Source organism: Sphingomonas phyllosphaerae (genome assembly GCF_036946485.1).
GTDB classification, from domain to species: Bacteria; Pseudomonadota; Alphaproteobacteria; order Sphingomonadales; family Sphingomonadaceae; genus Sphingomonas; species Sphingomonas phyllosphaerae_E.
Genome location: NZ_JAQIJA010000006.1, coordinates 686,368 through 740,137 on the forward strand (window position 1 = coordinate 686,368; position 53,770 = coordinate 740,137).

General features: G+C 68.0%; 58 protein-coding genes and 2 tRNA genes (2 of these 60 running past the window's edge). 25 read left to right on the top strand and 35 right to left on the bottom strand.

Going from position 1 to position 53,770, the window contains the following annotated elements; translation table 11 throughout:
• Positions 1-594, top strand: the 3' portion of a protein-coding gene (locus tag PGN16_RS18910) for an anhydro-N-acetylmuramic acid kinase (protein ID WP_335310892.1). It extends 501 nt beyond the left edge of the window; 594 of the gene's 1,095 nt are visible here — the last part of the coding sequence; its start codon lies off the left edge, out of view; its stop codon occupies positions 592-594.
• A gap of 12 nt (positions 595-606) precedes the next feature.
• Here PGN16_RS18910 and PGN16_RS18915 read toward each other — a convergent pair whose 3' ends face one another.
• The 5 genes from PGN16_RS18915 to rpsA all read right to left on the bottom strand — a co-directional run bounded on the left by PGN16_RS18915 (position 607) and on the right by rpsA (position 4,801).
• Complete coding sequence (locus tag PGN16_RS18915; protein ID WP_335310893.1) at positions 607-1,029, bottom strand: DUF4112 domain-containing protein; 423 nt, start codon at positions 1,027-1,029, stop codon at positions 607-609.
• A 5-nt stretch (positions 1,030-1,034) separates the two neighbouring features.
• Positions 1,035-2,453: an ABC transporter substrate-binding protein gene (locus PGN16_RS18920; RefSeq protein ID WP_335310894.1), complete on the bottom strand. Its 1,419-nt coding sequence runs from the start codon at positions 2,451-2,453 to the stop codon at positions 1,035-1,037.
• 35 nt (positions 2,454-2,488) lie between these two features.
• Positions 2,489-2,572, bottom strand: a tRNA-Leu gene (locus PGN16_RS18925).
• 61 nt (positions 2,573-2,633) lie between these two features.
• A complete protein-coding gene (locus PGN16_RS18930; RefSeq protein ID WP_335310990.1) occupies positions 2,634-2,915 on the bottom strand; it encodes an integration host factor subunit beta in 282 nt (93 codons plus the stop codon).
• Between the two features lie 179 nt (positions 2,916-3,094).
• Positions 3,095-4,801 carry a 30S ribosomal protein S1 gene (gene rpsA / locus PGN16_RS18935; RefSeq protein ID WP_028965398.1) on the bottom strand — a complete coding sequence of 569 codons (1,707 nt, stop codon included), beginning with the start codon at positions 4,799-4,801 and terminating at the stop codon, positions 3,095-3,097.
• A gap of 277 nt (positions 4,802-5,078) precedes the next feature.
• On the opposite strand from rpsA, the gene PGN16_RS18940 reads away from it, so the two are divergent.
• Both PGN16_RS18940 and PGN16_RS18945 read left to right on the top strand, forming a co-directional pair.
• A complete protein-coding gene (locus tag PGN16_RS18940) occupies positions 5,079-5,321 on the top strand; it encodes a type II toxin-antitoxin system ParD family antitoxin (RefSeq protein ID WP_443019684.1) in 243 nt (80 codons plus the stop codon).
• A complete protein-coding gene (locus PGN16_RS18945; RefSeq protein WP_335310896.1) occupies positions 5,311-5,598 on the top strand; it encodes a type II toxin-antitoxin system RelE/ParE family toxin in 288 nt (95 codons plus the stop codon). The genes PGN16_RS18940 and PGN16_RS18945 overlap by 11 nt, the downstream gene beginning before the upstream one ends.
• Here PGN16_RS18945 and cmk read toward each other — a convergent pair.
• Both cmk and aroA read right to left on the bottom strand, forming a co-directional pair.
• A complete protein-coding gene (cmk, locus tag PGN16_RS18950; RefSeq protein ID WP_335310897.1) occupies positions 5,595-6,218 on the bottom strand; it encodes a (d)CMP kinase in 624 nt (207 codons plus the stop codon). The genes PGN16_RS18945 and cmk overlap by 4 nt on opposite strands.
• Positions 6,215-7,552: a 3-phosphoshikimate 1-carboxyvinyltransferase gene (aroA, locus tag PGN16_RS18955; protein WP_335310898.1), complete on the bottom strand. Its 1,338-nt coding sequence runs from the start codon at positions 7,550-7,552 to the stop codon at positions 6,215-6,217. The genes cmk and aroA overlap by 4 nt, the downstream gene beginning before the upstream one ends.
• Positions 7,553-7,651: 99 nt before the next feature.
• Here aroA and PGN16_RS18960 point away from each other — a divergent pair, with 99 nt between their 5' ends.
• Positions 7,652-7,972: an FYDLN acid domain-containing protein gene (locus PGN16_RS18960; protein WP_335310991.1), complete on the top strand. Its 321-nt coding sequence runs from the start codon at positions 7,652-7,654 to the stop codon at positions 7,970-7,972.
• An 84-nt stretch (positions 7,973-8,056) separates the two neighbouring features.
• A tRNA-Ala gene (locus PGN16_RS18965) sits at positions 8,057-8,132 on the top strand.
• 359 nt (positions 8,133-8,491) lie between these two features.
• Here PGN16_RS18965 and PGN16_RS18970 read toward each other — a convergent pair.
• Positions 8,492-10,285 (bottom strand): methyl-accepting chemotaxis protein, encoded by a 1,794-nt coding sequence (locus PGN16_RS18970; RefSeq protein ID WP_335310899.1) that lies wholly within the window; start codon positions 10,283-10,285, stop codon positions 8,492-8,494.
• 240 nt (positions 10,286-10,525) lie between these two features.
• Here PGN16_RS18970 and PGN16_RS18975 point away from each other — a divergent pair, with 240 nt between their 5' ends.
• Entirely contained in the window at positions 10,526-11,734 is a 1,209-nt protein-coding gene (locus PGN16_RS18975; RefSeq protein WP_335310900.1) for a carbohydrate porin, read from the top strand.
• Positions 11,735-11,840: 106 nt separating this feature from the next.
• Here the strand turns inward: PGN16_RS18975 and rpsD are convergent, their stop codons facing one another.
• On the bottom strand, positions 11,841-12,455 hold the full coding sequence (gene rpsD, locus PGN16_RS18980) for a 30S ribosomal protein S4 (RefSeq protein WP_335310901.1): 615 nt from the start codon (positions 12,453-12,455) through the stop codon (positions 11,841-11,843).
• Positions 12,456-12,635: 180 nt separating this feature from the next.
• On the opposite strand from rpsD, the gene PGN16_RS18985 reads away from it, so the two are divergent.
• Positions 12,636-12,938 (top strand): chorismate mutase, encoded by a 303-nt coding sequence (locus tag PGN16_RS18985; protein ID WP_335310902.1) that lies wholly within the window; start codon positions 12,636-12,638, stop codon positions 12,936-12,938.
• A gap of 127 nt (positions 12,939-13,065) precedes the next feature.
• On the opposite strand, the gene PGN16_RS18990 is transcribed toward PGN16_RS18985, so the two are convergent.
• Positions 13,066-13,806 (bottom strand): murein L,D-transpeptidase catalytic domain family protein, encoded by a 741-nt coding sequence (locus PGN16_RS18990; RefSeq protein WP_335310903.1) that lies wholly within the window; start codon positions 13,804-13,806, stop codon positions 13,066-13,068.
• A gap of 212 nt (positions 13,807-14,018) precedes the next feature.
• Between PGN16_RS18990 and PGN16_RS18995 the strand changes: the two genes are divergently transcribed.
• Entirely contained in the window at positions 14,019-14,594 is a 576-nt protein-coding gene (locus tag PGN16_RS18995) for a L,D-transpeptidase family protein (RefSeq protein WP_335310904.1), read from the top strand.
• Between the two features lie 4 nt (positions 14,595-14,598).
• On the opposite strand, the gene PGN16_RS19000 is transcribed toward PGN16_RS18995, so the two are convergent.
• Complete coding sequence (locus tag PGN16_RS19000; protein WP_335310905.1) at positions 14,599-15,378, bottom strand: TSUP family transporter; 780 nt, start codon at positions 15,376-15,378, stop codon at positions 14,599-14,601.
• Between the two features lie 54 nt (positions 15,379-15,432).
• On the opposite strand from PGN16_RS19000, the gene PGN16_RS19005 reads away from it, so the two are divergent.
• Positions 15,433-16,146 (top strand): NAD-dependent deacylase, encoded by a 714-nt coding sequence (locus PGN16_RS19005; protein WP_335310906.1) that lies wholly within the window; start codon positions 15,433-15,435, stop codon positions 16,144-16,146.
• 146 nt (positions 16,147-16,292) lie between these two features.
• On the opposite strand, the gene PGN16_RS19010 is transcribed toward PGN16_RS19005, so the two are convergent.
• The 3 genes from PGN16_RS19010 to PGN16_RS19020 are packed head-to-tail and all read right to left on the bottom strand — an operon-like array spanning position 16,293 to position 18,124.
• Entirely contained in the window at positions 16,293-17,381 is a 1,089-nt protein-coding gene (locus PGN16_RS19010; RefSeq protein ID WP_335310907.1) for an RluA family pseudouridine synthase, read from the bottom strand.
• The gene (gene crcB, locus PGN16_RS19015; protein ID WP_335310908.1) at positions 17,378-17,758 is read right to left on the bottom strand and encodes a fluoride efflux transporter CrcB; all 381 of its coding nucleotides are present in this window, start codon (positions 17,756-17,758) and stop codon (positions 17,378-17,380) included. Before crcB ends, PGN16_RS19010 begins: the two co-directional genes overlap by 4 nt.
• A gap of 36 nt (positions 17,759-17,794) precedes the next feature.
• Positions 17,795-18,124 (bottom strand): DMT family transporter, encoded by a 330-nt coding sequence (locus PGN16_RS19020; RefSeq protein ID WP_335310909.1) that lies wholly within the window; start codon positions 18,122-18,124, stop codon positions 17,795-17,797.
• Positions 18,125-18,216: 92 nt separating this feature from the next.
• Here PGN16_RS19020 and PGN16_RS19025 point away from each other — a divergent pair, with 92 nt between their 5' ends.
• Complete coding sequence (locus tag PGN16_RS19025; protein ID WP_335310910.1) at positions 18,217-18,438, top strand: hypothetical protein; 222 nt, start codon at positions 18,217-18,219, stop codon at positions 18,436-18,438.
• A 128-nt stretch (positions 18,439-18,566) separates the two neighbouring features.
• Here PGN16_RS19025 and PGN16_RS19030 read toward each other — a convergent pair whose 3' ends face one another.
• From PGN16_RS19030 to PGN16_RS19060, 7 genes are all read right to left on the bottom strand, one after another.
• Complete coding sequence (locus PGN16_RS19030; protein WP_335310911.1) at positions 18,567-19,136, bottom strand: glycine zipper 2TM domain-containing protein; 570 nt, start codon at positions 19,134-19,136, stop codon at positions 18,567-18,569.
• Between the two features lie 97 nt (positions 19,137-19,233).
• Positions 19,234-19,662: an OsmC family protein gene (locus tag PGN16_RS19035; RefSeq protein WP_335310912.1), complete on the bottom strand. Its 429-nt coding sequence runs from the start codon at positions 19,660-19,662 to the stop codon at positions 19,234-19,236.
• 109 nt (positions 19,663-19,771) lie between these two features.
• Entirely contained in the window at positions 19,772-20,077 is a 306-nt protein-coding gene (locus PGN16_RS19040) for a glycine zipper 2TM domain-containing protein (protein ID WP_335310913.1), read from the bottom strand.
• A gap of 86 nt (positions 20,078-20,163) precedes the next feature.
• Positions 20,164-20,739 carry a winged helix-turn-helix domain-containing protein gene (locus PGN16_RS19045; protein WP_335310914.1) on the bottom strand — a complete coding sequence of 192 codons (576 nt, stop codon included), beginning with the start codon at positions 20,737-20,739 and terminating at the stop codon, positions 20,164-20,166.
• A 36-nt stretch (positions 20,740-20,775) separates the two neighbouring features.
• Positions 20,776-21,699 (bottom strand): transposase, encoded by a 924-nt coding sequence (locus PGN16_RS19050; RefSeq protein ID WP_335310915.1) that lies wholly within the window; start codon positions 21,697-21,699, stop codon positions 20,776-20,778.
• Positions 21,687-22,613 (bottom strand): hypothetical protein, encoded by a 927-nt coding sequence (locus PGN16_RS19055; protein ID WP_335310916.1) that lies wholly within the window; start codon positions 22,611-22,613, stop codon positions 21,687-21,689. The genes PGN16_RS19050 and PGN16_RS19055 overlap by 13 nt, the downstream gene beginning before the upstream one ends.
• Entirely contained in the window at positions 22,613-22,756 is a 144-nt protein-coding gene (locus PGN16_RS19060; RefSeq protein ID WP_335310917.1) for a hypothetical protein, read from the bottom strand. Before PGN16_RS19060 ends, PGN16_RS19055 begins: the two co-directional genes overlap by 1 nt.
• A 109-nt stretch (positions 22,757-22,865) precedes the next feature.
• On the opposite strand from PGN16_RS19060, the gene PGN16_RS19065 reads away from it, so the two are divergent.
• Genes PGN16_RS19065 through PGN16_RS19075 form a run of 3 tightly spaced genes read left to right on the top strand, consistent with a single transcriptional unit; the run spans position 22,866 to position 24,330 of the window.
• Positions 22,866-23,318: a PaaI family thioesterase gene (locus PGN16_RS19065; protein ID WP_335310918.1), complete on the top strand. Its 453-nt coding sequence runs from the start codon at positions 22,866-22,868 to the stop codon at positions 23,316-23,318.
• Complete coding sequence (locus PGN16_RS19070; RefSeq protein WP_335310919.1) at positions 23,315-23,698, top strand: PaaI family thioesterase; 384 nt, start codon at positions 23,315-23,317, stop codon at positions 23,696-23,698. The genes PGN16_RS19065 and PGN16_RS19070 overlap by 4 nt, the downstream gene beginning before the upstream one ends.
• A complete protein-coding gene (locus PGN16_RS19075) occupies positions 23,695-24,330 on the top strand; it encodes a trimeric intracellular cation channel family protein (RefSeq protein WP_335310920.1) in 636 nt (211 codons plus the stop codon). The genes PGN16_RS19070 and PGN16_RS19075 overlap by 4 nt, the downstream gene beginning before the upstream one ends.
• Positions 24,331-24,492: 162 nt before the next feature.
• On the opposite strand, the gene PGN16_RS19080 is transcribed toward PGN16_RS19075, so the two are convergent.
• The 8 genes from PGN16_RS19080 to PGN16_RS19115 form a co-directional block, all read right to left on the bottom strand.
• The gene (locus PGN16_RS19080) at positions 24,493-25,251 is read right to left on the bottom strand and encodes a phosphoadenylyl-sulfate reductase (protein WP_335310921.1); all 759 of its coding nucleotides are present in this window, start codon (positions 25,249-25,251) and stop codon (positions 24,493-24,495) included.
• Complete coding sequence (locus PGN16_RS19085) at positions 25,244-25,705, bottom strand: DUF934 domain-containing protein (RefSeq protein ID WP_335310922.1); 462 nt, start codon at positions 25,703-25,705, stop codon at positions 25,244-25,246. Before PGN16_RS19085 ends, PGN16_RS19080 begins: the two co-directional genes overlap by 8 nt.
• Positions 25,698-27,329 (bottom strand): nitrite/sulfite reductase, encoded by a 1,632-nt coding sequence (locus PGN16_RS19090; RefSeq protein WP_335310923.1) that lies wholly within the window; start codon positions 27,327-27,329, stop codon positions 25,698-25,700. The genes PGN16_RS19085 and PGN16_RS19090 overlap by 8 nt, the downstream gene beginning before the upstream one ends.
• A gap of 40 nt (positions 27,330-27,369) precedes the next feature.
• Positions 27,370-27,666, bottom strand: a complete 297-nt coding sequence (locus PGN16_RS19095; protein ID WP_335310924.1) for a DUF2849 domain-containing protein — start codon at positions 27,664-27,666, stop codon at positions 27,370-27,372.
• Positions 27,663-28,451 (bottom strand): uroporphyrinogen-III C-methyltransferase, encoded by a 789-nt coding sequence (gene cobA / locus PGN16_RS19100; protein WP_335310992.1) that lies wholly within the window; start codon positions 28,449-28,451, stop codon positions 27,663-27,665. The genes PGN16_RS19095 and cobA overlap by 4 nt, the downstream gene beginning before the upstream one ends.
• 289 nt (positions 28,452-28,740) lie before the next feature.
• Positions 28,741-29,655, bottom strand: a complete 915-nt coding sequence (locus PGN16_RS19105) for a DUF808 domain-containing protein (protein WP_335310925.1) — start codon at positions 29,653-29,655, stop codon at positions 28,741-28,743.
• A gap of 22 nt (positions 29,656-29,677) precedes the next feature.
• Positions 29,678-31,087: a succinylglutamate-semialdehyde dehydrogenase gene (gene astD / locus PGN16_RS19110; RefSeq protein ID WP_335310926.1), complete on the bottom strand. Its 1,410-nt coding sequence runs from the start codon at positions 31,085-31,087 to the stop codon at positions 29,678-29,680.
• 46 nt (positions 31,088-31,133) lie between these two features.
• Complete coding sequence (locus PGN16_RS19115) at positions 31,134-32,492, bottom strand: protein adenylyltransferase SelO family protein (RefSeq protein ID WP_335310927.1); 1,359 nt, start codon at positions 32,490-32,492, stop codon at positions 31,134-31,136.
• A gap of 38 nt (positions 32,493-32,530) precedes the next feature.
• Here PGN16_RS19115 and PGN16_RS19120 point away from each other — a divergent pair, with 38 nt between their 5' ends.
• From PGN16_RS19120 to PGN16_RS19130, 3 genes are all read left to right on the top strand, one after another.
• Positions 32,531-33,403, top strand: coding sequence for an alpha/beta fold hydrolase (locus PGN16_RS19120; RefSeq protein WP_335310928.1), 873 nt, complete (start codon positions 32,531-32,533; stop codon positions 33,401-33,403).
• 219 nt (positions 33,404-33,622) lie between these two features.
• A complete protein-coding gene (locus PGN16_RS19125; protein ID WP_335310929.1) occupies positions 33,623-34,381 on the top strand; it encodes an SDR family oxidoreductase in 759 nt (252 codons plus the stop codon).
• Entirely contained in the window at positions 34,378-35,511 is a 1,134-nt protein-coding gene (locus PGN16_RS19130) for a glycosidase (RefSeq protein ID WP_443019685.1), read from the top strand. Before PGN16_RS19125 ends, PGN16_RS19130 begins: the two co-directional genes overlap by 4 nt.
• A gap of 172 nt (positions 35,512-35,683) precedes the next feature.
• Here PGN16_RS19130 and PGN16_RS19135 read toward each other — a convergent pair whose 3' ends face one another.
• Positions 35,684-35,935: a hypothetical protein gene (locus PGN16_RS19135; protein ID WP_246346494.1), complete on the bottom strand. Its 252-nt coding sequence runs from the start codon at positions 35,933-35,935 to the stop codon at positions 35,684-35,686.
• Between the two features lie 197 nt (positions 35,936-36,132).
• Between PGN16_RS19135 and PGN16_RS19140 the strand changes: the two genes are divergently transcribed.
• The 4 genes from PGN16_RS19140 to bla all read left to right on the top strand — a co-directional run bounded on the left by PGN16_RS19140 (position 36,133) and on the right by bla (position 40,232).
• Complete coding sequence (locus tag PGN16_RS19140; protein WP_335310931.1) at positions 36,133-37,152, top strand: glycosyltransferase; 1,020 nt, start codon at positions 36,133-36,135, stop codon at positions 37,150-37,152.
• A gap of 75 nt (positions 37,153-37,227) precedes the next feature.
• Positions 37,228-38,631 (top strand): NAD(P)H-dependent flavin oxidoreductase, encoded by a 1,404-nt coding sequence (locus tag PGN16_RS19145; protein ID WP_335310993.1) that lies wholly within the window; start codon positions 37,228-37,230, stop codon positions 38,629-38,631.
• Positions 38,631-39,053 carry a hypothetical protein gene (locus PGN16_RS19150; RefSeq protein WP_335310932.1) on the top strand — a complete coding sequence of 141 codons (423 nt, stop codon included), beginning with the start codon at positions 38,631-38,633 and terminating at the stop codon, positions 39,051-39,053. The genes PGN16_RS19145 and PGN16_RS19150 overlap by 1 nt, the downstream gene beginning before the upstream one ends.
• 282 nt (positions 39,054-39,335) lie before the next feature.
• Positions 39,336-40,232, top strand: a complete 897-nt coding sequence (bla, locus tag PGN16_RS19155) for a class A beta-lactamase (RefSeq protein WP_335310933.1) — start codon at positions 39,336-39,338, stop codon at positions 40,230-40,232.
• 85 nt (positions 40,233-40,317) lie between these two features.
• Here the strand turns inward: bla and PGN16_RS19160 are convergent, their stop codons facing one another.
• Together PGN16_RS19160 and PGN16_RS19165 are read right to left on the bottom strand one after the other, a co-directional pair.
• Positions 40,318-40,635, bottom strand: coding sequence for an STY0301 family protein (locus PGN16_RS19160; protein WP_335310934.1), 318 nt, complete (start codon positions 40,633-40,635; stop codon positions 40,318-40,320).
• Between the two features lie 78 nt (positions 40,636-40,713).
• Positions 40,714-40,905 carry a hypothetical protein gene (locus tag PGN16_RS19165; protein ID WP_028965436.1) on the bottom strand — a complete coding sequence of 64 codons (192 nt, stop codon included), beginning with the start codon at positions 40,903-40,905 and terminating at the stop codon, positions 40,714-40,716.
• Positions 40,906-41,025: 120 nt separating this feature from the next.
• Here PGN16_RS19165 and PGN16_RS19170 point away from each other — a divergent pair, with 120 nt between their 5' ends.
• Entirely contained in the window at positions 41,026-41,256 is a 231-nt protein-coding gene (locus PGN16_RS19170) for a hypothetical protein (RefSeq protein ID WP_335310935.1), read from the top strand.
• A gap of 416 nt (positions 41,257-41,672) precedes the next feature.
• Here the strand turns inward: PGN16_RS19170 and PGN16_RS19175 are convergent, their stop codons facing one another.
• Complete coding sequence (locus PGN16_RS19175; protein ID WP_335310936.1) at positions 41,673-42,671, bottom strand: 2-hydroxyacid dehydrogenase; 999 nt, start codon at positions 42,669-42,671, stop codon at positions 41,673-41,675.
• Between the two features lie 74 nt (positions 42,672-42,745).
• Between PGN16_RS19175 and PGN16_RS19180 the strand changes: the two genes are divergently transcribed.
• From PGN16_RS19180 to PGN16_RS19195, 4 genes are read left to right on the top strand one after another with little or no spacing between them, the layout of a single operon-like run.
• A complete protein-coding gene (locus PGN16_RS19180; RefSeq protein WP_443019686.1) occupies positions 42,746-43,240 on the top strand; it encodes an SH3 domain-containing protein in 495 nt (164 codons plus the stop codon).
• Positions 43,237-44,082, top strand: a complete 846-nt coding sequence (gene nadC / locus PGN16_RS19185; protein ID WP_335310937.1) for a carboxylating nicotinate-nucleotide diphosphorylase — start codon at positions 43,237-43,239, stop codon at positions 44,080-44,082. Before PGN16_RS19180 ends, nadC begins: the two co-directional genes overlap by 4 nt.
• Positions 44,079-44,582, top strand: a complete 504-nt coding sequence (locus PGN16_RS19190) for a hypothetical protein (RefSeq protein WP_335310938.1) — start codon at positions 44,079-44,081, stop codon at positions 44,580-44,582. Before nadC ends, PGN16_RS19190 begins: the two co-directional genes overlap by 4 nt.
• Positions 44,583-44,587: 5 nt before the next feature.
• On the top strand, positions 44,588-45,304 hold the full coding sequence (locus tag PGN16_RS19195; protein ID WP_335310995.1) for a ribonuclease T2: 717 nt from the start codon (positions 44,588-44,590) through the stop codon (positions 45,302-45,304).
• A 484-nt stretch (positions 45,305-45,788) separates the two neighbouring features.
• On the opposite strand, the gene rpoC is transcribed toward PGN16_RS19195, so the two are convergent.
• Together rpoC and rpoB are read right to left on the bottom strand one after the other, a co-directional pair.
• Positions 45,789-50,087: a DNA-directed RNA polymerase subunit beta' gene (gene rpoC / locus PGN16_RS19200; RefSeq protein ID WP_335310939.1), complete on the bottom strand. Its 4,299-nt coding sequence runs from the start codon at positions 50,085-50,087 to the stop codon at positions 45,789-45,791.
• A gap of 137 nt (positions 50,088-50,224) precedes the next feature.
• On the bottom strand, positions 50,225-53,770 hold the 3' portion of the coding sequence (rpoB, locus tag PGN16_RS19205; protein ID WP_335310940.1) for a DNA-directed RNA polymerase subunit beta. Its footprint extends 633 nt past the window's final position; 3,546 of the gene's 4,179 nt are visible here — the last part of the coding sequence; its start codon lies beyond the right edge, outside the window — the gene reads right to left on this strand; it ends in the stop codon at positions 50,225-50,227.

Consider the following 53,770-nt stretch of genomic DNA (forward strand, 5'->3'; position numbering starts at 1 on the left):
AACCTCGGCGGGGTGGCCAACATCACGCTGATCGACGGTGGTGACGCCATCGCCGCGTTCGATACCGGGCCGGCAAACGGCCTGATCGATAGCTGGGTCGAGCAGGAGAGCGGCGCACGCTTCGACAAGGATGGCGCGCTCGCCGCCGCGGGGCAGGTCGACGAGGCGGTCTTGACCGCGATGCTCGATCACCCGTTCTTTGATGCGCCCTATCCAAAGTCGCTCGACCGGAACGATTTCACGATCCAGCCGGCGCGCGGGCTGTCCCCCGCCGATGGGGCGGCGACGCTGACCGCCTTTACTGCGGCCACGGTGGCGCAGGCGCTGACGCTGCTGCCGGTCTTCCCGCGCCGGTTGCTGGTGGCGGGCGGCGGGCGGCACAATCCTGCGATGTTGCGGATGATCGCCGACCGCACCGGTCTGGTTCCCGAGCCGGTCGATGCGCTCGGCTGGCACGGCGACGGGCTGGAAGCGGAGGGTTTCGCCTATATGGCGGTGCGAACGCTTGCGGGCCTGCCGATCAGCTTCCCCGGCACGACCGGCGTGCCCGAGGCGATGCCGGGCGGAACGGTGTTCGTGCCCGCCACCCCGTAAGCTGCGCCGCCCTTACCGTTCCAGCGTCACCGTCGCCGGATAATGCCGATCGAGGTGCTTCTTGATCCGCTTCAGATTGCGCGTGTTCGATCGATAGAAGAAGTCGGCCGCATCGCCGACGAACGGGATCATCCCCAGAGCGGTGTCGAAGCCGACGCGTGCCGTCATCCCGAACAGCGCCAGGCGCCCCATGCCCAGGTTGCGCGCTTCCCAGACCAGCCACATGCCCATCGCGCCGGCGAACAGGTCTCCAACCACCGGGACCAGTCCGACGATCGCGTCCAGCCCGACCCGCCGATTGATGCCGGGGATGACATAAAGACCCTCGAGCAGCCGCTCGACCGCCTCGACCCGGCGACGAACCGCCACTGGATCGCGCCCGATGGGCAGCGCGTCGAAAAGACGGGCATTCAGCGGGGTAGGGCGAGCGTTCATGATCCTCAATTGGGGTCGGCGCGGAGGCGGTTCAATGGGTGCCACGCACGCGGGTTCGGCTGCCATTGCCGCAGCCGTAGCGCGACCAGCGACCAGCGGAACGGCCGCGACAGCGGCACGAACGCCACATCCTGCGTCAGTAACCGATCGGCGGTCGCCGCCGCCTCGGCACGCTGCGGCAGCGTGTCGGCCAGCCGGGCAGCCTCAATCGCGGCGCGTGCCTCCGGCGCACAGGCGACGCATGCTTCGGCCAGGTACCAGCGGGCATTGTCGTAAGGCGCCACCAGATCCACCAGCCGCAGATCGGCGGTCGCATCGTCGCTGGCGACCCGCAGCGGCACGATCCCGACGGCATACAGATCCCGCGCCAGATGCGCCCACAACAGCGTGCCGCCCGGGCCTTGCGGCAGTGCGAGCCGCAGCACCGGTCCGCTGCCCCGCGCGGCACGCCACGCCGCGACACGCGACCGGGCGGCGGCGGGACGTTGCTCGGGTGGCAGCGTCGCCCAGACCGGCACCATCGGTGGGGCGGCGGAATCGAGCTGTTCGGGCAGGATCGTCTCGCGCGCCGGCCAATCGCTCGCGACGCTGGTCAGGTCGCTGCGATCGATCGCCTGAGCGACCGCGCCGCGATTGCCGGCGTCTGCCAGAAAGCCCTCGCGTCGCACGATCGCGAGCCCGAAGAGGCCCGCTGCGGGATCGATGCGCACATTGGCGGGCGCGGGGTTGGCGGCCTGCAGCGTCGGCCAGTCGTCGATCGTGCCGCCGGTCACGAGATCGGAATGACGTTCGACGAAGCGCAGGATCGCCAGCGCCGCACGTTCGCCACGCAACAGGACGTTCTGCTCGGGAGTCGGCCTTTCCTCATCCGGGTCCCGATCGGGATCGCGCGCGGGGGTCAGCAGGATACCGTCGCGACCGTCCCCGCGTCGTCGGAACGGCCCGGCACCATTGTCCTTGCCGGGACGCAGCAGCGCCATTTCGGGCTGCGCGAACAATTTGAGAAGATCGGGACGCGGCCGCGCCAATTCGATCTCGATCACTTCCGGCGTCATCTCGACGACCGAGTCGACCGCCGTCAGATACGGAGCGATGCGGTTTGCGGCGGCTCGTGCGATTTGCCGGCGAAGCAGCGGAACGACGTCGCGCGCGCGTACCGGGGTGCCATCGGCCCATTCGGCATTACGCAAGCGGAAGATGTAGCTGCGCCCGTCGTCGATCACGATCCAGCGTTCGGCCACGCCCGCTTCGATCTGCCCAACCGCATCGAAGCGGACCAGACCCTCGCCGAGCGAATCGGTAAGCAACCGGTCGCCGGCGGGAAGCGCGCTGCGATCGCGGTCGGCCAGTTTCGGCTCGGCACCGATCACGCTCACCACCACCGCTCCGACATCGGCGCGCCGCCCGCACGACGGTGCCGACAACGCCAGGATACCGATTGCTCCAAGGCGAATGATGCTGGTGCGGGCGGCGGGACTCGAACCCGCACGCCAATGGCAGAGGATTTTAAGTCCCCAGCGTCTACCGATTCCGCCACGCCCGCGCATCATCTGCCACGAAGCGGTTGCAGGGCGCCGCGTCAAGTCGTTGCGGCGCCCGTCGCGTCAGGTGACGTTGAGGCGAACGCGCATTTCCTTACCGGGTTTGAAGAACGGCACACGCTTGGCGTCGACTTCGACCGTTTCGCCAGTTCGCGGATTGCGGCCGACGCGCGCGTCGCGGGCACGCGTAGAGAAAGCGCCAAATCCGCGCAATTCGACGCGGCCGTTGGCGGCGAGCCGCTCGGTAATCTCATCGAAGAAGGTCGAGACAATTGCCTCGACATCGCGCTGGGACAGGCCGGGATTGTCCTTCAACAATGCCTGTACCAACTCAGACCTTATCATCGTCTGCGGTTCCTTGGGGCTTGGATTACGTTCACCGCGATCTGATACAGGTAAGTTTGGGCCCTCGGTAGCACCGATCTGGAAGCGATTGCGCAAAGTGGGTCATCCAAATGTCCGGCAAATAAAAAGGGGACCGGCCGGTGGCCGATCCCCCTTCCACGCCCGTAAGGCAGCTTCGCTTACTTCTTGGTGTCGCGCGCCTTGAGCGCCTCGCCCAGGATGTCTCCCAGCGACGCACCCGAGTCGGACGAGCCGTACTGCGCCACGGCCTGCTTCTCCTCGGCGATCTGCATCGCCTTGACCGAGAAGGTCGGCTTCTTGGAACGATCGAAGCCGGTCACCATCGCGTCGAACTTCTGGCCGACCTGGAAGCGCTCCGGACGCTGCTCGTCGCGGTCGCGGCCGAGATCGGTGCGCTTGATGAAGCCAGTCGCGCCATCGTCGCCCGCCTGCACTTCGAGGCCTGCGTCGCGAACTTCGAGGACGGTGACGGTGACAACCTGGTTCTTGCCCAGGCGATCGCCCGCGCCCGCCGCGACCGGACCGCCGCGCTCGAGCTGCTTCATGCCCAGCGAGATGCGCTCCTTCTCCGAGTCGATGTCGAGCACCACGGCCTGAACCATCTCACCCTTGCGGTGCAGGTTCAGCGCGTCCTCACCCGACACGCCCCAGGCGATGTCCGACATGTGGACCATGCCGTCGACATCGTTGTCGAGGCCGATGAACAGGCCGAACTCGGTGGCGTTCTTGACTTCGCCCTCGACGGTCGAGCCGATCGGGTGCGCGGCGGCGAACGCCTCCCACGGGTTGTTCTGCGCCTGCTTCAGGCCCAGCGAGATGCGACGCTTGTCCTCGTCGACCTCGAGCACCACCACTTCGACTTCCTGCGAGGTCGAGACGATCTTGCCCGGATGGACGTTCTTCTTGGTCCAGGACATTTCGCTAACGTGGACCAGGCCCTCGATGCCGGCCTCCAGTTCGACGAACGCACCATATTCGGTGATGTTCGTGACGCGGCCCGACAGCTTCGCACCGACCGGATACTTGGCGGCGGCGCCATCCCACGGATCGCTCTCGAGCTGCTTCATGCCCAGCGAGATGCGCTGCGTGTCCTTGTTGATGCGGATGATCTGCACCTTCACGGTGTCGCCGATGTTGATCATCTCGCTCGGGTGGCCGACGCGCTTGTAGCTGAGGTCGGTGACGTGCAGCAGGCCGTCGATGCCGCCCAGGTCGACGAACGCACCGTAATCGGTGATGTTCTTGACGACGCCGTCGATGATCTGGCCTTCATGCAGCGACTGGATCAGGCCCGAACGCTGCTCGGCGCGGGTCTCTTCCAGCACCGCGCGGCGGCTGACGACGATGTTGCCGCGCTTGCGGTCCATCTTCAGGATCTGGAACGGCTGCGGGATGTCCATCAGCGGGGTGACGTCGCGCACCGGGCGGATGTCGACCTGCGAACCCGGCAGGAACGCCACGGCGCCGTTCAGGTCGACGGTGAAGCCGCCCTTCACGCGGCCGAAGATCACGCCCTCGACGCGCGCGGTCTTGGCGAATTCCAGCTCCAGCTTGTCCCACGCGGCTTCGCGGCGCGCGCGGTCGCGCGACAGCATCGCTTCGCCATGCATGTTCTCGACGCGGTCGACGTAGACCTCGACTTCGTCACCGACCTTCAGGTCGGCCTTCTGGCCCGGCGCGGGCGCGAATTCGCGCAGCGGCACGCGGCCTTCGCTCTTCAGGCCGACGTCGATGACGACCAGGTCGTTCTCGATGGCGGTAACGGTGCCCAGCACCACGCGGCCCTCGAAGCTGTCGGCGCCGCCGAACATGTCATCGAGCATCGCCGCGAATTCGTCACGCGAGGGAGTTGCCACTGAGGCCATAAAAGAAACTGTCCTATGTCGTTTTCCGGCCAGGCGGTTGGTTCCGCCGGTCTTGGCCATCACTGTCGCACCGGCCCCGTGCCGGGTGCGACATCCGTGCGATCTGGGGAGCGGCGGGGGCCATTCGCGGATGTGCGAAAAGGCGCGAAGGGCAAGCCGTCGCGCCGCGCCTCCGCGAGCCACAGCTCGCCGGACCGACGCGCCCTAGCCGAAAAGCGACCGGCAAGCAAGGTTGACAATCTTTGCCAATCAGCGGCATCGTTTCGTCATGGCCACGATGAACATCTCGCTCCCCGATGCCATGAAGGACTGGGTCGAGCAGCAGGCGGCGACCGGCCGCTACAGCAACTCCAGCGACGTCGTCCGCGACCTGATCCGTCGCGAACAGGTGCGCGCGGAGAAGATCGCGAACATGCAGCGGCTGGTGGACGAGGGCAGGGCGAGTGGCATTTCCCAGCGTTCGTTCGAACAAGTCGTCGCGGAAACCCGCGCGGCCTATCTGGCGAAACATGGCGGTTGAGCTTTCGGCGGAGGCCGATCGCGACTTGGCGGAACTGATCGCCAGCGGCCTAGAGCGTTACGGACTTGCCGCGTCGGACCGATTTGTCGCACGGCTACGAGAGGCGTTTGAGATGATCGACAGCTTCCCGCGCATCGCTCGGCTGAGGGACGAGATCGACGGCGCAACGAGAGGCTTCCCCGTCGGCGTGCACATCATATTCTATCAAGTGGACGATGCCGACGACGTCCTCATCCTCCGCATCCGCCACGGCCGCGAGGACTGGTCCGCCGATTAGCGCGACACCCGCGCATCCACCAGCGTGATCGCGCGCGAAACGGCGGCGTCGATCGACAGGAAGCTGGTGTCGAGTTCCATCGCATCCGTCGCCGCCACCAGCGGCGCGGTCGAGCGCGAGCTGTCGCGATCGTCGCGGGTGCGGATGTCGGCCAGCACCTGATCGTAGCTGATCGCGCTGCCACGCTTGTGGAGTTCGTCGTGACGCCGTCGCGCGCGGATCGTCGGCGTCGCGCGCACGAACAATTTGGCATCGGCATCCGGCGCGATCACGGTGCCGATGTCCCGCCCGTCGAGCACCGCGCCGCCGGGCTGGTGCGCGAAGCGTCGCTGCCGCTGGAGTAGCGCCGCGCGCACCAGCGGATGCGCCGACACGATCGAGGCGACCTGTCCGGTGGCATCGTCGCGCAGGATCGGGTCTGCCAGCAGTTGGTCGTCGAAGTCGCATGCCGCCACCGCATCGGCCTCGATCGCGGGATCGAGATCGAGCCGCGCTACCTGCGTCGCCACCGCGCGATAGAGCAGCCCGGTGTCGAGATGCGGGATGTCATAGTGGCGGGCCAGCGCGCGCGCGATCGTACCCTTGCCCGACGCCGCCGGTCCGTCGACCGCGATGATCATGCCGCGCTCCCCGACAATTGCGCGAGCTGCTGATAGAAGGCCGGGTAGCTGGTGGCGACCGGCGCGACATCGTCGATCGTCACCGGCTGGCGCGCATGCAGCCCGGCGACGGTCATGCTCATCGCGATCCGGTGATCGAGCTTGGTCGCGACCATGCCGCCGCCCGCGATCTTTTCGCCGCCCGATCCATGAACGGTCAGTCCGTCCTCATGCTCGTCGGTCGCGACGCCGTTCGCCGCCAGCGCGGCGCGCATCGCGGCGATCCGGTCGCTTTCCTTGACGCGCAGTTCCTCCGCCCCGCGCGCGATCGTCGCGCCCTCGGCAAAGGCGGCTGCGACGAACAAGGCCGGATATTCGTCGATCATCGACGGCGCCAGATCATGCGGCACCACGATGCCAGCGAGCGTCGCGTGCCGAACGCGCAGATCGGCGACCGGCTCGCCACCGACCACACGCGCATCGACTTCGGTGATGTCCGCGCCCATCATGCGCAGCGCGGTCAGCAGTCCGGCGCGGGTCGGGTTTAGCCCGACATTCTCGATCACCACGTCGCTGCCGGGCACGATCGACGCCGCGACCATCCAGAACGCCGCCGAGGACGGATCGCCCGGCACGACGATCGACTGCGGCTTCAGCTCCGCTTCGCCGGTCAGCGAGATCACGCGACCGCGCGGCCCCTGTTCGACGGTCAATTGCGCACCGAAGCCGGCGAGCATCCGCTCGCTATGATCGCGGGTCGGCACCGGCTCGATCACGCGCGTGATGCCCGGCGTGTTGAGCGCGGCGAGCAGCACTGCCGACTTCACCTGCGCCGAGGCGACCGGCAGCTCATAGTCGATCGGCACCGCCGGGCACGCCCCGCGCACCATCAGCGGCAGCCGCGTTCCCGGCGACGCCTCGATCGATGCACCCATCTGTGTCAGCGGCACCGTGACGCGCGCCATCGGGCGCGACGACAGCGAGGCGTCGCCGGTGAAGGTCGCGGTGATCGGATGGCTCGCGACCAAACCCATCAACAGCCGCGTCGAGGTGCCCGAATTGCCCATCTCCAGCGCCTGCGTCGGCTGGAGCAGCCCGCCGACCCCCACGCCATGAATGCGCCAGATCCCGTCGTCGCCGCGCTCGATCGTCGCGCCCATCGCGCGCATCGCCGCGGCGGTGGCGAGCACGTCCTCGCCCTCCAGCAACCCTTCGACCCGGCTCTCGCCGATCGCGAGCGCCGAGAGCATCAGCGAGCGATGGCTGATCGACTTGTCGCCGGGAACGCGGATCCGTCCTGTCAGCCGCGCGGGCGAGGGGACGGTGAACGGAGCGGGGGAGGAGGAATGCGCCATGCGCGCCGCGCCTTGCCAGCCGCCTTGCGCTATGGCAAGGCACGCGCCACTTCACAGGGCGACCTGTTTGATCCACCCATCCGAAAGGCTTTTCACGGCATGATCCAGCCGGAATGGGGCACGAAGCGTACGTGCCCGAAATGCGCGACGCGTTTCTACGACCTCCAGAAGAACGAGCCCGTCACCTGCATCAACTGCGGTTATGCGTGGGAGCCGGAGCCGATCCTGAAGTCCAAGCAACCGCTGCCCTTCGAGGCGGCCAAGCCCGACAAGGAGAAGATCGACTCCGATCTGGCCGGCGACGACGAGGATCTGGACACCGGTGAGGACGAGGAGCCCTCGGCCGACGACGAGGTCGATCTCGGCGGCGACGACGATCTGGGCGTCGAAACCAGCAACGAAGACGACGAAAACAACTGACCTTCGAAAAAGCTTGGCGAGCGGTGAAATTGCCGCTTGCCAAGCCGGCAGCCCCCGGTTAGTGGGCTGCCTCCCGGACGGAATGGGGCCGTAGCTCAGCTGGGAGAGCGTCGCAATGGCATTGCGAAGGTCAGGGGTTCGATCCCCCTCGGCTCCACCATTTCCGTCGTGAGTGCCTTCGTAGCGCACTTAAAGCTACTTCAAAGACATGGCGTTCTGACCGACTGTTACAGGCGTAGCAGATGGTGGAAACATGCGCAGCGTCCGTCACAACCAGCGCGAGCGACGGCGACCCACCCGTAAAATTCGTCGATGCCGAGTGACGAGCTTAGGCGTCTATCCGTGCGAAGCGTGATGTCGGAGCTTGTCCCGGCTGACGGTACGGCATCGGCGGCCCCCCGCCCCGGTGCTGAGCGCTGGCGCATCCTGATCCGGGTTCTCGGCGACCGACCTGAAGCGGGTCGCGGATCACGTCCGGGATGACAGGAGAGGAGAGCGGCCGGCGGATATCGATCGATTCTAAAATGCCGACCAATCTTCCTCCTGCGTCGCCAGTGCGGCGTTGCCGACGAAGCGTGGCGTTGGGCGACGCGTCTCGACCGGTGGTGGCGCCGCAGCGCGCAAGGACGGTGTGCCGATGCGGAAGCGGGCGATCTGGCGCGCCATGTCGTCGGCATCGCTCGCCAGGCTGCGCGCCGCGGCGGTCGCCTGCTCGACCATCGCGGCATTCTGCTGCGTCACGCCGTCCATTTCCGACACGGCGGTATTGACCTGTTGCAGCCCGGTCGCCTGCTGATCGGCGGAGGCGGCAATGTCGCCGACCAGGCCGTCGATCTCGGCGATCCGCTCGATAATCCGCGACAAGGCGGCACCCGTTTCGCCCACCAGCCGGACGCCTTCCTTCACCTGGTCGCTCGACGCGGTGATGCGCGTCTTCACGTCCTTCGCCGCGTCCGCCGAACGCTGCGCCAGCGCCCGTACCTCGCTGGCGACCACCGCGAAGCCGCGTCCGGCCTCGCCGGCGCGAGCCGCCTCGACCCCGGCATTGAGCGCCAGCAGGTTGGTCTGGAAGGCGATCCCGTCGATGACCGAGATGATCTCGGAGATTTCGGCCGACGTGCGCTCGATCCCGCCCATCGCCTCCACCGCATCGCGCACCACCGTGCCCGACCGACGTGCCTCGTCGGTCGCGCTGGACACCGCGCTGTTCGCACGTTCGGCACGCGCGGCGGTGCTGCGCACGGTGCTGGTGATCTCGTCCATCGCCGCGGCGGTTTCTTCCAGCGACGCCGCCTGCTGCTCGGTGCGCTGCGACAGATCGTCCGATGCCTGGCGAATGTCGCTCGCGCCATTGTTGATGCTGCTCGCCGACTGGACCACATGGCTGAGCGTCGCCTGTAATGCGGCGACCGCGGCGTTGAAATCGTCCTTGATCCGCACGAACGGTCCCGCCAGATCGGCATCCACGCGTGCGACCAGATCGCCTTCGGCCAGTCGCGACAGCGCCGTGCCGAAGCTGTCGACGATCAGCGACGTCTGCGCTTCCTTCGCCACTTCCGCCGCGATGAGCTGGTCGCGCAGCGCTGCAGTGGCTTGTGCCAATTGCCCCAGCTCGTCGCGCCGCCCGGTCGCGGGGATGGCGGCGTCCATCTGGCCCGAGGTCATGCGCTTCAGCACGTCGACCAGCGCCAGCAGCGGCGCGAGCAGATACCGGCGCGTCGCCACGCCTGCCGCGATCACCACCGCAAAGGTCGCCAGCGTCGTGATGCTCAGCAGGATGTTGGCGACCACCGCGGCGCCATCGGCGGCGGCGTTGACGTCGCGGACATGCGCCTCGATCGTGTCGGACAGGTCGCTCATCCCGCCCTCCAGCTTCTCGAAGGCGGCAAGGAAGGTGGGGAGCAGCGCCGACGCTCGCGCCGGATCGCTGGCCGCAGCGGCGGCGATCTTGTCCGCGCTGTCCAGATAGGCCGTGACCTGCGCCTGGAGCCGCGTCGCCTTTTCGGCGACGTCGGGCGCGGCGGCATAGGCGGCGTCGGCCCTGATCGCCTTGCGCAGCGTCATGCCATCATCGGCCAGCGATTTGCGGTTTTCGGCGGCATCGACATCGCCGACGCTCGTCGCGCGCAGGATCGACAGGATGTCGCCGCGCACCGCGTCGTGCATCATGTCGGCGGTCATGTGGTTGCGCAGCAGGGCGGAGGCGGCAGTGGCGCTGGCCCGCGCCGCGGCCTGACGATTGTTCGACCAGACCCCACCCGCACAAGACACAAGCACGAGCGCGGCGATCGCGGCGATGGTGATGGTCATCATTCGGTTGATCGACTGCACCTTGACCCTCGCTGACATGATCCGGCGGGCACTATAGTTCTGAAGATGATAACGGCTGGTTAGCCGTTGCTGATCATGAAGATGCATATTCTTACAATCGGCAATTCTACTTGCCGGGCCGCCCGCCCGGATGGTCAAGTCTTCTCGTATAGTGGCCGTTTACCAAGTCGTTGAACGGGAACTGCACTTTGTTGGTCTAGGTGCTGCGCGATCGTCAACTTCATGGGTCGATCGCTCGTGACTCCGAACCGGACTCGCAAGGCGTTGTCGCTGGCGATCGCCAGCCTCCTGATCGGAACACCGGCACTTGCGCAGGATGCTGGCGCCGCCGGACGCGCGCTGTCGGTGGACGTGACCTACAAGGCCGACGTGACCGGGGTCGCCGCCGGTGGCGTGGCGCGTGGCGTCCGCTATCTCGACAATCTCGACATCGTCGCGGAGGCCGATCTGGAAAAGATGGCGGGGTGGAAGCGGACCACCGCGCACGTCTCGCTGCTGAACAATTTCGGCGGTCGCCCCAACGATCTCGCCGGATCGATCCAGGGCATCGACAACATCGAAGTCGCGAACCCACACTTCAAGCTCTACGAGGCGTGGATGGAGACCGGTCTGGGTTCCCATGTCACGCTCCGCGCCGGGCTATATGACGTCAACAGCGAATTCTATCAGAACGACGCCGCGGGGTTGCTGGTGTCGCCGATGTTCGGCGTCGGCTCGGAACTGGCGGCGACCGGCACGAACGGCCCGGCGATCTTTCCATCGACTGCACTCGCGCTGCGGCTGAAGGCGACGACGCGGGACGCTTATGCTTCGGTCGCGGTCATCAACGCGCGCGCCGGAACGCTCGGCGACGAACACGGTATCGATCTGTCGGGGCGTGACGGCGCGCTGCTGATCGGGGAGGCCGGGTGGACCGGGCGCGGAAAGCTGGCGGTCGGCGCCTGGCATTATACGCAGCGCCAGCCGACGATCATCCCGCCGGGCCTTACTCCCACCGACCAGCGGCGCTATTCTCAGGGCGTGTATGTGCTGGCCGAGCAGGGTTTGCTCGGCAAGGACGACGAGACCAGCCGTTATCTGGTCGGCTTTGTCCGGCTCGGCGTGTCGGATGGCACCACCACGCCGTTCCGCGGCGGTTGGCAGGGCGGGGTCTTGCTCAAGCGGCCGTTTGCGAGCCGCCCCGCCGGCGTCTTCTCGCTGGGGGCAGGGAGCGGCGCCCTGTCGCGCAATTACCGGCTCAGCAATCCGGCCGATCTGCCCCCGCTGCGCGATGCCGAGACGATCCTGGAGGCGACCTATAGCGATGAGGTGGCGAAGGGCGTCACGATCCAGCCCGACGTGCAATATGTCATTCACCCATCCGCGAATCCCACGATCCGCAACGCGCTGGTGCTGGGCGTGCGCTTGACGATCGGATGGGCGAACCACTGACGGCCGCCCGGTCAACCTATCGACATGAAAAAAGGGCGACCCCGACGGGGCCGCCCTTTTTCTTGGCCGGGGATCGGCGGCACCATCGGCCGCCGAACCGTAGCGATCAGCGCGAGTAGAACTCGACGACCAGATTCGGCTCCATCTTCACCGGATAGGGCACTTCGTCCAGCGTCGGGACGCGAACCAGCGTCACCTTGGTGTTGCCGTCCTGCGCCACGTAATCCGGCACTTCGCGCTCGGCGAGGTTCTGCGCTTCCATGACCAGCGCCATTTCCTGCGCCTTGCTGCCCAGCGAGATCTCGTCGTTGATCGAGCAGCGACGCGACGCGACGTTGCACTTCACGCCGTTGACGCGGATGTGGCCGTGGCTGACGAGCTGACGTGCGGCCCAGATCGTCGGCGCGAACTTGGCGCGATAGACGATCGCGTCGAGGCGACGCTCGAGCAGCCCGATCAGGTTCTGCGAGGTGTCGCCCTTCATGCGCGACGCTTCCTCATAGGCGTGACGGAACTGCTTCTCGGTCACGTCGCCATAATAGCCCTTGAGCTTCTGCTTGGCGCGCAGCTGGATGCCGAAGTCCGACACCTTGCCCTTGCGGCGCTGACCATGCTGGCCGGGGCCGTATTCGCGCTTGTTGACCGGGCTCTTCGGACGGCCCCAGATGTTCTCGCCGAGACGACGGTCGAGCTTGTACTTGGCGCTATGGCGCTTCGACATGTAATTACCTTTGCAATAGGCGAACGACGTAGGTCCCGGTCTCGCGCCACACCTCGAAAACGAGGTGCAGGCCCGCCGCTTCACCGGGATGCGGGGGCGATTGCGAAGCGGCGCGCCTAGCCGGGCAGGCCGCGCAAGTCAAGCTGGACAGACGCCGCGCCGGACGCCAAGCAGCGCGGCATGAGTGAAATCCTGCCCGGCCAGCGTTGCACCACCATGAGCGAGGTCCGCACCGGCGTCGATGCGCTGGATCGCGAACTGGTCGCGCTGCTGCGTCGTCGCTTCGACTATATGGATGCCGCCGCGCGTATCAAGCCGACCCGCGGCGCGGTGCGCGACGAGGCGCGCAAGGCGCAGGTGATCGCGCAGGCGCGTGACGAGGCGGAGCGGCTCGGTCTGCCGGGCGAGGCGGTCGCGACGATGTGGGAAACGTTGGTCGAGGCGTCGATCGCCTACGAACTCGCGGCCTTCGACGCGCGATAACGATCGAACATAAAAGATGAAACGTCGCCCCGGACTCAATCCGGGGCGACGTTTCATCTTGTTCCTGTCGGCCCGCGTTGTTCAGGCGGGACCCCGGATCAGGTCCGGGGTGACGGAGAGCGTGGCCTCAGACCTTCGCGGCGTAGATCATCCGCCCCGGCCCGAGCCGCTCGAACACCTCGGTCAACTCGTTCTCGCCGACCGCGAAACATCCCTGGCTGCGTCCCAGCATCCCGCGCTCGCGGATCATGTCGGGATTGGCATACCAGGCCGCGTGCACCACGATCGCGCGATCCAGCGCATTGTTGTTGGTCGCATCCAGACCGATCAGCCGCTGCGACCGCCCATGCTTGCCGACGTAATAATCGGCCGTCGCGAACGCGCCCTCGCACGAGGCGTTGGAGCCGTTCTGGTTCGAGAAACGCTGCACATAGCCGGTATGCGCCGGATCCGAGCCGCTGCCGTGGGCGACCAGCTTCGACACGGTACGCCCGTCCTCGAGGTTGATGAGGTGGAAGCGCGGCGCACTCGACCCCGCCGAGAAATCCGCCACCGCGATCCGGTCGCGCTTGGCGATCTGGCTGCCGTGCCGCTCCAGCGACGCGAGCGCGCGCTTCAGCAATTGTGGATTGACGCCGGGTGCGTTGATCACCGGCTGCGTCGTCGCGCTGGCGACCGCGGGCTGCGTGACCCGCGTTGCCGAAGGGTGGAAGAAATCGTCCGGGATCAGCGACTCCGGCGTCCCGCGGCGTGCGCGGTCGCGCATACCGGCCGACACCGCACCCGGGATCATCAAGGCGCCGACGAACAATCCGCCGGTCTTCAGCAAAGCACGGCGTGACGACACCGTATCCTGCGACTGCATCATGAGTAACGTAAATCCCCGCTCCAATGACCGTCATGTAGCATGGAACAGGTTAATTATCGTCAACGTTAACTGCTGTTTGCGCCTGATCCGGCCGCATTTGCCGCAGATGATGAACGCTTCGTCGCCCGGCACCGAAACGGTCGCGGCGCGTTGACTGATCGATGTGTGCCGGATGGGCCGGCCACCGCAACGAACGTCAGAAGGCCGTCGCCATGCGCCGAATCGCTTCCTTTCTGCTCGCCGCACTGCTGACGACCGTCGTTGTGGCCCCGGCCTCGGCCGACGGGGGCGAAGCGCTGGCGATCACCGAGGCGGCGGCTACGCTGCCGCCCAATCGCTTTATCTGGACCGGTGCGGCAGACGGTCCGGGACGGGTCAGCGTGCTGATCTCGATCCCCGACCAGCGCGCCTATGTGTTCCGTGGGCAGCAACTCGTCGCCGCCTCGTCGGTGTCGACCGGGTCGGACGATCGCCCCACCCCGACCGGCACCTTCACGATCCTGCAGAAGAAGGCGCAACACCGCTCGAACCTTTACGACGACGCGCCGATGCCGTTCATGCAGCGGCTCACCTGGGACGGGGTCGCGCTTCATGCCGGGCGCAATCCGGGCTTTCCGGCGTCGCACGGCTGCATCCGGCTGCCGACCGCCTTCGCGAAGAAGCTGTTCGGCGCGACGCAGCTCGGCGCGACGGTCGAGGTCACCGACGAAGCCTATGTCGCCGGCGCGTTCCTCCCCAGCGGCGATGCCGAAGACACCGCGCACGCCAATGTCTATGCGAGCCGTTGAACTGCTACCTACCCAGCCACGCCCATAACGGGTTGGCCGGGTCGGACAGCAGCTTGATCGTGAGCGCGATCGACATGACCACCAGCAGCAGTCGCACGCCCTTGCCGCCGAAGCGCAGCGCCGCCCACGCGCCGCACTGATTGCCCGCGACGTTGGCCGCCGCCATCGCACCGCCCAGCAGCCACAGCACCTTGCCGCCCGCGATCATCGCGGTAAGCGCGGCGATATTCGTCGCAAGATTGAGGAATTTGGTATTGGCGATCGCGCGCACCAGCCCAAGCCCGCCGAGCGCGACCAGCGCGGTCGTCAGGAACGATCCGGTCCCCGGCCCGAAGAACCCGTCGTAGAAGCCGAGCAGCGTCGTGACCCCGGTCAGCCCGGCACGCCCGAGCCGGGCATGCCGGTCGGACTCGCTCATCGGCGGCGCGAGCAGGAAATACAGCGCCATCGCGATCAGCAGCACCGGCACGAACGCCGCCAGAAAGCGTGGATCGACGTGCTGCACTGCGACTGCGCCCGCCACCGATCCGCCGAACGCGCCCATCGCGGGCAAAACGAAGCGGCGCAGGTCGACATGGCCGGCCCGCCAGAAGGTGAGAAACGCCGACCCGGTGCCGACGGCGCTCTGCAACTTGTTGGTCGCCAGCGCCGCAACCGGCGGGATACCCGCCGCGAGCAGCGCCGGAATCGTCAGCAACCCGCCGCCCCCCGCCAGCGCATCGATCGCGCCCGCGACGAACGCGACGAGGACGAGGAAGGCGAAGAGGTCGGGGGCGAGATGCATGAGCGCGGGCCTAAGCGGCTTTGCCGGGGACCGCCAGACGGGTAGCATGGCCCGATGCGCAACATCGTCATCCTCACCGGCGCGGGCATCTCCGCCGAAAGCGGCATCGCCACCTTCCGCGGGCCGGGCGGCTTGTGGGAAGGCCACCGCGTCGAGGACGTGTGCACGCCCGAGGCGCTCGCGCACGATCCGGCGTTTGTGCATCGCTTCTACGATCTGCGGCGCGCGGCGCTGGCGACGGTCCTCCCCAATGCCGCCCATGACGCGCTGGCGCGGCTCGACCGGCAATGGCGCGGCGAGCTGCTGATCGTCACGCAGAATGTCGACGATCTGCACGAGCGGGCGGGGGCGCGACGGCTGCTGCACATGCATGGGGAGTTGCGCTCGACGTTATGTGCCGCGTGCGGCGCACGGCGGCCGTGGAGCGAGACGCTGCCGCCCGGGAGCGTCTGCTCTGATTGTCAGGCACCGGCGCTACGGCCCGACATCGTCTTCTTCGGCGAGATGCCCTACCAAATGGAGCGGATCGACGACGCATTGTCGCGCGCCGATCTGTTCGTGTCGATCGGCACGTCGGGCGCGGTCTATCCGGCAGCGGGATTTGTCCGGCTGGCGCGACACCATGGGGCGGCGACCCTGGAGCTGAACCTCGATCGGTCCGAGGGGAGCGCATGGTTCGACGAGACGCGGTTGGGGCCGGCAGGCACGCTGGTGCCGGCGTGGGTCGATGAGGTTCTGGCGGCGAACCCGCCGTCGTCCGGGACGTGATCGAAACCTCTGCGAAACTCACCCGTCATGCCGGACGTGTTCCGGCATCCACCGATCCGCGAGCGCGCAAGCCGTTGATTCGTGGATCAATGGACCCCGGAACACTTTCGGGGCCGACGAAGCAATGGAAGGCTGCCTTCCGTCCCTTACTTCGCCGAACCGCGTCCGCGCCGTTCGCCACGGCGCTCCTTGCGCACCGTCTTGGCATGGGCGCGGGCACGCGCCTTCTTCTCCTCGCGCGTCGGGGGCAGCTTGACGTCGAGCGGCATCATGTCGCCCGCCATGACCTCGAACCCGAGGCTCGCCAGGCTCTCGCTGAAGTGCGTCGGCAGCTCCGCGGTGACGTCGATCTCGCCGCCGTCGGGGTGATCGACACGGATGCGGCGTGCATGAAGGTGCATTTTACGGCTGATATTGCCGGTCAGGAACGCCGCGGGACCGCCATATTTGCCATCTCCGACAATCGGGTGGCCAATGGCGGCCATATGCACGCGCAACTGGTGCGTGCGCCCGGTAAAGGGTTGCAGCTCGACCCAGCAGGCGCGGTTGCCGGCGCGCTCGATCACGCGGTAGCGGGTGCGCGCCGGCTGGCCGTTCTCCTCGTCGACGTGCATCTTCTCGCCGCCGGTGCCGGGCTGCTTGGCGATCGGCAGCTCGATCATCCCGTCGTCGATCGACGGCACGTCCACCACCAGCGCCCAATAGACCTTCTTGGCGGTGCGGCTCGAGAAGCTCTTGGCGAAGGCCGCGGCGGCACGTGTGCTGCGCGCCACCAGCAGCGCGCCCGATGTGTCCTTGTCCAGCCGGTGGACCAGCTTCGGCCGACCCTCCGCCTCATACTGAAGCGCGTCGAGCAGCCCGTCGACATGCTGGACGGTCTTGGTGCCGCCCTGCGTCGCCAGCCCCGGCGGCTTGTTGAGCACCAAGGCGGCAGGGTCCTTGTGGATCACCAACTCGCGCGCGAACGCGGCCTCGTCCTCGCTCAGCGGCGGGCGCTCGCGCTTCGGGCGCTCCTCGGCGCGCTCGGGCTCGGCGGGGGGCACGCGCAGCACCTGCCCGGCCTGGATGCGGTCGCCGGGGCCGACGCGCGCGCCATCGACGCGCAACTGCCCGGTGCGCGCCCATTTCGCGACGGTGGTGAAGCTGGTGTCAGGCAGATGCCGCTTGAACCAGCGATCGACGCGGATGCCGTCGTCGTCATAGCCGACGGTGAACTGGCGGACGGCGTCGCTCATGCCGGCACCCGCGTGAGCGCGAGCCCGGCGAACAGCGCGACGATCGCACCGGCCACCGACAGCAGGACATAAGCGAGCGGGGCCACCAGCGCGCCGCGCTCGATCATCCCGACGACATCGAGCGCGAAGGAGGAGAAGGTGGTGAAGCCGCCGAGCACGCCGATGCCGAGCAGCAGGCGCCACGTCTCGCCACCGGCGCTGGTGTTGCGCGCGAGGACGCCGACGAGCAGCCCCATCAGCAGCCCACCGACGATATTGACGGTCAGCGTGCCCCACGGCCAGCCGGTGCCGAGCGCCAGCGTCATCGCGCGCCCGGTCAGATAGCGTGCGCCGGAGCCGATCGCACCGCCCGCCATGACAAGAAACAGGGAGTTCATCGCCGCGCCCTATCGTGTTTCGGCGCGCAAGGGAAATCAGCCGTGTGCACTGGACGAGAACAGGTTCATGACCAGCACCCCGGCGACGATCAGCGCCATTCCCGCGATCGCCGCGGCGTCGAGCCGCTGGCCGTGCCAAAGCCATGCCACGGCGGTGACGAGGATGATCCCGACCCCGGACCAGATCGCGTAAGCGATACCGGTCGGCAGCGTTCGCAACGTCAACGATAGGAAATAGAAGGCGATCCCGTAACCGACGACCGTGACCAGCGTGGCCCACGGCCGTGTGAAGCCGTCCGATTGCTTCAGCGCGGAGGTGGCGGTGACCTCGGCGACGATCGCGACGAGCAGGAGCAAATAGGCCATGTGCCACCTTGTCGCGGGTTCCTCGCGGCTTGGCGAGCCGCTACGTGTGTCTTGCTCTTGCAAGACACCGGGCGAGGGGCCATGTTCGCCCCATGCTGAACCTGATTTCGATCGCCATCGGCCTGGTCGCGCTCCTGCTCGGGATCGTGCCGTTCCTGCCGTTTCTTGCCTGGGGCTATTGGTTCGTCATTCCGATCGCGGTGGTCGGCGCGGCGATCGGCGCACTGTCGTCGCACAATAGCGGGCGGAACCTCAATCTGGTGCTGATCCTGATCTTCGGCCTGCGCCTGATGCTGGGCGGTGGGTTGATCTGATCGCCCACTCGTCATTGCGAGCGTAGCGAAGCAATCCAGGGCGTCCTGATTCAGTCCTGGAATGCTTCCGCTACGCTCACGGTGACGATGGGAACGCACGCGCCCGGCTCATCACCGGGCGCCTTGGTTCAACGGCAGACCACCTGTCCACGATCGACCTGTTGGCCGAGCAGCGCCCCGCCGCCCGCGCCGATCAGCGTGCCGAGCAGCCGCGAACCGCCGCCCGCAATGATGTTGCCGAGCGCGCCGCCCGCCAGACCACCGACGATCAACCCGGTCGTGCCGTCGTTGCGGCGGCAATAGTAACGCCCATCGTTGCCGCGATAGATGCGGTCGTTGCGGGTCAGCGCCCGCTGCCGATAATAACGCCCGTCGCGATAATAGCGGTCGGCATAATAGCGCCGCTGACCCGGTTCGAGCCGGTTATAGTCGTAACGCCCCGATTGACGCCAGTCGCGCAGCCGGTCGTTGCGGTCGCGCCGCGCGTCGCGGACGTTGTCGCGATATTCGCGACGGGCGTTGCGCACGTCGCGCCGCGAGTCCGCAACGCGCAGGTCTTCGCGATATTCCTTTCGTGCGTCGCGCACGTCCTCGCGATATTCGCGGTTCGCCTCGCGCGGGCGCTGCGCCGCTGCCGGCGTGACCGACAGCGACGTCAGCGCCGTGGCTCCAAGTACCGCCGCCATGATGATACGCATCACATGTCTCCTTCGCTTGATCAGCGTTAGGCCTGAACGACGACGGAGCGTGGCGGTTGCGTGAACCCAAGACTACTTTGCGTTCACTTTCAGGACATTATTGCTCAAGCTGGTGCGTCAGGCTGATCTCGGTGTTCAGCAGCTTGGAAACGGGGCAGTTCGCCTTGGCCTCTTCGGCGATCCGCGCGAACTCTTCCTGCTCGATGCCGGGCACCTTCGCCTTCAGGTCGAGCTTCGAGGAGGTGATCGTGAAGCCGTCGCCATCCTTGTCGACGGTGACGCGCGCGTTGGTCTCCAGCGTGCCGTCGTTGTAGCCGGCACCGGCCAGCGCGAAGCTGAGCGCCATCGTGAAGCAGCTCGCGTGCGCCGCGGCGATCAGCTCCTCGGGATTGGTGCCGGGACCATCCTCGAACCGCGATCCGAAGCCGTAGCGCGTGTCCTTCAGCACGCCCGACTGGGTCGAGGTCCAGCCGTTGCCGTCCTTGCCGAAACCTTCGTAGCGCGCCGATCCGCTGCGGGTGGGCATGTCCTGCTCTCCTTGTCACACGAAAAAGGGCGCGATCCGTGTCCCGGATCGCGCCCCACAAACGTCCATCGGCGCATAAAGGCGCACCGACGGTGCTATTTTCGGGTCATCAGCGGCACTGGCGCTTCCCGCTGCGCTCGATCTCACGCCCTGCCAGTGCACCGCCGACGCCGCCCAGCACGGTGCCCAGCGTCCGGTCGCCGCGCGTATCGATCGTGCGACCAAGCAGGCCACCTGCGACCGCACCGACCACCAGCCCGGTGGTGCCGTCGGGCTTGCGGCAGCGCAGACGGCCGTCATTACCGCGCCATTCGCGATACTTGTAGCGGCGCTGCGCATCGGCATCGACCGTCGTCGCCATCAGGGTGGGGGCAACCATCGCCGCCGCGCCGAGGGCGAGCATGAGCGTACGCATGAAACATTCTCCCGTTCATTCAATCGTGATGCGACCGAAACGTCCCTCTTTTAGCGCAGTTGCATGAACCTGTAACAACATCGCATTCATCTTGGGACAGGGGTCGTGTCGTCGGGGACGAGGCGGTAGCCACGGCCGCGATCGGTCAGCAGCATCGGTGTCAGGCCATCCCGCTCCAGCTCGGCGCGCAGCCTCGAGACATGCACCGCCAATACGTTTGTGCCCGGATCGAAGCGCAGGCCGAACAATGTTTTGTGAAGCTCCGCCCGCGCGACGGTGCGATTGCAATGCCGCGCCAGCAGGTCGAGCAGCGCATATTCGCGTGGGAGCAGGGCGAGCGGCCGGCCACCGCGCGCCGCGGTCCGCGCGATCCGATCGATACTTAGTGAGCCGATCGTGACCATCGCCGCCGGGGCGAGCAGCCGTCGTGCGCGCAACGCGATGATCGCGTCCGAACCGCTACTGGCATCGTCGGCGCCGGCCAGCAGCGCGGCCTGCTCATCCGCCTCGCTCGTCGCGACCGCAAGGATGCGCGCGGCCGGGCAGCTGCGTGCGTCGGCAAGCGTCCGCGCAGCGACGATCGCCACCGTCGCGGTCGGTGGTTCGACTGGCGTCAGCCCAATCGCCCGCAACGCCGCGAACAGCGTCGGTCGATCGATCAATACGCACACCGCCACGACCGGCGGGCTAACGCCACGTCATGCGTCGGGAAGCGCGCTCGCCTCCGATCTGGAGCGGCTTTCGCCAGCATGGGTCAATACCCGCCTGGCGACGTCGGCGACCAGCGGACTGGGATCGTCGATCGCGCGCTCTGCCAGCGCAATGCGATCATGGCCCGCTGCGGTCGCAGCGCGCAGCGCGGTGGCGCGCATTCGTGGGTGCGGATGCCGCAGCGAGAGGTCGGCGGCCAGCGCCACGCCGGCTTCGCCGCCCAGCCGCGTCGCCAGCGTCACCAATGCCTCCGATCCGGTGACGGTCATCGCCTGCGCCACGACGTTGCGGGCGGTATCGAAGCGATATTGCGTTCGCCAGCCTTGCGCCGGCGTCGCGCCGAGTACGTTCAGCGACACCGAGAAGCGATCGGGTGGCCGCTGGACATGCACGTCATGGTGCGCGCGGTAGAGTAGCAGTCGACCGGGGCTCAGCCGCTCGCGCGCATCGTACACCAGTCGCGCCGGCTCATCCGGCAGCCCGGCGACCGCGCCGTCGAACCGGTAATAGTCGCTCCAGTAACCGGGTCCGAGATAGCCCACGGTCAGGAACGAGAAATTGTGATCGTGCGGCAAATCGTAGAAGAACGGCGCGGTGCCGCCGGCTTTCACCACCGCGTCGTCGCTCGCCGGCCAGAAGGCGGCGCGGATCGCAAAGCGTGCCGAGGGTCGGCCCAGCATCAGCACCTGTGCGCCGTAGCGATTGTCGCGCTGTCCGGCGAAGCGTTGCTCCAGTTCGGCAATTGCGAGATCCGCGAGGAAGGACCGGTTCCGCCCGAGCCGCGCCAGCCATGGTCCCATCGCCGCGAACGAATCCTCATCGCGCGGATCCCAGCGCTCCGCCTCCAGCGCCTCGATCAGATCGTCGAGCGTGATCGCCGCGCCCCCGCCCGGCGCGATTACGCGCGGCATTGGCGTGCCTCCACGAGCGGCAGCGTCGCGCGCGCTGCCGCGCGCACTTCGGGGTGCGGGTCGGTGGCGGCGAGCGTGCGCAGGCGCGGCAAGGCCGTGGTGGCATCCAGCGCCAGCCATTCGCGCATCGCCGCCCAGCGCAGGTGGAACGCAGGCGCATATGTCGCGGCCTCGAAACAGCCGGCGGCGTCGCGTCGGCCTTCGTGGCGCAGCAGCGTTAGTAACAGCCGGGTGCGCGACTGGTCCTGATCGGTCGCGCCGACGCGCAGCAGGTGACCGGAGTCGCGCGCATATTCGCGCACCAGCCCCGCGGTGCGGGTCGCGAAGGTCAGCGCGACCACCTCGCCGCCGGTGCCCTCGATCAGATGCGCGCGGGTACGGCCGTCGATCGTGACGACATCACCGTCGTGCAGCGTCAGCGGCGGCATGGCGGCGAGCGGTGGCGCTTCGGCAGCGCGGAACCGCGCATTGGCCTCGCCCGCGTGCCAGCGCAGCAGCCGCGCGCCATTGGTTACCGGATAGCGGGCGACCATCAACCGTCCCGACGCCACGAGGGTCGTCTCCGTGGTGGGTGTCGCCAGCGCCGCGCCGTCGAACACCGTCGCGCTCAGCATACCCGCGGGCAGTTCGAGCAACTCGACCGTCGTGCGCAGCCGGTCGCGCGTCACGCGCAACGGCGGCTCGAACCACGGATCGTTCGCCAGCGCGGCGATTAGCGGGACCAGCAATGGGGTGATCCAGTCCGCATCGTGGAGAATGTCCCGCGCCGCCTCCGCCACCGCGTCGACCGCCAGCGGATCGGCGTCCGCGAAGGCGGCGCGAAGGTGCGCGACGGGTGCGCTGGCGAACCAGTCCTGCGCGACCCGTTCGGAGCGCCGCTCGGCCGCTGCCCACGCCGCTGCGGTGGGCAGCATCAGCGCGGCTGGCGCTGCGTCATGATGACGATCGCGGTGATGTATTCGCACGTATGGTCAGCGACCTCCTCCAGCGCGCGGATCGCGCCGTTGTTCGCGACCGGCGTGTCGAGTTCGGGAATGTCGTCGATGTCGATCGGCATGGCGTCGGGCTCCGTGGATGAGCCCTGTATCTCGACGCTGGTGGCGGTGCGGCGTTAGTTAAAAGGATGCAACGTTGCGCACGTGCGGCGGGCGTGTAGAGGGCGAGCGATGGACTGGGATCCGACCACGATCACGCGCTACCTGCTGGAAATGCCCTCGGTGGCCGGGCACGGCGGGCGGCTGGGGCAGCGCTATCACGCGCATGGCGACGGATGGGTCGAGGTGGCGCAACCGTGGCACGCCGACCTGGTCGGCGACGAGGAGAGCGGGGTGATCGCATCCGGCCCGATCATCGCGCTGATGGACATCGCGACCAGTCTGGCGGTGTGGCACCGCGTCCGCAGCTTCGTCGCGCATGCCACGCTCGACCTGCGCATCGACTATCTGCGCCCGGCGCGCCCGCACCAGATTGTGATCGGGCGCGGCGAATGTCTGCGCATCACCCGCTCGATCGCGTTCACGCGCGGGATCGCGCACGACGGCGACCCGGACGACCCGGTCGCGCATGTCGCGGCCACCTTCATGGCCACCGCCGGCCATTATCCGCGGGTCGGGGCATGAGCTTGCCGCCCTATGCCCGGCTGCTCGGCGTGACGCTGGAGCTGGTCGACGACCTGCCGGAGATCGTGATGCCGTTCGGGCAGCACGTCGTCGGGCGACCCGGTTTCCTGCAGGGCGGGGCGATCGCCGGGCTGCTGGAGGTCGCATCGGTGGCCGCGCTGCGCCACGCGCTGGCCGGTGAGACGGCGCGGATCAAGCCGATCAACGGCACGGTCGATTTCATGCGCGGCGGACGCGATCATGTCACGCGCGCGGCGGGGGAGATCACGCGGCTGGGTGCGCGCGTCGCCACCGTGACCGCGATCGCATGGCAGGACGATCGCGCGCGTCCGATCGCCAGTGCGCGGATGAACTATCTGATCGAGCGCGCCGACGGATGACGCCGCCGCTCGATCCGGTGGTGCTGCTCCCGGCGTTCGCGCCGTGGCTGGACGTCGCCGGGCTGGCGGTGTTCGCCGCGTCGGGCGCGCTGGCGGCGGCACGGCGCGCGCAGACGCCGGTGACGCTGGCGTTCTTCGCGCTGGTCACCGGCGTCGGCGGCGGGACGGTGCGCGACCTGCTGATCGGCGCGCCGGTGTTCTGGGTGCATGATACGCGGGTGGCGGCGGTGTGCCTGTTGATGGCCGCGGTGATCTGGACCACGCCGGAACGCTGGTGGCGCGGTGCGGCGCTGGACTGGTTCGATGCGGTCGGGCTGGCCGCTTATGCGGTCTACGGCGCGGCCAAGGCGCTCAGCTATGGCGTGCCGCCGCTGCCGGCCGCGCTGATGGGGGTGGTGACCGGCTGCGTCGGCGGGATCATTCGCGACGTGCTGGCGGGCGAGCCGTCGATCCTGATGCGGCCGGAATTGTACGTGACCGCCGCGGCGCTGGCGGCGGGCTGCTACGTCGGGCTGCGCGAAGTGGGAATGGTGCCGTGGCATGCGGCGGTGATCGCCGCGATTGCGGGCTTCGCGCTGCGGGCGGCGGCGATCCGGTTCAAGCTGGGGCTGCCAGCTTATGGCGAACGGTAGACACCTGTCGCCCCTGCGCAGGCAGGGGGCCATGTCTTTACCGTCGCGATGCACCATCTGTCACAAAGTGAGCGGTCGCCGTGACGGGCGTCTGGGCAGGACGACACAGCGATGGGCCCCGCCTGCGCAGGGGCGACGCAACATAGGTGGAACGCCGGGCGCTCAGAACGCCGGTTCTTCGCCCGGCTTTTCCGCGACATGGATGCCGCATTCGACCTTGTCCCAGCCGCGCCAGCGCCCGGCGCGCGGGTCTTCGCCCGGACGGACCTTCGACGTGCACGGTGCGCAGCCGATCGACAGATAGCCCTGCGCCTCCAGCGGGTGGCGGGGCAGGTCGTGCTCGGCGAAATAGCCGTCAAGCTGCTCCTTCGACCAATCGGCGAGCGGGTTGATCTTCAACCGGCCCTCATCCTCCTCGAAGCGCGGCAGTGCCTTGCGGGTCTTCGCCTGAAAGCCCTTGCGGCCCGAGATCCACGACTGGAACGGCAGCAGCGCGCGGCGCAGCGGCTCGACCTTGCGCAGGTCGCAGCAGCCGTCGGGATCGTAGGACCAGCGCAGCCCCTTCTCGTCCTTCAGCCGCAGCAGCCGCGGGTCGGGGCGGAACACGCGCAGGTCGGTGAGCCCGAGCCGCTCGGACAATTCGTCGCGATAGGCCAGGGTCTCGCCGAACATCTTCTGCGTGTTGGTGAAGATCACCGGCACGTCGCGGTCGACCGAAGCGATCATGTGCAGCAGCACCGCCGATTCGGCGCCGAACGACGACACCGCCGCGATCCGGCCCGCCAGCTCGCCGGTCAGCAATTCACGCAGCATGTCGGGCGCGGACACGCCCTCGAACCGCTCCTGCATCGCCGCGGCATCGGCGGCGGTGAAGGCGGGGCGGACGTCGATGATGTCGAGATCGTGGGCAGGCTCACCCATGGCGCAATTTCCAGACCGGGACCGCCGCATCGGCGGCCTTTTGATAGACATGGTCGTAGCGCTCCAGCGAGCGCTTGAGCACGACCGGGTCGACCGCGGCGTGTGGCGCGAAGGCGTCGAAGCCGCAGCGGCGCATCAGCGGGATCTGGTCGACCAACACGTCGCCCTCGGCGCGCAGCTCGCCGGCATAACCCGCTTCGCGCAGGATCCGCGCGACCGAATAGCCGCGCCCGTCGCGGAACGTCGGGAACGACACCTCGACCAGCGCCAACCGGTCGAGATGCGGGATCAGCGCGCGCGCATCGTCGCCCGGTTCGATCCGCACCGCGGTTGCGTTCGACTGGCCGGCGAGAAAGGCGTCGAGCGTCACCGCCGGCTCCTCATGCGCGCCGCCGTCGCGGAAGCGCAGATGCGCGCGGTCGTCGATCACGTCGACCTCGAACGCATCAACCATAGATCGCCTCCTTGAACGGCTGCATGCCCACGCGGCGGTAGGTGTCGACGAAGCGCTCGCCGGTCTCGCGTATGCGGACATAGGTGTCGGTCACGCGCTCGATCGCATCGACCACGCCGTCCTCGTCGAAGCCCGGGCCGGTGATCTTGCCGAGCGAGACGTCCTCCGCGCCCGAACCGCCGAGCAGCAGCTGGTAATTTTCGGTGCCCTTCCGGTCGACGCCGAGGATGCCGATGTGCCCGGCGTGGTGGTGGCCGCAGGCGTTGATGCAGCCGCTGATCTTGAGCTTCAGTTCGCCGAGATCGCGCTGGCGATCGAGATCGGCGAAGCGCTGCCCGATCTTCTGTGCGAGCGGGATCGAGCGCGCATTGGCGAGCGCGCAATAATCGAGCCCCGGGCACGCGATGATGTCGCTGATCAGATCGAGATTGGCGTCGGCCAGCCCGGCCTCGGCGAGCGCCTCCCACACCGCCTTCAGGTCGGCGATGCGGACGTGCGGCAGGACGATGTTCTGCGCGTGCGTGACCCGCAGCTCGTCGAAGCTGTAGCGCTCGGCGAGGTCGGCCATCACGTCGATCTGCTCGGCGGAAGCGTCGCCGGGGATGCCGCCGATCGGCTTGAGCGAGATGGTGACGATCGCATGGCCCGGCTGCTTGTGCGCGCGGACGTTCTGGTCGAGCCACACCGCGAAGTCGGGGTCGCTGCGGTCCGCGACCGCACCGCTGTCGGCGGCGAAGGCAGGCGCGGCGAACATCGCGCTGATCCGCGCCAGTTCGGCGGCGGGCGGATCGATGCCGAGCTGGCGGACCTGTGCGAACTCTTCCTCAACTTCGGCGCGATACTTGTCCGCGCCCAGCTCGTGGATCAGGATCTTGATCCGCGCCTTGTAGATATTGTCGCGCCGGCCGTAGCGATTGTAGACGCGCAGGCACGCCTCCAGATAGCTCATCAGCTGGTCGGCGGGGATGAAGTCCTTGATCTCCGGCGCGATCATCGGGGTGCGGCCCATGCCGCCGCCGACGAACACCTTCGCGCCGAGCACGCCGTCGCGCTCGAGCAATTGCAACCCGATGTCGTGGAGCCGCATCGCCGCGCGATCCTCATCGGCGGCGATCACCGCGATCTTGAACTTGCGCGGCAGATAGCTGAACTCGGGGTGGAAGGTGCTCCACTGCCGCAGCAATTCCGCGAACGGGCGGGGGTCGGTCACTTCGTCGGCGGCAGCGCCCGCGAATTGGTCCGAGCTGATGTTGCGGATGCAATTGCCGCTGGTCTGGATCGCGTGCATCTCGACCGTCGCCAGCTCGGCGAGGATGTCGGCGGCGTCCTCCAGCTTGATCCAGTTATACTGGATGTTCTGGCGGGTGGTGAAATGGCCGTAGCCGCGGTCGTACTTGCGCGCGACATGCGCCAGCATCCGCATCTGCCGGGCATTGAGCGTGCCATAGGGCACCGCGACGCGCAGCATATAGGCATGCAGCTGGAGGTAGAGCCCGTTCATCAGTCGCAGCGGCTTGAACTGATCCTCGCTCAGCTCGCCCGACAGCCGACGCTGGCACTGGTCGCGAAACTCCTCGACCCGCGCATCGACGATCGACTGGTCATATTCGTCGTACTTGTACATCGTTGCTTCCTCGATCCCCGCGCAGGCGGCGGGGAGGGGTTCAGATCACCCAGTCGCCCGCAAGGGCATCGGCGGGCTTGAGCGTCAGATCGGGGCGGACGGTCGGGCCGAGCGCGCGGATCCGGTCCTTGATATGCGCCGGACGCGGGCCGTCGGGGGTCTCGCTGGCCTCGATCACGTAAGGAACGTTGACGCGCCGCGCCGCCTCTTCCTCGCGCGCGATCGCCTCGGCGCGTTCACCGGCGTCGCCGGCCTCGGCGATGTGGCGCGACCAGCCGTGGCCGGTCCACCAGACCACGTCGCCGCTCGCCAGATCGTTGCCGGTCACTAGCCTCATGCCATCGTCTCCGCCACCTTCGCATAGCCCGCCAGCCGGTCCTCGGCGTCGGACAATTCCACCACTTCGCCGACGACGATGATCGCCGGGCTCGCCACCTGCTCGCGCGCCACCATCGCGCCGAGATCGGCAAGCAATGTCCGCAGCGCGCGGTGGCCGGGCAGCGTGCCCTTTTCCAGTACCGCGACCGGCATATCGGGCGCGACGCCATCGGCCATCAACTTGTCGGCGATCGCCTCGGCGGTCGCGACGCCCATGTAGATCACCAGCGTGCGGCCCTGTCCGGCGAGCCCCGACCAGTCCTGATCGGTCAGCCCCTTGCATTGGCCAGCGACGAAAGTGACCGCCGAGCTGTGGTCGCGATGGGTGAGCGGCAGCATCGCCTCGGCGGCGCAGCCGAGCGCGGCCGACACGCCCGGGATCACTTCGACGGCCAGCCCGGCGGCGCGCACCGCCTCGACCTCCTCGCCGCCGCGCCCGAAGATGAACGGATCGCCGCCCTTCAGCCGCACGACGACGCTGCCCGCCATGACGTGCGCGACGATCAGCGCGTTGATCGCCTCCTGCGGCAGCGTGTGGCGCGCGCGGCGCTTGGCGACCGAGATGCGATGCGCCTCGGGCGGGGCGAGATCGAGGACGCGCGGGTCGATCAGCCCGTCGTGGACGACGACGTCGGCGCAGCGCAGCGCCTCGACCGCACGGACGGTGAGGAGGCCGGGATCGCCGGGGCCGGCACCGACGAGGATGACGCGACCGCGCGCGTCGGGATCAAGAAGCGTCGCCATGATGGCATCGCACATGGGGCAGGGCGGCGGGCGGCGCAATCGAGCGATGCTTGGCGGTGGCGTAGGATTGGTTTTGTGGTGGTTGTTTCTGGGGCGGACACAGCGGCGTTTGGCCTGGGTGCGCTGTGGTGGCTGATTGAACAGACATGGGCCCCTGCCTCCGCAGGGGCGACAGCGCTTGTTGATCGCGCCCTTCCCGCTTCCACCGTCGCCCCTGCGGAGGCAGGGGCCTATGTCTGTCGAGTTGAAGCGCAACGCCGTCCCGCAAGGGACAGACGTGTGTCACCCCTCAACGCCGCGCCGCATGAACCTTGTGCAACACCAGCGCGATCACCCCGCCGACGATCAGCCCGAACACCCCCGCGATCCCCGCGCTGATCAGCCAGCCAAGCGCCCCGCCACCAGCGCCCTCGGCGAGATGGTGGACGAACGCGGCCGGCGCCGGCACGCCGACGTCGGCGGCATTGTGGATCAGCAGGTCGCCGCCGACCCACAGCATCGCGGCGGTGCCGATGACGGTCAGCACCCGCATCAGCACCGGCACGCCTTTCACCAGCCCGCGTCCGATCGCCTGCGCCGCCGTCGAGGGCCGCTGCGCCAGATACAGGCCGACATCGTCCGCCTTCACGATCAACGCGACCACGCCATAGACACCTGCGGTGATCAGGACCGCGACGATCGCCAGCGTCACCGCCTGCGTCAGCAGCGGCTGGTCGGACACCTCGCGCAAGGCGATCACCATGATCTCGGCGGACAGGATGAAGTCGGTGCGGATCGCGCCCGACACCTTCTGCTTCTCAAGCGCGACCGGATCGGTCGTCACCGTTTCCTCGTCCGCACCATGCCCGCCGGACACCGCCTCGATCACCTTTTCCGCGCCCTCGAAGCACAGGAACGCGCCGCCCAGCATCAGCAGCGGCGCGAGCGCCCAGGGCGCGACCGCGCTGAGGATCAGCGCGGCGGGCAGCAGGAACAGCAATTTGTTGCGGATCGAGCCGAGCGCGATCTTGCCGATGATCGGCAGCTCGCGCTTCGGCGACAGGCCGACGACATAGCGCGGGGTAACCGCGGTATCGTCGATCACCACCCCCGCCGCCTTCGTCCCCGCCTTGGTGGCGGCGGCGCCGACGTCGTCGAGCGACGCCGCGGCCAGCCGCGTCAATCCGGCGATATCGTCGAGCAGCGCGACGAGTCCGCTTGCCATGTCGTTCGATCCCTTTCTGAAATCAGGCGTCGGCGAGGCCGATGCCGATCGTCGCGCGCGCGGCCTCGGCCTCGTTCGAGACGACCGGATAGGCGCAATAATCGGCGGCGTAATAGGCGCTGGGGCGGTGGTTGCCCGACCAGCCGATTCCGCCGAACGGCGCGGCCGACGAGGCACCGTTGGTCGGGCGGTTCCAGTTGACGATCCCGGCGCGCGCCCCCGCCCAAAAGCGGTCGAACAGCGCCGGCGTCTGGCTGATCAGCGAAGAGGACAGGCCGTAACGGGTGTTGTTCGCTTCCGCGATCGCGCCGTCGAAGTCGTCGGCGCGGATCACCTGTAGCAGCGGGCCGAACAGCTCGATGTCGGGACGGTCGCCAACATCGGTGACGTCGATGATGCCGGGCGTCACGAACGGCCGATCCTCGACCGGGCGCGCCATGTGGTGGATCGGGCGGCCGCCCTTCATCATCAGCGCGAGGAAGCTCTCGGTCAGCCCGTCGGCGGTGTCATTGTCGATCACCGGCCCCATGAACGGCGCCGGATCGTCGTGCGGCGCACCGACGATCAGCCGGCGGGTCAGCGACGCCAGCTCGGCAAGCAACGGTTCGGCCAGGGACTCCTGCACGATCAGCCGTCGCGCGGCGGTGCAGCGCTGCCCGGCGGTGGTGAAGGCGGACTGGACGATCAGCACCGCGGCGGCGTGCAGGTCGGGGGTGTCCCACACGAGGATCGGGTTGTTGCCGCCCATCTCCAGCGCGAGAATCTTCTCGGGCTTCTCCGCGAAGGCGCGGTTGAGCGCGATCCCGGTGCGCGCCGAGCCGGTGAACAGCAGCCCGTCGATCCCGTCGTGCGCGGCCAATGCGCGGCCCTCGTCGGGGCCTCCGATCACCAGCCGCAGCGTCTCGGAAGGCACCCCGGCGGCGTGGAAACAATCGACCAGAAACGCGCCGGTGGCGGGGGTTTTCTCCGAGGGTTTGAAGACGATGGCGTTGCCCGCGATCAGCGCGGGGACGATGTGGCCGTTGGGCAGATGCGCGGGGAAATTGTACGGCCCCAGCACCGCCAGCACGCCATGCGGCTTGTGGCGCAGCGCCATGCGGGTGTTCATCGGCGCGTCGAGCCGGCGCTGCGCGGTGCGCTCGGCATAGGCGCTGACCGAGATATCGACCTTCGCCGCGACGGTGTCGACCTCGGTGCGCGCCTCCCAGAGCGGCTTGCCGGTTTCGCGCGCGATCAGGTCGGTGAAGGCATCGGCGCGCTGGCGGACGACATTGGCGAAGCGGCGCAGCGTTTCGATGCGGAACGACAAGGACTTGGCCGCCCATGGCACGAAGCCGGCGCGCGCCGCCGCCACCTCGGCATCGACGTCGCTCGTCTCCGCACGCCACAGTTCCGCGCCGGTGGCGGGTTCGAAGGAGATCAGCTCAGCCATGCCGCTGGTCTTAGCCGTAACTTTCACCGCGGCGGAAGGGGGATCGTCAGCGCAGCGCGTCGCCCATCGCGCGGATGTTGGCGATGGTGGCGCCAAACGGCCCCCAATCGTCGGCGTCGGCGATCGGTGCCCAGATCGCCTCGACCCGGTCGATCAGCATCGAGCACGGTTCGCCCTGCCAATAGCCATGATCGCGCGCCCGGCGGGGCGAAAAGGCCTCTAGATGTTTGCGCACCTCGTCCCATTCGGTGCCGTATGTTTGCGGCAGGGGTTGCGCAAAGGCGTCGAAGAAGAACCGGTCGACCGGCGTGAGCGTCGCGCGCAACGCGCGTTCGACCGCCTGGACCAGCGCGCGGTTTTCCTCCGGTGCGCGCGGCACCCGGCCGAGCCGCCACAGCACCGCCTCGGCGATTGCGGGTTGATACTGGCCGGCGAAGCCGTCGAGCGCGGCGATCAGTGGCTCGGACTCGGCGATCTGGGCGAGCGAGGAAGCGAGCTGCATTACGTCCCACAGGATCGCCTCTGGTTGCCGACCGAAGGCGTAGAGGCCGGCGTGGTCGAAATAGGCGGCGACGAACCCCGGATCCCAGACCGGCGCGAACCGCCACGGGCCGTAGTCGAAGCTCTCGCCGGTGACGTTGATATTATCGGAATTGAGCACGCCGTGGACGAACCCCGCCGCCATGTAACGCGCCGCGAGCGTCGCGGTGCGCGCGACGACACGCTCCAGCAGCCTCACCGGATCGTCACTGTCCTCGCCATAGAGTTCGCGCAGCACATAGCCGGTCAGGCGGCGCAGCGCGTCCTCGTCGCGGTGATAGGCGAGCCGCTGGAACGTCCCGATGCGAATGTGCGAATGGCTGAGCCGCACCAGCACGCTGCCGCGCGTCGGCGAGGGTTCGTCGTTGCGCTCCAGCGCCTCGCCGGTTTCGATCAGCGAGAAGCTGCGCGACGTGGGAACGTTGAGCGCTTCGAGCATCTCGGTCGCCAGCACCTCGCGCACGCCGCCCTTCAAGGTCAGGCGGCCGTCGCCGAAGCGGCTCCACGGCGTCTGCCCCGAACCCTTGGTGCCGAGGTCGAGCAACCGCCCGCGGTCGTCGCGGAGCTGCGCGAAGGTGAAGCCGCGTCCGTCGCCGATGTCGGGATTGTACACGCGGAACTGATGCCCGTGGTAGCGCAGCGCTAGCGGGTGTTCGAGCGTGCCGGGCAGTGGATCGAAGCGGCCGAAATGCGCGACCCATTCGGCATCGTCGAGCGTGTCGAGCCCGACCTGTGCGGCGGCGCGATCGTTGCGGAAACGAAGTATCGCCTGCGGGAAGCGCGCGGCGGCGACTTCGTCATAAAAGGGGTCGCCGAGTGCGGTGAGGGTGCGCTCGGGGCGATATGCTTGCGGGTCGACGGCCATGCCGCGATATGGGGGGCGGTCGGCAGGGGGCGCAAGCGATGGCGGAGTTTCGGGACATCTATTGGTGGTCGAGCGACGGGCTGCGGCTCCATGCGCGCGACTATCCCGGCGCCGATGACGCGCCGCCGGTGCTGTGCCTGCCCGGACTGACCCGCAACGCGCGCGACTTTGCCGACGTGGCGCGGACGATCGCGCCCGCGCGGCGCGTGATCGCGGTCGAGTTCCGCGGGCGCGGCGAAAGTGCCTATGCCAAGGACCCGATGAGCTATGTCCCGCTCACCTATGCGCAGGACGTGGTCGCGCTGCTCGACGACCAGAAGCTCGACCGCTTCGTGACGATCGGCACGTCGCTGGGCGGGATCGTGACGATGCTGCTCGCCGGGCTGGTGCCGGGGCGGCTGGCGGGCGCGCTGCTCAACGACGTCGGGCCGGAGATCGAACCGGCCGGGCTCGCGCGCATCCGTGGCTATGTCGGCAAGCCGAGCACCTATCCGACGTGGATGCACGCCGCGCGCGGAGTGCAGGAGGGCAATGCCGCCGCCTATCCCGATTGGACGATCGAGCAATGGCTGGCGATGGCCAAGCGGCTGTACCGGGTCAATTCCGCCGGGCGGATCGTGCTCGACTATGACATGAAGATCGCCGAGCCGTTCCGCCTGCCCGGCAACGAGGCGGGACCGGACATGTGGCGCGCGCTCGCCGCGCTGGCGGGGGTGCCGGTGCTGGTGGTGCGGGGCGCGCTGAGCGACATCCTGTCCTCGCGCACCGCCGAGCGAATGGTGTCGACGCTCCCCGATGCCGCGCTGGTGACCGTGCCGGAGGTCGGCCATGCGCCGATGCTCGACGAGCCGGCGGTGCAACCTGCGTTGATGCAATGGCTGGCGCGCACCGGGAACCGCCCGGCGGACTGAGGCGCTGTCGTCGGGCTTTGCGACCTTTGCCCGGAGAGCCCGCATGACGAGAGCCGCGCCTAGTCTTTTCCGTCATCCCGGACTTGATCCGGGATCCCGCTTTTGCCTCGACCGAGAAGAAGAAGCGGGGTCCCGGATCAAGGCTCTCCTGAGCTTCGCCGAAGGGTCCGGGGCGACGTACGATGGGGTGGTTGTGCGGCTTAATCATGGAGCGCTCGTATGACCGACGTCCGGGACGCTCACACCAGCGTGTTGCCGCTGGCTGGCCGCCGCGCGGCGATCACCGGCGGGACGACGGGCATCGGGCGCGCGATCGCGCGCTTGCTCGCCGCCGAAGGTGCGTCGGTGTTCATCGGCGGCACCGATCAGGCGCATCTCGACGAGGCGCTGGCGGACATCCGCAAGGTCGGCACCGGCGAGGGTGCGCTGCACGATCTGTCCGATCCCGACAATGTCGGCGCGTTCCTGTCTGCCGCCGATGCGGCGCTGGGCGGCTATGATATCGTCGTCGCCAATGCCGCCGAGGCAGCGTCGGGGCTGAGCGAGATGGACGAGGCGGCGGTGCGCCACGCGATCGCGCTCAACTTCACCCAGTATCTGCTGCTCGCGCACCGCGCCGCCGCGACGATGGCGCCCGGCGGCGATATCGTGTTGATCGGCTCGACCAGCGCCTATGAACTCGGACCGCATTCGACCGTCTATGCGGCGATCAAGCACGGGTTGCAGGGCTTTTCGATCGCGCTGCGCCGCGAACTGGGCGGCAAGGACATCCGCGTCGCGCTGGTCGAGCCCGGCAAGACCGGCTCCGACATGCAGATGCCCGACATCAGCCCCGAAGAGCAGCGCGAACAGATCGAGGCGGGGACGATGCTGCGCGCCGAGGACATCGCGGTCGGCGTCCAGTATCTGCTGACTCAACCGCGCCGCACCGTGATCCAGCGGCTGACGATCAGCCCGCGCGTGCAGGAGGAGGAATGATGGCCGACTGGCCGCATGACGCGCTGGTGCTCACCCCGCACGACATCGACCTGTCGCGCTCGCCGCTCGCGGGCAAGATCGACGCCGAGACCTATGTGCTGGGCGCGTTCAATCCGGGGATGACGCGGTTGCCGAACGGCAATCTGTTGTTGATGGTGCGCGTCGCCGAGGCGCTGCGCCACCCGGTGCGCGAGCAGCAGATCCATGCGATCCGCTGGCTTGACGGCGGCTATGTGCTCGACGCCTGGCCGCTGTCGCTGGTCGATACCGCCGATCCGCGCAAGTTCATGATGCGCGGCGGCGGGTGGAAGGTGATGGCGCTGACCTCGCTGTCGTGGCTGTTGCCCGTCGAGCTGGATGCCGAGGGGCGTGGGGTGGTGGCGATCCATTACGACCGCGCGATCGCGCCGCGCACCGATTACCAATGCTATGGCGTCGAGGATGCGCGGATCACGCAGGTCGACGGGCGCTATTACATGACGACCTGTTCGGTCAGCCCAGAGCGGCATTCGACGACGCTCTACACCAGCGACGATGCGCTCGACTGGACGCTGGAGGGGATCGTCCTCGACCATCAGAACAAGGACATGCTGATCTTCGAGGGCAAGGTCGGGGGCAAGTTCTGCGCACAGACGCGGCCGCTCGGCGATCTGTACTTCGCCTATCCGCCCGAGTCTGAATGGCGCGCGGGGCCGTCGATCAACCTCGCGACCTCGCCCGACGCGCTGCACTGGAAGCCCTATGACAAGCCCGGCATCCGGCCGCATGCGCAGACGATGGCGACCGCACGGATGGGCGGCGGTGCGCCGCCGGTGCTGGCGGAGGTCGGCGGAAAGCAGGGCTGGCTGTCGCTGTGGCATGGTGTCGAGCCATCGGGGGTGGTCGGTATTTACCGGACCTACTGGACGCTGCTCGACCGCGACGATCCGTCGCGCGCGCTGGCGACCGATCACGCGCCGCTGCTGGAGCCGGCGCCCGAGTTGCTGAAACCGCTGGAAGAGCTGCTGTACGTCACCGATGTGGTGTTCACGACCGGGATCGCCGACGGCGGCGATCACTGGGTGGTGGCGAGCGGCGAGGCCGATCTGGCGTGCCGGATCACGCATGTGCCGAAGGACTGGATCGGGTAATCGTCGTCTCTCATCCGTCATTGCGAGCGTAGCGAAGCAATCCAGGGCGTCCTGGTCCGGCCCTGGATTGCTTCGCTACGCTCGCAATGACGGCGGACACGAAAAGGCCCGGAGCGCGCGTGCGCCCCGGGCCTCTCACCATCACGCCGCCGAGGCGGCGCGACGGATCGGATCAGTTGCTGTCCGAATCGTCGTTGTCGTCGACCGCGATCACGACACCGGCAGCGACGACCGCCGCGGCGAGGACGAGACCGACGATCGCACCCGGCGCGGCCAGCTTGCTCTTGCCGCTGGTGGCGGTGGCGGCGCGCGCCGACTTCGCGACCGACAGCGAGGCCGCCGGGCTGGCGGCCGGGGCGGCGAGGGCGGGGGCGGCAGCCAGCGTGAGCGAAGCGGCAGCGGCGAACATGGAAGCGATCTTCATGGGTGCGTCTCCTGTTAGTCGCGGATAACAGGCAAACCCTTGTCCTGTTCCGCCGAAGAGGGGAAGCGGAAGATGGTGCACGGCAACATTTGCCGTAGTATGTGGCGGGTATGTCACAGTCGCTGTCCCTTCTTTATCTTTTCGGCGAAGGTGCCGCACACGATGTCGATCCGTGGCGTCGTCGGGCGGTGCAGTTGATGACCGCCTTCGGTGATCGCGCGCGGCAGGTCGTCGCTGCCGACACGCTGCCGGACGGCGTGGCAGCGACGCTGGCGCAGAACTCGCCGCCGCTGTCCGGCGCGGTGTCGGTCGCGCGGTACGAGGCGATCGCGCGCGCGATGCGCGGCTATGATCTGGTGCTGAGCTTCGGCGCGGGGGCGATCGACGCGGTGATGGCGCGGCGCGCCTTTCCGCGCGGTACGCCGCCGATCGTCCACCACGAGGACCCCGCCGACGCGACGAGCGGCGGCAGCGCGCGGCTGTATCGTCGGATCGCGCTGGGTGCGGCGGCGGGGCTGGTGGTCGGCGGCGATGTCGCCGCAGCGGCGGCTGCGGCGCGCTGGAAGATCGCGGGCGCACGGCTGCACGCGATTCCAGACGGCATCGATCTGTCGGCCTTCGCGCGCGAGCCGGATGCAAAGACGGTCGGCGGCTTCCGGCGCAAGGCCGGCGAGGTGGCGATCGGGGTGACGCTCGACGGGGCGAGCGACGAGGAATTGGGGTTGCTGGTGCGCGCGGTTGCGGGGCTGGCGGCGCGTTTCCGGCTGGTGGTGGTCGGCGAGGGGCCGGGGCGGGCGGCGGTCGAGCGCGCGGCGCTGGCGATGGGGATCGACGACCGGTTGGTGCTGGCCGGTGCGCTCGCGTCTTTCTCGGCGTGGCTCGGGGGGCTCGACGTGCTGGTGCTGCCGCTGCGGCTTGGCCAGGCGCCCGCGATCGTGGTCGAGGCGATGGCCGCAGGCGTGCCGGTGATGGCGCTGCGCGGCGGCGCGGTCCAGGCGCTGCTCGCGCCGGAGAACCGCGCATTGCTGTCGGCGCACGCCGCGGAGGTGTCGTTGCGCGATGCGCTGCAGCCGCTGGCGAGCGACGCGACGCTGCGCGCGGCGACCGGCGCGGCCAATCGCGCGCAGGCACTGGCGGTGCACGACGCGGCGGCGATGATCGCGCGCTCCGCCGCGGTCTATTCGGATGCGATCGGGCGACCGGCTTTGCTCGGGTGAGTCGCATTTCGGTCGCGTTGCGGCCCGATTGCTTTATATGGGGCCGCTGCATCACTGGTGAAAACGGGAATTCGCGTGTTCAAGGGGCTGAAGCCGATCGTCTATGGAGGCCGCGAGGTCTGGCCGCTGGTGGAAGGGGGCAAGGGGGTTGCCGCCACCAATCACGCCTCGGCGGGCGCCTGGGCGGCGGCGGGCGGGATCGGCACGGTCTCGGCGGTGAACGCGGACAGCTACGATCCCGATGGCAAGATCATCCCGCAAATCTATCGTGCGCTGACCCGGCGCGAGCGGCACGAGGAACTGATCGCCTATGCGATCGAGGGCGCGGTGCAGCAGGTGCAGCGCGCGTGGGAGATCGCGGGCGGCAAGGGCGCGATCAACATCAACGTGCTGTGGGAAATGGGCGGCGCGCCGCGCGTGCTGCACGGCGTGCTGGAGCGGACGCGCGGGCTGGTCGCGGGCGTCACCTGCGGCGCGGGGATGCCGTACAAGCTGAGCGAGATCGCGGCGTCGTACAACGTCAATTACCTGCCGATCGTCAGCTCGGGACGCGCGTTCCGCGCGTTGTGGAAGCGCGCCTATTCCAAGGCGAGCGAGTGGCTGGCGGCAGTCGTCTACGAGGACCCGTGGCTGGCGGGGGGGCACAACGGCCTGTCCAACGCCGAGGACCCGTTGAAGCCCGAGGATCCCTATCCGCGCGTCAAGGCGCTGCGCGAGACGATGCGCGAGGGCGGCATCCCGGATAGCACGCCGATCGTGATGGCGGGCGGCGTCTGGTACCTGCGCGACTGGAACGACTGGATCGACAATCCCGAACTCGGCCAGATCGCCTTCCAGTACGGCACGCGCCCGCTGCTGACGCAGGAAAGCCCGATCCCCGAGGAGTGGAAGGCCAAGCTGACGCAGATCGAGGAAGGCGAGGTGCTGCTGCACCGTTTCTCGCCGACCGGTTTCTATTCGTCGGCGGTGCGCAACCCGTTCCTGCGTTCGCTCGAGGCGCGGTCGGAGCGGCAGATCGCCTTCTCGACGCAGGAAGCCGGCGACCATGTCTTCCAGCTTGACGTCGGCGTGAAGGGCAAGAACTTCTGGGTGACGCGCAACGACCTGCTGCGCGCACGCGAATGGTTCGGCGCCGGCTTCACCGACGCGCTCAAGACGCCGGACAATACGCTGGTGTTCGTGACGCCGCATGAAAAGGGCGAGATCCGCAAGGACCAGGCCGATTGCATGGGCTGCCTCAGCCAGTGCCTGTTCTCGAGCTGGGCGGATACCGAAACCAACTCGACCGGGCGGCTCGCCGATCCGCGCAGCTTCTGCATCCAGAAGACGTTGCAGGACATCGCGCACGGCGGCGACACCGACGCCAATTTGATGTTCGCGGGCCACGCCGCATATAACTTCAAGCGCGATCCGTTCTACTCGAACGGCTTCGTGCCGACCGTCAAGCAGCTCGTCGACCGCATCCTGACCGGCGACTGATGTTCGACGCGGCGCTGGCGCAGGTGGCGGCAGCGCTGCGTTCGGCGTGCGATCCATGGTGGGTGATCGGCAGCGCGGCGGTGCGATTGCACGGCGGCGCCACGTCGGTGGCCGACATCGACGTGCTGACGAGTGCCCGAGACGCGGGGCAGTTGCTGGCCGACTGGCCCGGCGGGGTGACGATCGGCGCGGCGAGCCAGCGATTCCGCTCGCACCCGTTCGCGCGGCTGGACGGCGCGGCGCTGCCGATCGAAGTGATGGCCGATCTTGAAGTATGTGACGGCGGGGTGTGGCGGCCGGTGCGGCCGACGACGCGCGTGGCACTCGGCGGCGTGTTCGTGCCGGCGCGCGAGGAAATGGTGACGATCCTGCGGACGTTCGGGCGCAGCAAGGACGTGGCGCGGGCGGCCTTGCTGGCGTGAGTAGCGGATGGCGTCGGCCGGAGCGGCCTCCGTCGGTCACCCGTTGCCCTCCGCCGTCCCAGATGCGATCGGAACTGCTCCGAACGTTGGGCCGGAACCTCAAGAGACTTCGTCACGCAAGCCGTTCCGTCATGCGGGACCTGTCCGGCATCCAGCGTGCGGCGGACGGGCAAGCTCCTGATGTCGCGGATGCGGGGCAACCGCCCGACTTGCGCGCCGGTTTCGACGTGATCGGCAGCGGATGATGCTCGCGTCCCCGCGCGGCGCTGTTATGACGCGCGGATGGGCACCCAAGTGCATCGACGTCACCTGCTGCTCGGCGGCGCCGCCGCGCTGATCGGCGCGGCCCCGCGTCCACGTTCGGCCGAGGAGGCGCTCCGCGCGCTCGAGCGTCGCTCCGGCGGTCGATTGGGGGTCTGCATCGTCGATACCGGGCGGCGGGCGACGATCGGCTGGCGCCAGCACGAACGCTTCACCCAGGCCAGCTCGTTCAAACTCTCGCTCGCCGCCATGATCCTTGTCGAAGCGGAGCGAGGTCGGCTCGCGCTGGACGAAATGCTGCGTTGGGCGGGCGGGGATCTCCTCCCCCACAGCCCGGTGACCGCCGCGAGCGCCGCGATGACGCTCTCCGTCCGCGAACTGGCGCGCGCCGCCGTCGTCACCAGCGACAACACCGCCGCCAACGTCCTGCTGCGCCGGGTCGGCGGACCGGCCCGGCTGACGGCGTTCTGGCGGGAGAGCGGCGACCGCGTCAGCCGGCTCGACCGCTATGAGCCCGCATTGAACGTAACGCCGCCGGGTACGGCGCTGGACACGACGACCCCGGCGGCGATGGCGACGACCGTCGCGAAGATCGTGGAAGGCGACGTGCTGCGGCCGGCGAGCCGCGCGATGCTGATCGAGTGGATGGCTGCGGCGAGCACGGGGCGCAACCGGCTGCGCGCAGGCTTTCCCGCGAACTGGCGGGCGGGCGACAAAACCGGGACGGGCGGTGGCGAGCGCCGTCCGATCTATGTCGACCTGGCGTTCGGCGCGCCGCACGGCCGCGCGCCGTTGATCGTCGCGGCCTATTTCGAGCCGCTTCGGTCGGCGTCGGCGGCCAGTGCCGAAGCGGTGCTGGCGGCGGCGGGCCGGATCGCCGCAGGCAGCGCCGTTGACGGGGTCGCAGCGTCAACTTGATCGGACATCGCGACCAGCCGTCATCATGATCCGGCCCCGGTCGAGCGGCTGGCGCGCAGGTCGGCCGCGTCCCGGACCGTGCCGATCAGGCGCATTGGAAGGTGCGGACGCCGCCGCGCCGCGTCAGTCGACATTCGCGGACCGGCCGGGCCACCGGGATCGACACCGACCCGCCGGCGGCATAGCCGCACTGCACGTTGAGCGAGCGTCCGGCGCGATACACGCCCTCGACCCGCCATACCTGCACCGTTGTTCGGTTCAGACGGCGGGTGGCATCGGGGGCGAGCACGGCATTGTCGGCGATCGGGCCATCGTAGATGTCGACGCTGTGGAGCGGCGCGCCGCGCTGTTGCGCCGGACAGGCCGCGACCACCGCCGCCGCCATCAACACGATTCCGATCATCGCTCTTCCCCCATGACGAAACGGCGCGCCACCCGGCCGGGCGACGCGCCGTCTTCATAGCGTGAGGAATGTGGCGCGTCAGTCGACCACGGTACCCACCACGGCGCCGCCGACGCCGCCGACCGCCGCGCCCTTCTCGACGTTGCCGCCAGTCGCCGCCGCGACACCTGCGCCGCCCGCTCCGCCGATCGCCGCGCCGCGGAGCGTCGAACAGGCCGAGGTCGACACCGCCGCGGCGACAAGCAGGGCGGAGAGTGCGATCTTTTTCATATGCTTGGTTCCTGTGCTGGGGATGCCGCGTCAATGCGGCGCGGACGTCACGGTTCCGGGCGGACATGCTTCGTCACGGATCGGCGGCGAGATCGATTGCGGTGCGGCAATGCGGGCGACATGCGGGGGCAACGTCGCGGGGGCACGCCGATCGGGCCATTGATGGAGAGCCCGATGCCGCACGATCGCCACGCCGCCTATCACGCCGACCGCGCCCGCGATGAAGCCATCCGCGCGATCAGCGCCGCAAGCGCCGATGCCGCCGCAATCCATCAGGAGCTATGTCTGCGCTATAGCGGGCGTGTGATCGCCGCGCTGATCCTCGGGGCGGTGGGGAAGAAAATGGACTGACTTTCGTCACCTTCACCACCATCCGGCGTCCCGGCTTACCCGTCGAGAAGAAGCGGGCCGCGAACCGTCACCCGTCATGCCGGGCTTGTTCCGGCATCCACCGGTCCGCAAACGAGTAAGCCGTTGCCTCTTGGAACGGTAGACCCCGGAACCAGGGGCGATCGATATTCATGGTTGCCTGCCCTCGCCCCTCGCAGAGAGGAGAGGGTTGCGCAGACTTGGGCTTTGCGCAGCAAAGTCTTGGTCGAAGCTGGGTGAGGGGTGGCGCTCGCGCAAGCGAGCGCGCGAGCCTTTGGCTCGCTCAATCCCTCACCCAAGCTGTGCTATCCCTCTCCCCTGTCCAGGGGCGAGGGCAAGAGGACACCGTCATGAATGTCGATCGGCCCTCGTCCGGGTTGACGGCGTAACGGCGGGCGTTACGCCCAGCCTTCGAGCACCTGATCGGGCGGGCGGTGGCCGTCGGCCCACATGCGGATATTGGCGATCACCTTCTCGCCCGACGCGACGCGCCCCTCCCACGTCGCCGAGCCCATATGCGGGGTCATCACGACGTTCGACAACGCAAGCAGTCGCGGGTCGATCTCGGGTTCGTGCCGCCACACGTCGAGTCCGGCTCCGGCGAGGCGACCGCTCTCCAGCGCCTCGACCAGCGCGTCCTCGTCGAGAATGCCGCCGCGGCTGGCGTTGATGACATAGACGTGCGGGCGCAGCAGCGCGATGCGGCGTGCGTCAATCAGGTCGCGGCTGTCGGCGTTGAGCGGCGTGTGGATCGTCAATATGTCGATCGCGCCGAGCAATTCGTCGAGGTTGGGGTGCCAGACCGCGTTCAGCTCCGCCTCGACGACCTTCGGCAGCCGGTGGCGGTTGTGGTAATGGATCGACAGGCCGAAAGCGCGCGCGCGCCGCGCCACCGCCTGGCCGATGCGGCCCATGCCGACGATCCCCAGCGCCTTGCCGCCGATCCGGTAGCCGAGCATCCCGCCCGGGCTCCACCCCTTCCACTCGCCGGAGCGGACCAGCTTCTCGCCCTCCGCCAGCCGCCGTGGCACCGAGACGATCAGCGCCATCGTCATGTCGGCGGTATCCTCGGTCAGCACGCCGGGCGTGTTGGTGACGATAATGCCGCGCGCGCGGGCCGCCTTCAGGTCGATATGGTTCACGCCCGCGCCGAAGTTGGCGATCAGCCGCAGCCGCGGCCCCGCACCCGCGATCAGCGCGGCGTCGATCGTGTCGGTCACCGCGGGCACCAGCACGTCGCACTCGGCCATCGCGGCGGCGAGCGCGTCGCGCGATAGCGGTGCGTCGTCGGCGTTGCCGGTGACCTCGAACAATTCGTCCAGCCGGCGCATCACGACATCGGGGAGCGCCCGCGTCACGATCACCTTGGGATGGGCGCAGCGTCGCGTATCGGCCATGCGTCGGGATTGGCGAAGCCGCGCCCATGCGTCAACGGTTGATGCGGCAGGGTCGGCGTGGCTAGAGGGTGGATGTGAACAGGGACCTTCTTACGATCGTGGCAGGTGCGGCGGCGCTGACGCTGCTCGCCCCCATGCCCGCCGCAGCGGCCAGCGAGGCGAAGACGCCGCCGTTCGTCGGCTCGATCGCCGCTTCGCGGGCGCGGATGCGCACCGGGCCGGGGCGCAACTTTCCGGCGAGCTGGATCTACGTCCGCGCCGACCTGCCGGTGAAGGTGCTGGAGGCGTTCAAGGAATGGCGCCGCGTGGAAGACCCGGACGGAACGCAAGGGTGGATGCTCAATGCTTTGCTCAGCAGCCGCCGCACCGCGATCGTGCGCGGGACCGAGCCGGCCGAATTGCGCGACCGCCCCGGTGGCCCGACGATCGTATGGCGGGTGCAGCCTGGCGTGGTCGGGCGCGTTTCGCGCTGCGGCAACGGCTGGTGCCGCTTCGACGTGAAGGGGCAGGCGGGGTTCATCCAGACCGACCGGATCTGGGGCGTCGAGCCGACGGAGCAACTGCCATGACCTTCACGCTCGACGGCTTCGATCTGGACGCGTTCGTCGCCGGGACGCTCGCCGAGGATCTGGGGGAGGGCGGTGACGTCACCTCCGCCGCGGTGATCCCGGTCGCGGTGCGGTTCGAGGCAGTGATGGACAGCCGCGACGCGATCACCGTCTGCGGGCTGGAGATCGCGGCGGCGTTCTTCCGGCGGCTCGACCCCGAGGCGGAGATCACCCCACTGGTGTCCGACGGCGATCGTGTCGCGCCCGGCACCGCGTTGCTGCGCGTGACCGGGAATGCGCGCGCGTTGCTGACCGCCGAGCGGTCGGCGCTGAACACCGTCCAGCATCTGTCGGGGATCGCGACGCTGACCGCGGCCTATGTCGATGCGATCGCGGGCAGCGGCGCCACCCTGCTCGACACGCGCAAGACGATCCCCGGGCTCCGACGGCTGGAGAAATATGCGACGCGCACCGGCGGCGCGCAGAACCATCGCATGGGGCTGTGGGACGCGGCGATGATCAAGGACAATCATGTCGCGGTCGCCGGCGGGGTCGGCCCCGCGGCGGCGCTGGCGAAGGCCGCCGGGATCGCGACGATCATCGTCGAGGTCGACCGGATCGACCAGATCGAGCCGGCGATCGCCGCGGGCGCCACGCACCTCTTGCTCGATAACATGCAGCCGGACATGTTGCGCGACGCGGTGGCGATCGTCGGCGGGCGCGTGCCGACCGAGGCGTCGGGCGGGGTCACGCTGGCGACGATCGGCGCGATCGCGCGCAGCGGCGTGCGCTACGTCAGCGTCGGGCGGATCACCCAGTCGGCCCCCGCCGCCGACATCGGGCTGGACTTTGCAGAGCTATGAGCGAGCGCAGGAAGAAGACGGTGGTGTCGGTGGAGAAGAAGTCGCCGCTGGCGTATTTCGGCGCGGATGGCCGGCCGCCGTCGATCGTGCGGTTCGAGCGGCTGTATCTGGCGTCGTTCGCCGTATCGTTGATCGGCTGGGCATTCAGTTGGCAACAGACCGCCGACCGGCTGGCGATCGATCCCAAGACGGCGGCTTATGGCTGGCTGTTGCCGGCGGCATTGTTGCTTAGCTGCGCGATCACGCTGACGCTCTGGTATCTGGTCGCACGGCGCGCCAGCCTCGCCGCCAAGTGGGTGGTGACGATCCTGACCGGGCTGGCGGCGGTGCGCTTCGCGATCAACCTGATGGTGGTCGCGGGCGGCAAGGTGCCGATGACCGCGTTGCTGCTGTCGGCGGCGATCCTGGCGCTGAGCGTCGCGGCGGCGGTGCAGCTATTTCGTCCCGACGCACGCTTGTGGTTCGGCGAAGGACTGGAGTCCGAGGAAGAAGACGTATGACGATGATGATGAAGCGCGGGATGATGCTGGGCGCGTTGGCCGCCGTCGCGATGCCCGGCATTGCGGGCGCGCAGGCGTTGTCGTGCGCGATCCCGTCCGATCTGCCGCGCCCGCGCCCCGATCTGCCCTCGGCCAGCCAGCCGGTGCGGCGCCTGCCGATCGGCAGCTACACGCTCGCGATCAGCTGGAGCCCCGAATATTGCCGTACCAGCGGAGACCGCCCCAACGCGCGTTTTCAGTGCGGGGGCAGCAATCGCTTCGGCTTCGTGCTCCATGGGCTGTGGCCGGACGGGGTGGGGAAGGACTGGCCGCAATATTGTCGCGCGACACCGATCCTGTCGCGGCAGGTGATCCGCCGGCACGTTTGCGCGACGCCTTCGCCGCAGCTCATGCAGCACGAATGGTCGAAACACGGGACGTGCATGGCCGGCTATACGCCGGAGCGCTATTTCACCAAGTCGAACGCGATGTTCCACGCGCTGCGCTTCCCCGACATGGCCCGGCTGGCGCAGGCCCCGCTGACCGCCGGGCGGCTGGCAGAGGCGATCGCCGCGGCCAATTCCGGGCTGCGCGCGGATATGATGCGGGTGACCGGGACCAGGAGCGGGGCGCTCGACGAGGTGTGGCTCTGCACCGACAAAAGCTTCCGCTACACGCGCTGCCCGGCGCATCAGGGCGGGCTCGACCCCGCGGCGCGGATCACGATCACGCCGCCGCGGTGAGGTAGGCAGCAGATTTCGTCATTGCGAGCGTAGCGAAGCAATCCAGGGCGTCCTGATCCGGCCCCTGGATTGCTTCGCTACGCTCGCAATGACGACGGTTGGAGGGCGGTGGCCATGTTTTGGGCAGGCCGTGCTTCCGTCGCCCCGGGCTTGACCCGGGGTCCCGCTTCTTCCCGACCTCCGCGATGAAGCGAGACCTCCGCCACTTCCCCCGTTCATGCCGGACCCGTTCCGGCATCCACCGTGCCGCTGCTCTCTCGGGGGAGTAGACGCCGGAACAGGTCCGGGATGGCGGAGCGACCGTCGTCCGCTCGAAAAGCGCCCGCGACAAAGCGGGACCCCGGGTCAAGCCCGGGGTGACGAGATTAGGGCGCGGGGCCGGAACGCGCCTTTCGATCCCCCTCCGATCGATCGCCAAAAAAAACCGCCGCCCGGCATCCCGGACGGCGGCTCTTTCACGTCAGGCCAGCGCCTGAAGCGAGGATCACTCCTCGTTCAGATACTCGCCCGCATCGGCGTCGGTGCCGGTGCCCGAGGGGACGACTTCGGCGAGCGGATCGCTGCCGGTGCCGACGTCCTCGCGCGGGCTGCGCTTTTCCTCGGCGGCGCGGGTCTGCGCCGCGGTGCCGGCCGAGCCGGCCGCGACCATCGCCTCCTGCAGCTTGCGCTGCTGGACGCGCAGTGCCGCGTCGCGCGACGAGGCCGCCACGCGCAGGCGGTTCATGCCCGCGCCGGTGCCCGCCGGGATCAGCCGGCCGACGATCACGTTCTCCTTCAGGCCCATCAGCGTGTCCTGCTTGCCCTGGACCGCCGCCTCGGTGAGGACGCGGGTGGTCTCCTGGAACGACGCCGCCGAGATGAAGCTGCGGGTCTGCAGCGACGCCTTGGTGATGCCCAGCAGGATCGGCTTGCCCGCGGCGCGCGCCTGACCGTCCTCCAGCTTCTCGTTGATCGCGTCCATTTCCTCGCGATCGACCTGCTCGCCGACCAGCAACGTCGTGTCGCCGGCTTCGATGATCTCGACCTTCTGCAGCATCTGACGAACGATCGTCTCGATGTGCTTGTCGTTGATCTTCACGCCCTGCAGACGATAGACCTCTTGGATTTCCGACACGAGATATTCCGCGAGCGGCTCGATCCCGAGCGTTTCGAGGATGTCGTGCGGGTTCGGCGAACCGCCGATCAGGTTGTCGCCACGCTTGACGTAGTCGCCTTCCTGAACGTCGATCACCTTCGACTTCGGCACCAAATATTCGACGATCTCGCCGCCGTCCTCGGGCTGGATGCCGATCTTGCGCTTCGCCTTATAGTCCTTGCCGAACACGACACGGCCCGAGACCTTGGCGATGATCGCCGCCTCCTTCGGGATGCGCGCCTCGAACAGCTCGGCGACGCGCGGCAGACCGCCGGTGATGTCGCGGGTCTTGGCGGATTCGCGAGCAACGCGGGCCAGCACGTCGCCGGCCTGCACGGTCGCATTGTCCTCCACCGAGAGCACCGCGCCCGGCGCCAGCAGGTAGCGGGCGGCCTCGCCCGAGCCCTCGTCGAGCAGGGTCATGCGCGGACGCAGATCCTCCTTCGACTTGGACGTGGCGCGATATTCGATCACCACGCGCTGCGCGATACCGGTCGCTTCGTCGACCTGCTCGGTGAGCGTCTTGCCCTCGATCAGGTCCTGGAACTTCACGGTGCCGCCGGTTTCGGTGATCACCGGCATGGTGAACGGATCCCATTCCGCCATCCGGTCGCCCTTGCTGATGATGTGGCCATCATCGAACATGACGTAGGCGCCGTACGGGATCTTGTGCACGGCCAGCTCGCGGCCGTCCATGTCGACGATCGCGATCTCGCCCGAGCGGCTGAGCACCACGCGACGACCGCGCTGGTCCTCGATGATGCGCAGGTCGCGGAACTCGACGGTGCCGTCGACCGGCGCCTCGAGGTTCGACTGCTCGTTGAGCTGCGCCGCGCCGCCGATGTGGAAGGTCCGCATCGTCAGCTGCGTGCCCGGCTCGCCGATCGACTGCGCCGCGATCACGCCGACCGCCTCGCCGATGTTGACCGGCGTACCGCGGGCGAGGTCGCGCCCGTAGCACTTGCCGCACACGCCGACCTTGCTCTCGCAGACCAGCGGCGAGCGGATCTTCATCGCCGGGATGCTCAGCGCCTCGATCTGCGCGACCATCGGCTCGTCGAGCAACGTGCCGACCGGGATGACGACCTTGCCGGTCTTGGCATCCACGACGTCCTCGGCCGTGGTCCGGCCCAGGATCCGCTCGCCGAGCGACGCGATCGTCGAGCCGCCCTGCACGATCGCCTTCATCTCCAGCGCGCGCTCGGTGCCGCAATCCTCTTCGATGATGACGCAATCCTGCGACACGTCGACGAGACGGCGGGTGAGATAGCCCGAGTTGGCGGTCTTCAACGCCGTGTCCGCGAGGCCCTTGCGCGCGCCGTGGGTGGAGTTGAAGTACTCAAGGACGGTCAGGCCTTCCTTGAAGTTCGAGATGATCGGCGTCTCAATGATCTCGCCCGACGGCTTGGCCATCAGGCCGCGCATCCCCGCCAGCTGCTTGATCTGCGCGGGGCTACCACGCGCACCCGAGTGCGCCATCATGTAGATCGAGTTGATGTCGCGTTCGCGGCCGACCATCGGGCCGTCCTCGTAGTGGCGCACCGCCTTGATCTCGTTCATCATCGAGTTCGCGACCTGGTCGCCGCAGCGGCTCCAGGCGTCGATGACCTTGTTGTACTTCTCCTGCTGCGTGATCAGGCCGTCCTGATATTGCTGCTCGAAGTCCTTCACGAGATCGCGGGTCTCGTCGACCAGCTTGTCCTTGTCCGGCGCGATCAGCATGTCGTCCTTGCCGAACGAGATGCCGGCGCGGAACGCGTGACGGAAGCCCAGCGCCATGATCGCGTCCGCGAACAGTACCGTCTCCTTCTGGCCGGTGTGACGATAGACCTCGTCGATCACCTCGCCGACGTCCTTCTTGGTCAGGACGCGGTTGACGACGTCGAACGGCACCTTGTGGCTCTTGGGCAGGCACTCGCCGAGCAGCATGCGACCCGGGGTGGTCTCATACCGCTTCAGGTACTGGTTGCCCTGCTCGTCGGTCTGCGGAACGCGGCTGACGATCTTGGTGTGGAGCGTCACCGCGCCCGCGAACAGCGCCTGGTGCACCTCGGCCATGTCGCCCAGCAACATGCCTTCGCCCGGCTCGTTCTGCTTTTCCAGCGACAGATAATACAGACCCAGCACCATGTCCTGCGACGGCACGATGATCGGCTTGCCGTTCGCGGGGCTCAGGATGTTGTTGGTCGACATCATCAGGACGCGCGCTTCCAGCTGCGCTTCGAGCGACAGCGGGACGTGCACGGCCATCTGGTCGCCGTCGAAGTCGGCGTTGAACGCCGAGCAGACCAGCGGGTGAAGCTGGATCGCCTTGCCCTCGATCAGCACCGGCTCGAACGCCTGAATGCCGAGGCGGTGGAGCGTCGGCGCGCGGTTCAGCAGCACCGGATGCTCGCGGATCACCTCGTCGAGGATGTCCCAGACTTCCTTGCGCTCCTTCTCGACCCACTTCTTCGCCTGCTTCAGCGTCATGCTGAGGCCCTTGGCGTCGAGGCGCGCGTAGATGAACGGCTTGAACAGCTCGAGCGCCATCTTCTTCGGCAGGCCGCACTGGTGCAGCTTCAGCTCCGGACCGGTCACGATCACCGAACGGCCCGAATAGTCGACGCGCTTGCCGAGCAGGTTCTGGCGGAAGCGGCCCTGCTTGCCCTTCAGCATATCGGACAGCGACTTGAGCGGACGCTTGTTGGCGCCGGTGATCGTCCGGCCGCGACGGCCGTTGTCGAACAGGGCGTCGACCGCTTCCTGCAACATGCGCTTTTCGTTGCGGACGATGATGTCCGGCGCACGCAGCTCCATGAGGCGCTTCAGGCGGTTGTTGCGGTTGATGACGCGGCGGTACAGGTCGTTGAGATCCGACGTCGCGAAGCGACCGCCGTCCAGCGGCACCAGCGGCCGCAGCTCGGGCGGGATGACCGGCACGACCTCGAGGATCATCCATTCCGGACGATTGCCCGATTCCAGGAAGGACTCGACAACCTTCAGGCGCTTGATGATCTTCTTGGGCTTCAGCTCCGACTTGGTCGTCGCCAGCTCTTCGAGCAGCTGCACCTTCTCGCCCTCGAGATCGAGGCTTTCGAGCATGATGCGGACCGCCTCGGCGCCGATCCCGGCCGAGAAGGCGTCCTCGCCATATTCGTCCTGCGCCTCGAGCAGTTCATCCTCGGTGAGCAGCTGGTACTTCTCCAGCGGGGTCAGGCCCGGCTCGATGACGATATACGCCTCGAAGTACAGCACGCGCTCGAGCTGCTTGAGCTGCATGTCGAGCAGCAGGCCGATGCGGCTCGGCAGCGACTTCAGGAACCAGATGTGCGCGACCGGCGCGGCCAGCTCGATATGGCCCATCCGTTCGCGGCGGACCTTCGACACCGTAACCTCGACACCGCACTTCTCGCAGACGATGCCCTTATACTTCATGCGCTTGTACTTGCCGCACAGGCATTCGTAGTCCTTGATCGGACCGAAGATGCGCGCGCAGAATAGGCCGTCACGCTCGGGCTTGAACGTGCGATAGTTGATCGTCTCGGGCTTCTTGATCTCGCCGAACGACCACGAGCGGATCTTGTCCGGCGACGCGATCCCGATCTGGATCTGGTCGAAGGTTTCCGGCTTCGCGAGCGGATTGGCGAAATTGGTCAGTTCGTTCATCTTGATGAACCTCTTTCAATTCGTAGCCCTCTCCCCGGAGGGGGAGGGTTGGGTGAGGGGCCGCCGCGGGCGCTGGTCTCGGTGAGACTCCGCCCCTCACCCCGACCCTCTCCCCGACGGGGAGAGGGAGAAGTGGCTTACTCGGCCGCGATGGCGATGCCGTCGTCGTCCTGCGCCTCTTCCATCGACCGCAGGTCGACGTTGAGACCCAGCGAGCGCATTTCCTTGACGAGCACGTTGAAGCTCTCCGGAATGCCGGCCTCGAAGGTGTCGTCACCCTTGACGATCGCCTCATAGACCTTGGTGCGGCCGACCACGTCGTCGGACTTCACCGTCAGCATTTCCTGCAAGGTATAGGCAGCACCATAAGCCTGCAGCGCCCAGACTTCCATTTCGCCGAAGCGCTGGCCGCCGAACTGCGCCTTGCCACCCAGCGGCTGCTGGGTGACGAGCGAGTACGGCCCGATCGACCGGGCGTGGATCTTGTCGTCCACCAGGTGGTGCAGCTTGAGCATGTAGATGATGCCCACCGTCACCTTGCGGTCGAACTTGTCGCCGGTGCGCCCGTCGAACAGGTCCGACTGGCCCGAGGCGTCGAGCCCCGCCAGCTCCAGCATGTCCGACACGTCCTTCTCGACCGCGCCGTCGAACACCGGGGTGCCCATCGGGACGCCGGGCGTCAGGTTCTGCGCCAGCTCGATGATCTCGCCCGCATCACGCGAGTCGATGTCGTCGAGATAATGCTCGCCATAGACGGTGCGCAGCCGGTCCTTGACCGCGTCGGGCATCTCGCCCGCCGTGGCGTCCGGATTGGCCTCGCGCCAGTCTTCCAGCGCATGCTTGATCTGCTGACCAAGCCCGCGCGCCGCCCAGCCGAGGTGCGTCTCGAAGATCTGCCCGACGTTCATGCGCGACGGCACGCCCAGCGGGTTGAGCACGAGGTCGACCGGTGTCCCGTCCGCGAGGAACGGCATGTCCTCGGCCGGCAGGATGCGGCTGATGACGCCCTTGTTGCCGTGACGGCCGGCCATCTTGTCGCCCGGCTGCAGCTTGCGCTTCACCGCCACGAACACCTTGACCATCTTCAGCACGCCCGGCGGCAGCTCGTCGCCGCGCTCCAGCTTCTCGCGGCGATCCTCGAACTTGTCGCGGATGCGCTTGGCCGCCTCGTCATACTGGCCCTTCACGGCCTCGAGGTTCGACTGGACCGCATCGTCGGCCACCGCGAACTTCCACCATTCGTGGCGCTCGACGCTGTCCAGCACGTCCATGTCGATGGTCACGCCCTTCTTGACGCCCTTCGGCGCGGCGGTCGCGACCTGACCCAGCAGCATCTCGCGCAGCCGCGACCAGGTCGCGCGGTTGAGGATCGTGCGCTCGTCGTCCGAGTCCTTCTTCAGGCGCTCGATCTCCTCGCGCTCGATCGCCATCGCGCGCTCGTCCTTGTCGATGCCGTGGCGATTGAAGACGCGCACGTCGACGATCGTCCCGGCAACGCCCGGCGGCAGGCGCAGCGACGTGTCGCGCACGTCCGACGCCTTCTCACCGAAGATCGCGCGGAGCAGCTTCTCTTCCGGCGTCATCGGGCTCTCGCCCTTCGGCGTGATCTTGCCGACCAGGATGTCACCCGGCTCCACTTCGGCGCCGACATAGACGATGCCCGCCTCGTCGAGGTTGCGCAGCGCTTCCTCGCCGACGTTCGGGATGTCGCGGGTGATGTCCTCCGGCCCGAGCTTCGTGTCGCGGGCCATCACCTCGAACTCGTCGATGTGGATCGACGTGAACACGTCGTCCTTCACGATCCGCTCGCTGATGAGGATCGAGTCCTCATAGTTGTAGCCGTTCCAGGGCATGAACGCGACGAGCGCGTTGCGGCCCAGCGCCAGCTCGCCGAACTCGGTCGACGGGCCGTCGGCGATCACGTCACCGGCGTTGACCACGTCGCCGACCTTCACCAGCGGACGCTGGTTGATGCAGGTCGACTGGTTCGAGCGCTGGAACTTCATCAGCGTGTAGATGTCGACGCCCGACTTGCCGGCATCGACGTCACCCGTCGCACGGACCACGATACGCGCCGCGTCGACCTGGTCGACGATGCCCGCCCGCTTCGCCGAGATCGCCGCGCCCGAATCGCGCGCCACGGTCTCTTCCATGCCGGTGCCGACGAACGGCGCCTCGGCGCGCACCAGCGGCACGGCCTGACGCTGCATGTTCGAGCCCATCAGCGCGCGGTTGGCGTCGTCGTTCTCGAGGAACGGGATCAGCGACGCCGCGACCGACACGAGCTGCTTCGGCGACACGTCCATCAGCGTCACCGTTTCCGGCAGCGCCATCAGGAACTCGCCCGCCTGCCGTGCGGAGACCAGCTCCTCGGCGAACGAACCGTCCTCGTTCAGCTCCGCCGACGCCTGCGCGACGGTGTGCTTCTGCTCCTCCATCGCCGACAGATAGACGACCTCGTTGGTCACCTTGCCGTCGACGATCTTGCGGTACGGCGTCTCGATGAAGCCGTACTTGTTGACGCGCGCGAAGGTCGACAGCGAGTTGATCAGACCGATGTTCGGGCCTTCCGGCGTTTCGATCGGGCAGATGCGGCCATAGTGCGTCGGGTGGACGTCGCGAACCTCGAACCCCGCGCGCTCACGCGTCAGACCGCCCGGCCCGAGCGCCGAGACGCGACGCTTGTGCGTCACTTCGGACAGCGGGTTGGTCTGGTCCATGAACTGCGACAGCTGCGACGACCCGAAGAACTCGCGCACCGCGGCGACCGCGGGCTTGGCGTTGATCAGGTCGTTCGGCATCACCGTCGAGACGTCGACCGACGACATGCGCTCCTTCACGGCGCGCTCCATGCGGAGCAGGCCGACGCGATACTGGTTCTCCAGCAGCTCGCCCACCGAGCGCACGCGGCGGTTGCCGAGATTGTCGATGTCGTCGATCTCGCCCTTGCCGTCCTTCAGGTCGACGAGCGTCTTGACCACCGCGAGGATGTCCTCGGTGCGCAGCGTCGTCACCGTGTCCTCGGCATCGAGGTCGAGGCGCATGTTCAGCTTGACGCGGCCGACGGCCGACAGGTCGTAGCGGTCCGGATCGAAGAACAGGCCGGCGAACAGCGACTCGGCGGTCTCCAGCGTCGGCGGCTCGCCGGGGCGCATCACGCGGTAGATGTCGGACAGCGCCTGCTCGCGCTCCTCGGCCTTGTCGGCCTTGAGCGTGTTGCGGATCCACGGACCCGTCGCGACATGGTCGATGTCGAGCAGCTCGATGCGGTCGATCCCCGCCTTATCGAGCTTTTCCAGGTTCTCCGGCCCGATCTCGTCACCGGCCTCGACGTAGATCTCGCCGGTCGCCTCGTTGATGAGGTCATAGGCGCTGTAGCGGCCGTAGATTTCCTCGGTCGGGATCAGCAGCGTCTCCAGACCGTCCTTGCCCGCCTTGTTGGCGGCGCGCGGGGTGATCTTGGTGCCGGCGGCGAAGATCACCTCGCCCGACTTGGCGTCGACGATGTCGAAGGTCGGCTTCACGCCGCGCCAGTTCTCGGCCTGGAACGGGATCTGCCAGCCGCCGTCGCCGCGCACGAAGGTGAGGCGGTTGTAGAAGTGGTTGAGGATCTCCTCGCCGTTCATCCCCAGCGCGTACAGCAGCGCGGTGACCGGCAGCTTGCGCTTACGGTCGATACGAAC

Excerpts from the sequence above, each read along its gene's own strand:
- PGN16_RS18915 (WP_335310893.1), bottom strand. The coding sequence starts at position 1,029 with ATGAACGCTCGCCCTACCCCGCTGAATGCCCGTCTTTTCGACGCGCTG.
- PGN16_RS18930 (WP_335310990.1), bottom strand. The coding sequence starts at position 2,915 with ATGATAAGGTCTGAGTTGGTACAGGCATTGTTGAAGGACAATCCCGGC.
- rpsA (WP_028965398.1), bottom strand. The coding sequence starts at position 4,801 with ATGGCCTCAGTGGCAACTCCCTCGCGTGACGAATTCGCGGCGATGCTC.
- PGN16_RS18940 (WP_443019684.1), top strand. The coding sequence starts at position 5,079 with ATGAACATCTCGCTCCCCGATGCCATGAAGGACTGGGTCGAGCAGCAG.
- PGN16_RS18945 (WP_335310896.1), top strand. The coding sequence starts at position 5,311 with ATGGCGGTTGAGCTTTCGGCGGAGGCCGATCGCGACTTGGCGGAACTG.
- cmk (WP_335310897.1), bottom strand. The coding sequence starts at position 6,218 with ATGATCATCGCGGTCGACGGACCGGCGGCGTCGGGCAAGGGTACGATC.
- aroA (WP_335310898.1), bottom strand. The coding sequence starts at position 7,552 with ATGGCGCATTCCTCCTCCCCCGCTCCGTTCACCGTCCCCTCGCCCGCG.
- PGN16_RS18960 (WP_335310991.1), top strand. The coding sequence starts at position 7,652 with ATGATCCAGCCGGAATGGGGCACGAAGCGTACGTGCCCGAAATGCGCG.
- PGN16_RS18970 (WP_335310899.1), bottom strand. The coding sequence starts at position 10,285 with ATGATGACCATCACCATCGCCGCGATCGCCGCGCTCGTGCTTGTGTCT.
- PGN16_RS18975 (WP_335310900.1), top strand. The coding sequence starts at position 10,526 with ATGGGTCGATCGCTCGTGACTCCGAACCGGACTCGCAAGGCGTTGTCG.
- rpsD (WP_335310901.1), bottom strand. The coding sequence starts at position 12,455 with ATGTCGAAGCGCCATAGCGCCAAGTACAAGCTCGACCGTCGTCTCGGC.
- PGN16_RS18985 (WP_335310902.1), top strand. The coding sequence starts at position 12,636 with ATGAGTGAAATCCTGCCCGGCCAGCGTTGCACCACCATGAGCGAGGTC.
- PGN16_RS18990 (WP_335310903.1), bottom strand. The coding sequence starts at position 13,806 with ATGATGCAGTCGCAGGATACGGTGTCGTCACGCCGTGCTTTGCTGAAG.
- PGN16_RS18995 (WP_335310904.1), top strand. The coding sequence starts at position 14,019 with ATGCGCCGAATCGCTTCCTTTCTGCTCGCCGCACTGCTGACGACCGTC.
- PGN16_RS19000 (WP_335310905.1), bottom strand. The coding sequence starts at position 15,378 with ATGCATCTCGCCCCCGACCTCTTCGCCTTCCTCGTCCTCGTCGCGTTC.
- PGN16_RS19005 (WP_335310906.1), top strand. The coding sequence starts at position 15,433 with ATGCGCAACATCGTCATCCTCACCGGCGCGGGCATCTCCGCCGAAAGC.
- PGN16_RS19010 (WP_335310907.1), bottom strand. The coding sequence starts at position 17,381 with ATGAGCGACGCCGTCCGCCAGTTCACCGTCGGCTATGACGACGACGGC.
- crcB (WP_335310908.1), bottom strand. The coding sequence starts at position 17,758 with ATGAACTCCCTGTTTCTTGTCATGGCGGGCGGTGCGATCGGCTCCGGC.
- PGN16_RS19020 (WP_335310909.1), bottom strand. The coding sequence starts at position 18,124 with ATGGCCTATTTGCTCCTGCTCGTCGCGATCGTCGCCGAGGTCACCGCC.
- PGN16_RS19025 (WP_335310910.1), top strand. The coding sequence starts at position 18,217 with ATGCTGAACCTGATTTCGATCGCCATCGGCCTGGTCGCGCTCCTGCTC.
- PGN16_RS19030 (WP_335310911.1), bottom strand. The coding sequence starts at position 19,136 with ATGCGTATCATCATGGCGGCGGTACTTGGAGCCACGGCGCTGACGTCG.
- PGN16_RS19035 (WP_335310912.1), bottom strand. The coding sequence starts at position 19,662 with ATGCCCACCCGCAGCGGATCGGCGCGCTACGAAGGTTTCGGCAAGGAC.
- PGN16_RS19040 (WP_335310913.1), bottom strand. The coding sequence starts at position 20,077 with ATGCGTACGCTCATGCTCGCCCTCGGCGCGGCGGCGATGGTTGCCCCC.
- PGN16_RS19050 (WP_335310915.1), bottom strand. The coding sequence starts at position 21,699 with ATGCCGCGCGTAATCGCGCCGGGCGGGGGCGCGGCGATCACGCTCGAC.
- PGN16_RS19055 (WP_335310916.1), bottom strand. The coding sequence starts at position 22,613 with ATGCTGCCCACCGCAGCGGCGTGGGCAGCGGCCGAGCGGCGCTCCGAA.
- PGN16_RS19060 (WP_335310917.1), bottom strand. The coding sequence starts at position 22,756 with ATGCCGATCGACATCGACGACATTCCCGAACTCGACACGCCGGTCGCG.
- PGN16_RS19065 (WP_335310918.1), top strand. The coding sequence starts at position 22,866 with ATGGACTGGGATCCGACCACGATCACGCGCTACCTGCTGGAAATGCCC.
- PGN16_RS19070 (WP_335310919.1), top strand. The coding sequence starts at position 23,315 with ATGAGCTTGCCGCCCTATGCCCGGCTGCTCGGCGTGACGCTGGAGCTG.
- PGN16_RS19075 (WP_335310920.1), top strand. The coding sequence starts at position 23,695 with ATGACGCCGCCGCTCGATCCGGTGGTGCTGCTCCCGGCGTTCGCGCCG.
- PGN16_RS19080 (WP_335310921.1), bottom strand. The coding sequence starts at position 25,251 with ATGGGTGAGCCTGCCCACGATCTCGACATCATCGACGTCCGCCCCGCC.
- PGN16_RS19085 (WP_335310922.1), bottom strand. The coding sequence starts at position 25,705 with ATGGTTGATGCGTTCGAGGTCGACGTGATCGACGACCGCGCGCATCTG.
- PGN16_RS19090 (WP_335310923.1), bottom strand. The coding sequence starts at position 27,329 with ATGTACAAGTACGACGAATATGACCAGTCGATCGTCGATGCGCGGGTC.
- PGN16_RS19095 (WP_335310924.1), bottom strand. The coding sequence starts at position 27,666 with ATGAGGCTAGTGACCGGCAACGATCTGGCGAGCGGCGACGTGGTCTGG.
- cobA (WP_335310992.1), bottom strand. The coding sequence starts at position 28,451 with ATGGCGACGCTTCTTGATCCCGACGCGCGCGGTCGCGTCATCCTCGTC.
- PGN16_RS19105 (WP_335310925.1), bottom strand. The coding sequence starts at position 29,655 with ATGGCAAGCGGACTCGTCGCGCTGCTCGACGATATCGCCGGATTGACG.
- astD (WP_335310926.1), bottom strand. The coding sequence starts at position 31,087 with ATGGCTGAGCTGATCTCCTTCGAACCCGCCACCGGCGCGGAACTGTGG.
- PGN16_RS19115 (WP_335310927.1), bottom strand. The coding sequence starts at position 32,492 with ATGGCCGTCGACCCGCAAGCATATCGCCCCGAGCGCACCCTCACCGCA.
- PGN16_RS19120 (WP_335310928.1), top strand. The coding sequence starts at position 32,531 with ATGGCGGAGTTTCGGGACATCTATTGGTGGTCGAGCGACGGGCTGCGG.
- PGN16_RS19125 (WP_335310929.1), top strand. The coding sequence starts at position 33,623 with ATGACCGACGTCCGGGACGCTCACACCAGCGTGTTGCCGCTGGCTGGC.
- PGN16_RS19130 (WP_443019685.1), top strand. The coding sequence starts at position 34,378 with ATGATGGCCGACTGGCCGCATGACGCGCTGGTGCTCACCCCGCACGAC.
- PGN16_RS19135 (WP_246346494.1), bottom strand. The coding sequence starts at position 35,935 with ATGAAGATCGCTTCCATGTTCGCCGCTGCCGCTTCGCTCACGCTGGCT.
- PGN16_RS19140 (WP_335310931.1), top strand. The coding sequence starts at position 36,133 with ATGACCGCCTTCGGTGATCGCGCGCGGCAGGTCGTCGCTGCCGACACG.
- PGN16_RS19150 (WP_335310932.1), top strand. The coding sequence starts at position 38,631 with ATGTTCGACGCGGCGCTGGCGCAGGTGGCGGCAGCGCTGCGTTCGGCG.
- bla (WP_335310933.1), top strand. The coding sequence starts at position 39,336 with ATGGGCACCCAAGTGCATCGACGTCACCTGCTGCTCGGCGGCGCCGCC.
- PGN16_RS19160 (WP_335310934.1), bottom strand. The coding sequence starts at position 40,635 with ATGATCGGAATCGTGTTGATGGCGGCGGCGGTGGTCGCGGCCTGTCCG.
- PGN16_RS19165 (WP_028965436.1), bottom strand. The coding sequence starts at position 40,905 with ATGAAAAAGATCGCACTCTCCGCCCTGCTTGTCGCCGCGGCGGTGTCG.
- PGN16_RS19170 (WP_335310935.1), top strand. The coding sequence starts at position 41,026 with ATGCGGGGGCAACGTCGCGGGGGCACGCCGATCGGGCCATTGATGGAG.
- PGN16_RS19175 (WP_335310936.1), bottom strand. The coding sequence starts at position 42,671 with ATGGCCGATACGCGACGCTGCGCCCATCCCAAGGTGATCGTGACGCGG.
- nadC (WP_335310937.1), top strand. The coding sequence starts at position 43,237 with ATGACCTTCACGCTCGACGGCTTCGATCTGGACGCGTTCGTCGCCGGG.
- PGN16_RS19190 (WP_335310938.1), top strand. The coding sequence starts at position 44,079 with ATGAGCGAGCGCAGGAAGAAGACGGTGGTGTCGGTGGAGAAGAAGTCG.
- PGN16_RS19195 (WP_335310995.1), top strand. The coding sequence starts at position 44,588 with ATGATGAAGCGCGGGATGATGCTGGGCGCGTTGGCCGCCGTCGCGATG.
- rpoC (WP_335310939.1), bottom strand. The coding sequence starts at position 50,087 with ATGAACGAACTGACCAATTTCGCCAATCCGCTCGCGAAGCCGGAAACC.